The 55628-nt window shown below is 68.6% G+C and carries 53 protein-coding genes (1 of these 53 running past the window's edge); 21 read left to right on the top strand and 32 right to left on the bottom strand.

All coding sequences use genetic code 11. From position 1 onward, the window contains the following. Nucleotides 1-994: alpha/beta fold hydrolase (locus tag D3H34_RS17090; protein ID WP_205736741.1), on the top strand; the 994-nt coding region annotated here is incomplete at its 5' end. Nucleotides 995-997: 3 nt separating this feature from the next. Here D3H34_RS17090 and D3H34_RS17095 read toward each other — a convergent pair. Then, the gene (locus D3H34_RS17095; protein WP_119555073.1) at nt 998-1873 is read right to left on the bottom strand and encodes an NAD(P)-dependent oxidoreductase; all 876 of its coding nucleotides are present in this window, start codon (nt 1871-1873) and stop codon (nt 998-1000) included. A gap of 125 nt (nt 1874-1998) precedes the next feature. Here D3H34_RS17095 and D3H34_RS17100 point away from each other — a divergent pair, with 125 nt between their 5' ends. Both D3H34_RS17100 and D3H34_RS17105 read left to right on the top strand, forming a co-directional pair. Further along, complete coding sequence (locus D3H34_RS17100; protein WP_119555075.1) at nt 1999-2352, top strand: winged helix-turn-helix transcriptional regulator; 354 nt, start codon at nt 1999-2001, stop codon at nt 2350-2352. A gap of 22 nt (nt 2353-2374) precedes the next feature. Next, nucleotides 2375-3562: a serine hydrolase domain-containing protein gene (locus D3H34_RS17105; protein ID WP_167481229.1), complete on the top strand. Its 1188-nt coding sequence runs from the start codon at nt 2375-2377 to the stop codon at nt 3560-3562. 21 nt (nt 3563-3583) lie between these two features. Here D3H34_RS17105 and D3H34_RS17110 read toward each other — a convergent pair whose 3' ends face one another. From D3H34_RS17110 to D3H34_RS17120, 3 genes are read right to left on the bottom strand one after another with little or no spacing between them, the layout of a single operon-like run. Next, entirely contained in the window at nt 3584-3985 is a 402-nt protein-coding gene (locus tag D3H34_RS17110; protein ID WP_070062377.1) for an OsmC family protein, read from the bottom strand. A 35-nt stretch (nt 3986-4020) separates the two neighbouring features. Continuing rightward, complete coding sequence (locus tag D3H34_RS17115; protein WP_119555079.1) at nt 4021-4509, bottom strand: GNAT family N-acetyltransferase; 489 nt, start codon at nt 4507-4509, stop codon at nt 4021-4023. Continuing rightward, nucleotides 4506-4973: an Lrp/AsnC ligand binding domain-containing protein gene (locus D3H34_RS17120; RefSeq protein ID WP_119555081.1), complete on the bottom strand. Its 468-nt coding sequence runs from the start codon at nt 4971-4973 to the stop codon at nt 4506-4508. The genes D3H34_RS17115 and D3H34_RS17120 overlap by 4 nt, the downstream gene beginning before the upstream one ends. Nucleotides 4974-5038: 65 nt before the next feature. On the opposite strand from D3H34_RS17120, the gene D3H34_RS17125 reads away from it, so the two are divergent. Further along, a complete protein-coding gene (locus D3H34_RS17125; protein WP_350308483.1) occupies nt 5039-6403 on the top strand; it encodes a D-amino acid dehydrogenase in 1365 nt (454 codons plus the stop codon). Nucleotides 6404-6421: 18 nt separating this feature from the next. On the opposite strand, the gene D3H34_RS17130 is transcribed toward D3H34_RS17125, so the two are convergent. Then, a complete protein-coding gene (locus D3H34_RS17130) occupies nt 6422-7495 on the bottom strand; it encodes an aromatic ring-hydroxylating dioxygenase subunit alpha (RefSeq protein ID WP_119555086.1) in 1074 nt (357 codons plus the stop codon). Nucleotides 7496-7841: 346 nt separating this feature from the next. Here D3H34_RS17130 and D3H34_RS17135 point away from each other — a divergent pair, with 346 nt between their 5' ends. Genes D3H34_RS17135 through D3H34_RS17145 form a run of 3 tightly spaced genes read left to right on the top strand, consistent with a single transcriptional unit; the run spans nt 7842 to nt 10248 of the window. Further along, on the top strand, nt 7842-8879 hold the full coding sequence (locus tag D3H34_RS17135; RefSeq protein ID WP_119555088.1) for an ABC transporter substrate-binding protein: 1038 nt from the start codon (nt 7842-7844) through the stop codon (nt 8877-8879). Beyond that, nucleotides 8876-9400 (top strand): nucleoside deaminase, encoded by a 525-nt coding sequence (locus tag D3H34_RS17140; protein ID WP_119555091.1) that lies wholly within the window; start codon nt 8876-8878, stop codon nt 9398-9400. The genes D3H34_RS17135 and D3H34_RS17140 overlap by 4 nt, the downstream gene beginning before the upstream one ends. A gap of 17 nt (nt 9401-9417) precedes the next feature. Further along, nucleotides 9418-10248: an urease accessory protein UreD gene (locus tag D3H34_RS17145; protein WP_119555093.1), complete on the top strand. Its 831-nt coding sequence runs from the start codon at nt 9418-9420 to the stop codon at nt 10246-10248. A 14-nt stretch (nt 10249-10262) separates the two neighbouring features. On the opposite strand, the gene D3H34_RS17150 is transcribed toward D3H34_RS17145, so the two are convergent. Together D3H34_RS17150 and D3H34_RS17155 are read right to left on the bottom strand one after the other, a co-directional pair. Then, nucleotides 10263-10682, bottom strand: a complete 420-nt coding sequence (locus D3H34_RS17150) for an SEL1-like repeat protein (RefSeq protein ID WP_119555095.1) — start codon at nt 10680-10682, stop codon at nt 10263-10265. Nucleotides 10683-10796: 114 nt separating this feature from the next. Next, nucleotides 10797-11849, bottom strand: a complete 1053-nt coding sequence (locus tag D3H34_RS17155; RefSeq protein ID WP_119555097.1) for a YeiH family protein — start codon at nt 11847-11849, stop codon at nt 10797-10799. 70 nt (nt 11850-11919) lie between these two features. Here D3H34_RS17155 and D3H34_RS17160 point away from each other — a divergent pair, with 70 nt between their 5' ends. Then, on the top strand, nt 11920-12813 hold the full coding sequence (locus tag D3H34_RS17160; RefSeq protein ID WP_205736742.1) for a LysR substrate-binding domain-containing protein: 894 nt from the start codon (nt 11920-11922) through the stop codon (nt 12811-12813). A gap of 52 nt (nt 12814-12865) precedes the next feature. Here the strand turns inward: D3H34_RS17160 and D3H34_RS17165 are convergent, their stop codons facing one another. Together D3H34_RS17165 and D3H34_RS17170 are read right to left on the bottom strand one after the other, a co-directional pair. Further along, nucleotides 12866-13072: a YbdD/YjiX family protein gene (locus D3H34_RS17165; protein ID WP_062472123.1), complete on the bottom strand. Its 207-nt coding sequence runs from the start codon at nt 13070-13072 to the stop codon at nt 12866-12868. 14 nt (nt 13073-13086) lie between these two features. Further along, a complete protein-coding gene (locus D3H34_RS17170; RefSeq protein ID WP_119555099.1) occupies nt 13087-15159 on the bottom strand; it encodes a carbon starvation CstA family protein in 2073 nt (690 codons plus the stop codon). Nucleotides 15160-15376: 217 nt separating this feature from the next. Between D3H34_RS17170 and D3H34_RS17175 the strand changes: the two genes are divergently transcribed. The 9 genes from D3H34_RS17175 (at nt 15377) to D3H34_RS17215 (ending at nt 25478) form a co-directional block, all read left to right on the top strand. Then, nucleotides 15377-15778, top strand: coding sequence for a type IV pilin protein (locus D3H34_RS17175; protein WP_119555101.1), 402 nt, complete (start codon nt 15377-15379; stop codon nt 15776-15778). Further along, nucleotides 15772-16332, top strand: coding sequence for a type IV pilus modification protein PilV (pilV, locus tag D3H34_RS17180; protein WP_119555103.1), 561 nt, complete (start codon nt 15772-15774; stop codon nt 16330-16332). Before D3H34_RS17175 ends, pilV begins: the two co-directional genes overlap by 7 nt. Then, complete coding sequence (locus D3H34_RS17185; protein ID WP_119555105.1) at nt 16329-17474, top strand: PilW family protein; 1146 nt, start codon at nt 16329-16331, stop codon at nt 17472-17474. The genes pilV and D3H34_RS17185 overlap by 4 nt, the downstream gene beginning before the upstream one ends. After that, nucleotides 17471-18085: a pilus assembly PilX family protein gene (locus tag D3H34_RS17190; protein WP_119555107.1), complete on the top strand. Its 615-nt coding sequence runs from the start codon at nt 17471-17473 to the stop codon at nt 18083-18085. The genes D3H34_RS17185 and D3H34_RS17190 overlap by 4 nt, the downstream gene beginning before the upstream one ends. A 26-nt stretch (nt 18086-18111) precedes the next feature. Then, a complete protein-coding gene (locus D3H34_RS17195; protein WP_119555251.1) occupies nt 18112-21183 on the top strand; it encodes a pilus assembly protein in 3072 nt (1023 codons plus the stop codon). A 17-nt stretch (nt 21184-21200) separates the two neighbouring features. Further along, entirely contained in the window at nt 21201-21725 is a 525-nt protein-coding gene (locus D3H34_RS17200) for a GspH/FimT family pseudopilin (RefSeq protein ID WP_119555253.1), read from the top strand. Between the two features lie 125 nt (nt 21726-21850). Then, entirely contained in the window at nt 21851-22699 is an 849-nt protein-coding gene (locus D3H34_RS17205; protein WP_119555108.1) for a DUF6502 family protein, read from the top strand. Then, entirely contained in the window at nt 22696-24075 is a 1380-nt protein-coding gene (locus D3H34_RS17210; protein WP_119555110.1) for a DUF5666 domain-containing protein, read from the top strand. Before D3H34_RS17205 ends, D3H34_RS17210 begins: the two co-directional genes overlap by 4 nt. Nucleotides 24076-24176: 101 nt before the next feature. Continuing rightward, complete coding sequence (locus D3H34_RS17215) at nt 24177-25478, top strand: FAD-dependent oxidoreductase (protein ID WP_119555112.1); 1302 nt, start codon at nt 24177-24179, stop codon at nt 25476-25478. 38 nt (nt 25479-25516) lie between these two features. Here D3H34_RS17215 and D3H34_RS17220 read toward each other — a convergent pair whose 3' ends face one another. Further along, entirely contained in the window at nt 25517-26083 is a 567-nt protein-coding gene (locus D3H34_RS17220) for a C40 family peptidase (protein ID WP_119555114.1), read from the bottom strand. A gap of 216 nt (nt 26084-26299) precedes the next feature. Here D3H34_RS17220 and D3H34_RS17225 point away from each other — a divergent pair, with 216 nt between their 5' ends. Continuing rightward, a complete protein-coding gene (locus tag D3H34_RS17225; protein WP_119555116.1) occupies nt 26300-27880 on the top strand; it encodes a serine hydrolase domain-containing protein in 1581 nt (526 codons plus the stop codon). A gap of 52 nt (nt 27881-27932) precedes the next feature. Here D3H34_RS17225 and D3H34_RS17230 read toward each other — a convergent pair whose 3' ends face one another. From D3H34_RS17230 to D3H34_RS17285, 12 genes are all read right to left on the bottom strand, one after another. Beyond that, nucleotides 27933-28571, bottom strand: coding sequence for a DUF938 domain-containing protein (locus tag D3H34_RS17230; RefSeq protein WP_119555118.1), 639 nt, complete (start codon nt 28569-28571; stop codon nt 27933-27935). Nucleotides 28572-28716: 145 nt separating this feature from the next. Then, the gene (locus D3H34_RS17235) at nt 28717-29889 is read right to left on the bottom strand and encodes a hypothetical protein (protein ID WP_205736743.1); all 1173 of its coding nucleotides are present in this window, start codon (nt 29887-29889) and stop codon (nt 28717-28719) included. Between the two features lie 495 nt (nt 29890-30384). After that, a complete protein-coding gene (locus tag D3H34_RS17240; RefSeq protein WP_119555122.1) occupies nt 30385-31062 on the bottom strand; it encodes a response regulator transcription factor in 678 nt (225 codons plus the stop codon). 5 nt (nt 31063-31067) lie between these two features. Beyond that, a complete protein-coding gene (locus D3H34_RS17245; RefSeq protein ID WP_119555124.1) occupies nt 31068-32432 on the bottom strand; it encodes a cache domain-containing protein in 1365 nt (454 codons plus the stop codon). Nucleotides 32433-32466: 34 nt separating this feature from the next. Next, nucleotides 32467-33405, bottom strand: coding sequence for a VTT domain-containing protein (locus D3H34_RS17250; RefSeq protein WP_119555126.1), 939 nt, complete (start codon nt 33403-33405; stop codon nt 32467-32469). A 152-nt stretch (nt 33406-33557) separates the two neighbouring features. Continuing rightward, on the bottom strand, nt 33558-34568 hold the full coding sequence (locus D3H34_RS17255) for an aldo/keto reductase (protein WP_119555128.1): 1011 nt from the start codon (nt 34566-34568) through the stop codon (nt 33558-33560). Nucleotides 34569-34658: 90 nt separating this feature from the next. Then, nucleotides 34659-36215, bottom strand: a complete 1557-nt coding sequence (locus tag D3H34_RS17260) for an alkaline phosphatase D family protein (RefSeq protein WP_286185846.1) — start codon at nt 36213-36215, stop codon at nt 34659-34661. A 31-nt stretch (nt 36216-36246) separates the two neighbouring features. Next, complete coding sequence (locus D3H34_RS17265) at nt 36247-37512, bottom strand: MFS transporter (protein WP_119555130.1); 1266 nt, start codon at nt 37510-37512, stop codon at nt 36247-36249. A gap of 115 nt (nt 37513-37627) precedes the next feature. Then, the gene (locus D3H34_RS17270) at nt 37628-38404 is read right to left on the bottom strand and encodes an enoyl-CoA hydratase/isomerase family protein (RefSeq protein ID WP_119555132.1); all 777 of its coding nucleotides are present in this window, start codon (nt 38402-38404) and stop codon (nt 37628-37630) included. Then, on the bottom strand, nt 38401-39369 hold the full coding sequence (locus tag D3H34_RS17275; protein WP_119555134.1) for a Bug family tripartite tricarboxylate transporter substrate binding protein: 969 nt from the start codon (nt 39367-39369) through the stop codon (nt 38401-38403). Before D3H34_RS17275 ends, D3H34_RS17270 begins: the two co-directional genes overlap by 4 nt. A 62-nt stretch (nt 39370-39431) precedes the next feature. Then, entirely contained in the window at nt 39432-40595 is a 1164-nt protein-coding gene (locus D3H34_RS17280; RefSeq protein ID WP_119555136.1) for a CaiB/BaiF CoA transferase family protein, read from the bottom strand. 2 nt (nt 40596-40597) lie between these two features. Next, nucleotides 40598-41380, bottom strand: a complete 783-nt coding sequence (locus D3H34_RS17285; protein ID WP_119555138.1) for an enoyl-CoA hydratase-related protein — start codon at nt 41378-41380, stop codon at nt 40598-40600. Between the two features lie 99 nt (nt 41381-41479). Between D3H34_RS17285 and D3H34_RS17290 the strand changes: the two genes are divergently transcribed. Continuing rightward, nucleotides 41480-42295 (top strand): IclR family transcriptional regulator, encoded by an 816-nt coding sequence (locus D3H34_RS17290; protein WP_147400460.1) that lies wholly within the window; start codon nt 41480-41482, stop codon nt 42293-42295. 4 nt (nt 42296-42299) lie between these two features. On the opposite strand, the gene urtE is transcribed toward D3H34_RS17290, so the two are convergent. From urtE to ppk2, 9 genes are all read right to left on the bottom strand, one after another. After that, entirely contained in the window at nt 42300-42992 is a 693-nt protein-coding gene (gene urtE / locus D3H34_RS17295; RefSeq protein WP_119555142.1) for an urea ABC transporter ATP-binding subunit UrtE, read from the bottom strand. Between the two features lie 16 nt (nt 42993-43008). After that, nucleotides 43009-43887 (bottom strand): urea ABC transporter ATP-binding protein UrtD, encoded by an 879-nt coding sequence (gene urtD, locus D3H34_RS17300; RefSeq protein WP_119555144.1) that lies wholly within the window; start codon nt 43885-43887, stop codon nt 43009-43011. Continuing rightward, the gene (urtC, locus tag D3H34_RS17305) at nt 43884-45101 is read right to left on the bottom strand and encodes an urea ABC transporter permease subunit UrtC (protein WP_119555146.1); all 1218 of its coding nucleotides are present in this window, start codon (nt 45099-45101) and stop codon (nt 43884-43886) included. Before urtC ends, urtD begins: the two co-directional genes overlap by 4 nt. Then, nucleotides 45098-46645 (bottom strand): urea ABC transporter permease subunit UrtB, encoded by a 1548-nt coding sequence (urtB, locus tag D3H34_RS17310; protein WP_119555148.1) that lies wholly within the window; start codon nt 46643-46645, stop codon nt 45098-45100. The genes urtC and urtB overlap by 4 nt, the downstream gene beginning before the upstream one ends. Before the next feature lie 196 nt (nt 46646-46841). Next, nucleotides 46842-48110, bottom strand: coding sequence for an urea ABC transporter substrate-binding protein (urtA, locus tag D3H34_RS17315; RefSeq protein ID WP_056578709.1), 1269 nt, complete (start codon nt 48108-48110; stop codon nt 46842-46844). 117 nt (nt 48111-48227) lie between these two features. Continuing rightward, on the bottom strand, nt 48228-48551 hold the full coding sequence (locus tag D3H34_RS17320) for a nucleotide pyrophosphohydrolase (protein WP_119555150.1): 324 nt from the start codon (nt 48549-48551) through the stop codon (nt 48228-48230). Between the two features lie 50 nt (nt 48552-48601). Then, complete coding sequence (locus D3H34_RS17325) at nt 48602-50035, bottom strand: MFS transporter (RefSeq protein WP_119555152.1); 1434 nt, start codon at nt 50033-50035, stop codon at nt 48602-48604. 72 nt (nt 50036-50107) lie between these two features. Then, entirely contained in the window at nt 50108-51142 is a 1035-nt protein-coding gene (locus D3H34_RS17330) for an extracellular catalytic domain type 1 short-chain-length polyhydroxyalkanoate depolymerase (protein ID WP_119555154.1), read from the bottom strand. A gap of 48 nt (nt 51143-51190) precedes the next feature. Then, nucleotides 51191-52111 carry a polyphosphate kinase 2 gene (gene ppk2 / locus D3H34_RS17335; RefSeq protein ID WP_205736744.1) on the bottom strand — a complete coding sequence of 307 codons (921 nt, stop codon included), beginning with the start codon at nt 52109-52111 and terminating at the stop codon, nt 51191-51193. 157 nt (nt 52112-52268) lie between these two features. Between ppk2 and D3H34_RS17340 the strand changes: the two genes are divergently transcribed. After that, on the top strand, nt 52269-53912 hold the full coding sequence (locus tag D3H34_RS17340) for an inorganic phosphate transporter (protein WP_119555156.1): 1644 nt from the start codon (nt 52269-52271) through the stop codon (nt 53910-53912). A gap of 18 nt (nt 53913-53930) precedes the next feature. After that, nucleotides 53931-54971, top strand: coding sequence for a transporter (locus D3H34_RS17345; protein ID WP_119555158.1), 1041 nt, complete (start codon nt 53931-53933; stop codon nt 54969-54971). Here D3H34_RS17345 and D3H34_RS17350 read toward each other — a convergent pair. Further along, nucleotides 54968-55628, bottom strand: partial view of a LysR family transcriptional regulator gene (locus D3H34_RS17350; RefSeq protein WP_167481231.1) — the 3' portion only. 281 nt of this gene lie beyond the right edge of the window; only the last 661 of its 942 coding nucleotides appear in the window; its start codon lies off the right edge, out of view; it ends in the stop codon at nt 54968-54970. The genes D3H34_RS17345 and D3H34_RS17350 overlap by 4 nt on opposite strands.

A 55628-nucleotide genomic window follows, 5' to 3' on the forward strand; every position in this document is an offset into this window, starting at 1 on the left:
CATCGGCAGCGCCCCACCCGTGACACCCACCGATCGCCGCGTGAAGGTGTCGAACACGCCCGAGGTCTCGCTGCAGGTGCGCGACTGGCAGCGCCCCGGCGGTGCCGACGCCTCGGCCCCTGTGATCGTGCTGCTCGCCGGCCTCGGCGGCAACGCACGCTGCTTCGACAGCCTGGCGCCCGCGCTCGTCGCGGCCGGCGCTGCCTCGCGCGTGGTCGCGGTCAGCCGGCGCGGCTACGGCCTGTCGGACAAGCCGCTGCCGGTGAAGAGCGCCACGCAGTACTACGAAGTCGACACGCTGGTCGACGACCTGGCCGCGCTGTGCGACGCGCTCGGCCTGACGCGCGTGGTGCTCGGCGGCCATTCCATTGCGGGCAACGAGCTGACGCGCTTCGCAGGCCGCTTCCCTGATTACGTGCGCGGCCTCGTCTACCTCGATGCCACCTTCGACTACACAAGGCAAGCCGAAACCGGCGGCGAAGACCCGCCGGACAACCGCCGGCTCGACGAACCCGCGCCCACACCCGACGATGGCCGCTCGATGAAGGCGGCCATTGCCTACCTGCGACGCAAGTCCAAGAACTGGTGGCCCGCGCTCGAAGCCAACCTGCGTGATGCGCTCGACGAACTGGCCGATGGCAGCGTGCGCCCGAACACGCCCGACGCCGTGGAAACCGCGATGGACACCGCGGCCCACCGCTTCTCGCCCGACTACCGGCCGGTGCGTGCGCCCGCGCTGGTGGTGACGGCGCTGCCGCTCGACCAGCGCGACCTGTTCCCCTGGCTCGAACGCCCGCTCGATGCGCAGACCGACAAGGATGCCGCCGACTTCCTGCGCATCTTCCGCCACGTGCGCCGCGCCGACGCCGACCGCCTCGCGACTGCGCTGCAGACGCCGCACCGGCTCACGCTGGACCACTGCAACCACACCGACTTCTTCATGGAACGCGAGGTCGAGGTGGTGCGCGCCATCCAGTCGATGCGGTGGGCTTGATTTCTAGTGCCGCAACAGCTTGATCAGCGCCGCCAGCTCCTCGCCGCCGAGCCCCGCCGCATCGGCGCGCCGGAACAGGCCCGCGGCAAAGGTCGGGAACTCGGTGTTGATGCCGGCTTCTTGCGCGGTCTGCAGGATGCGCTGCGTGGCCTCGACCGAAATGCGCATCGGGCTCTGCGAGATCGTGAAGTCGCCCGACTGGATGACCGCGCCTTCATGCTGAAGAAAGCCCGCGAAGGTCGGCATGATGCCCGCCACGATGCGGCCGTACTCGGCCACGTCGAAGCCCTCGTGCTCGGCGATGCGCGCACCGTGCAGGAAACCGAGCATGGTGCCGTAGATGCTCGAGAGCGTGGCCAAGTCCATCGCCGCGGCCGCGCTGGCCTTTTCGCCCAGGTAGACGATGCCGCCGGCCAGCACCTTCAGGAAGGGCTCGGCCTCGACGAACACAGCTTGCGCCCCCGACACCAGCAGCGGCGTGTCGGGCCGGCCCATCTGGTCCGGCGCGGCCTGGATCGCGCCTTCAAGGTACGCGGCGCCATGGCGGTGCGCCCAGACCTCGGCCTCGCGCGCATCCTTCGGGCTGCCCGTGGTGAGCTGCGCGAGCAGGCGGCCGTCCAGGGCGGCGGCCACGCCGTCCATCGCGAAGATCGCGTCGGCGGCGCGGTAGTCGTACACGCACATCACGGCCACGCGGCTCACACGCAGCGCCTCGGCCGCGCTGCGCGCCAGCACGGCGCCGCGGGCGACCAGCGCGTCGGCCTTGTCGGCCGATCGGTTCCACAGCGTGACCTTGTAACCCTGGTCCAGAAAGAGCCGCGCGATGACGACGCCCATGGCGCCCAGGCCCAGAACCGAAACTTCCTTGTTGTTGCTCATGGCAATCCGATGCAGTGGGTTGATGACGCCTGCATCGTAGAAATTACACTTCCGTATGGTCAAGTACCGACAATAAAGTAAGGTACTTACCAAATAGGAAGTATTGGAATCACAAGGAGCACCGAATGGCAGCGAAGAAGCCCTACAACTGCGGCATCGGCCCCGCGTTCGAAGTCATCGGCGGCAAGTGGAAAGCGGTAATCCTGTGGGAGCTGCACCTGCAACCCTACCGCTTCGGCGAGCTGAAGCGGCTGCTGCCCGAAGTCAGCGAGAAGATGCTGATCCAGCAACTGCGCGAAATGGAAACCGACGGCCTCGTGCACCGCGAGGTGTTCCACGAAGTGCCGCCCCGCGTCGAGTATTCCGAGACGAAGCTGGGCGCCACGCTCAATGCGGCGCTGGCGCCGCTGGCCGACTGGGGCGACCGCTACGCGAAGCGCGTGGAAACCGCACGCAAGCAAGCCGAAGCGGCGAAATGACAACACGGCAGAGAGCGCGACGATGAAACCCTCCAGGATTCCAACGGCCGCGCTGCTCGTGCTGTGCGTGGCTTTGCAGGCGTCGCCCGGCATGGCGCAGACCGCGTGTTCGCCCGCTCCCACCTGGGCCGGCCCGCCGATGCGCAGCGCACCCGAGGCGGTCTGGCAGAAAGACCTCAACCGCCCCATCGACGGACAGCTTTCCGCCGGGCTTCAGGCCGCGCTCGGCGATGCGCTCGACAAGATGCTGCCGCATGTTCCCGCGGCCAGCGTGGCCGTCGCCATTCCCGGCCAAGGCATCTGGTCCGCCACGCGCGGCCTGGCACGCAAGGCGCCGCCGCAGCCAGTCGTGTCCGACCAGCAGTTCCAGGTCGCGAGCACCGTCAAGACGCTCACGGCCGCGGTCGTGCTGCAACTCGCCGAGGAAGGCCGACTGAAGCTCGGCGACACCATCGACACCTGGTTTCCCGACGCGCCGAACGCCAGGCTCACCACCATCGAGCAGCTGCTGCGCCACACCAGCGGCCTCGTGAGCTTCAATGCGCTGCCCTCGCTGGGCACGGCCTACCGCACGCCCGCCGAGATCATTGCGCTCGGCACCTCGCAGAAGCCGCAGTTCTGCCCCGGCACGAACTGGAGCTACAGCAACACCGGCTACGCGATGCTCGGGATGATCGTCGAGAAGGTGGAAGGCGCGCCGTTCGCCAAGGTACTGGCGAAGCGGCTCGTCAAGCCGCTGGCGCTCAGGCACACGGCGATGCGCCAGCCGGGCGTCGAACTGCCCGTCGTCGCGGGCCATGCTTCAGGCCGGCCTGTCGATGCACCCGACCTGTACGCCACGCCCTATGCAGCGGGCGCGCTGGCATCGACGGCAGGCGACCTGGCCGTGTTCTGGCATGCCTTGCTCGCGGGCAAGGTGCTGCCGGGTGCGTCGGTGCACCGCATGTTCACCGGCATGCCTGCGATGACCGGCCCTTACGCAGGCAGCAACGCGTTCTACGGCATGGGCGTGCAGCTGTACGACGTGCCCGACGGACCGGGGCTGATGCTCGGCCACAGCGGTGGCATCGAGGGTTTCACGAGCATCGTGGCCTACGTGCCGGCCGACGACGTGTTCATCGCCGTCGCGTTCAACGAAAAACAGGTGCCGGCCGAAGCCGGCCTGTGGGCGCTGCTGCGCGCGGTGCGCACCTATCGCACGAAGCAGTAGCCGGAGAAAGGAAGGGCCGGATCAGTCGGCCCAGCCGGTCTCGATCTCGGTCTTCACCTCGGTCATGAGCTTGTGGACCGGGCACTTGCCGGCCACGCGCAGCAGCTCGTCCCGCTGGGCCTCGGTCAGGTCGCCGGTCAGGCGCAGGCCCGACTTCAGGCGGTAGATGCCCTTGCGCTCCTCGCTGTCGTCGCGATCGACCACGACCTCGATGTCTTCCACCGGAATGCCCTTGCGGCGCGCATACAGCAGCACCGTGAGCGCCTTGCACGCCGCGAGCGAGGCGTCGTACAGGTCGTGCGGTTCGGCGCCGCCGTCGCTGCCGCCGCCCGCGGGCGAGGCATCGACCGGGATCTCGTGGTTGCGGATCTTGAGGATGTGGCGCGTGCCGGTGGTGCCGTCGCGGCGGATCGAGAGGGTCATGCCGATGTCCTTGAAGGAGGAAGGAAGTTCTGAGCTCAGCCCAAGTCTTTCACATACAGGATGGTCGTGAATCCGCTGTGCCATTCGAGGTCGGGATAGCGGCCGGCCTCGCGGTAGCCGAGCGCGCGGTACAGGCCCTGGCTCTGCGTGTTGAAGGTGTCGGTTTCGAGCCGCGCGAGCGCCACGCCGTCGGCGCGCATGCCGTCTTCGGCGAAGGCCATCAGCGCGCGGGCGATGCCCTTGCGCTGGTGCGCGGCGGGCACGTGCAGGGCCTGCACGAAATCATGTTCCCAGTGCACCATGCCGACCACCTCGCCGTCGATTTCCGCCACGAAGAAGGCCGGGCCGCTCTCGTCGATGTAGCCCACGGGTTCGCCGCTGTCGGCATAGGCCTTCGCGGCCTCGGGCGTGAGCTGCGGCAGCCAGGTGCTCGCGAAGGTGTCGTCGAGGATGGCCTTCACGGCGTCGAAGTCGGCCAGGCGCCAGGGGCGGATGGCGAGGACGTTGGAGGGGGCCGCGCTCATCGGTCCACCGCCAGCATCAGCGTTTCCTTGATCTCTTCCATCACCACGTAGCTGTGCGACTCGGCCGCCACGGGCAGTTTCTTCAGGATGTCGCCCAGCAGGTGCCGGTACTCGCTCATGCCGCTCAGGCGCGCCTTCACGAGGTAGTCGAAGCTGCCCGATACCAAGTGGCATTCGAGCACCTCGGGCATGTGCAGCAGCTCCTGCTTCACCTTGTCGAACACGTCGCCCGACTTGGCGGAGAGCTTGATTTCCACGAACACCAGCAGCGTCTTGCCCAGCGCTTCGGGCGACACGTGCGCGTGGTAGCCGGTGATGACGCCCTCGCGCTCCATGCGCTTCACGCGCTCGGCGCAGGGCGAGGCCGACAGGCCGATGCGCTCGGCCAATTCGGTCATGGCAATGCGGCCTTGACGCTGCAGAAGGTCGAGGATCTTGCGGTCGATTCGGTCGAGTTCGGGCATTTCACTCCGCGCGAGGCTTTGGACAGGGTTCGGCAGCTATTTTCACCGCCAAATGCTTAAAAACGATGGAATCCACTGCAATAAGAACTTTAGATTCACATCATTCCACTCAGAAGCTCGGAAACACCATGAAAGTCATCGTTCTCGGCGGCGGCGTGATCGGCACCACCACGGCGTACTACCTCGCGCGCTCCGGCGCCGAAGTCACCCTGCTCGACCGGCAGGCCGGCGCGGCCGAGGAAACGAGCTTCGGCAATGCCGGCCAGGTGTCGCCCGGCTACTCGACCCCGTGGGCCGCGCCCGGCATTCCGCTGAAGGCAATCAAGTGGATGTTCCAGAAGCACGCGCCGCTGTCGATCCGCCCCGACGGCACGCTGTTCCAGCTGCGCTGGATGGCCGCCATGCTGCGTAACTGCTCGCCCGAGCGCTACGCGGTCAACAAGGAACGCATGATGCGCGTGGCCGAGTACAGCCGCGGCTGCCTGCAACAACTGCGCGCCGACACCGGCCTGCAGTACGAACACCGCACCGGCGGCACGCTGCAGCTGTTCCGCACGCAGGCCCAGCTCGACGCAGTGCAACGCGACATCGCCGTGCTCGAGGAATGCGGCGTGCCTTACGAACTGCTCGACCGCGACGCCCTGGCGCGCGTCGAACCGGGCCTCGCCAACGCACGCGACCGCCTCACGGGCGGCCTGCGCCTGCCCAACGACGAAACCGGCGACTGCCATCTGTTCACGCGCGGCCTGGCCGAGATCGCACGCGGCCTGGGCGTGGACTTCCGCTTCGGCCAGACCGTCGACGGCCTGGAAACCGACGGCGGCCGCATCACCGGCGTGCGCACCAAGGCGGGCAAGATCCTCACGGCCGACCGCTACGTGATGGCCTTCGGCAGCTACTCGCGCGCCGCCATCGCCTCGCTGGGCCTGGACATTCCGGTGTACCCGGTCAAGGGCTACTCGCTCACGGTGCCGCTCATCGACGAATCGCTCGCGCCGCAATCGACCGTGCTCGACGAGACCTACAAGGTCGCGGTCACGCGTTTCGACAACCGCATCCGCGTGGGCGGCATGGCCGAGCTCGGCGGCTTCGACCTGCGCCTGAACCCGGCACGCCGCGCCACGCTCGAGAAGGTGGTGAGCGACCTGTTCCCGGGCGGCGACCTGCCGAACGCCAGCTTCTGGACCGGCCTGCGCCCGATGACGCCCGACAGCACGCCCATCGTCGGCGCCACACGCTACCCCAACCTGTTCCTGAACACCGGCCACGGCACGCTGGGCTGGACCATGGCCTGCGGCTCGGGCAAGCTGATCTCGGACCTCGTGACGGGCCAGCGGCCGGAGATTCGCACGGACGGGTTGGCGATGGATCGCTATACGCAAGGGCCATCGCGCGCTGCGCGCCCGAATCCGACGACTGCACCGGCCTGAACGGCGCCCGGCAATTCCTCAAGCTGCCTTCGCCATCGGAATCGTCATCCCCCGATAGACCTCCGACTCTCCATGCTTAGCAAGCAGCTGCATCAGGTGCTTGCGGATCAGCATCCCAGGCCGGTCTGATTCCATCGAGTACTCCACGCCGCGCCGGCGCGTGTCGACCAGCGCATCGGGGTCGGTCGATTCGAGGATGTCCTTGTCCTCGCGCGTGATCTCCTCGTCGAAGTCGATCAGCATCTGCGCCGCGCAGTCGGCCTCGGTGTCGTTGCGGAACAGCCATTGGCACAGCTGCATGCGGCCGTCGTCGATGGGCGTGAAGCAGTTGATGATGATGTGGCGAATGCCGCTCGGGTACTCGATGTCGAGCCGGCGCGAGAACGGCAGGAAGTAGGCGTTGCGCATGTGGCGCGTGGTGATCGCATCGGTCACGCCGCTGATCGCGTGGAACTTCACGGGGTTGGTCGCCTCGATCACCGTTTCGGCATGGAAGCCTGATTCGTTTTCCACCAGCTCGTACTTGCTCGGCTTCGGGCTCGCGGCCACGCCGAAGGTGGCGCGGTGCACGAAGCTGAAGTGCGAGTTGTCGAACGAGTTTTCGAGCGCGCGCATCGGGCTGGTCTGCCACTCTTCATAGAACTGGAAGATCGTGCGATAGCCTAGGTCGTCGAACTCGGGAATCGCCGGAATGTCGGCGATGGGCTCCTCCAGCGCCACCCAGGCATAGCCGTAGCGCGCGGTGCAGCGGTAGGCGGTGGTCTTGTACTCGGGCGATATCTTGCGATCGGGCTCGTACTGCGGGATACGCACCACCTGGCCGCTGCGGTCGTAGGTCCAGCCGTGGTAGCCGCACTGGATCGCGCCCTGCCCGCAGGCCTTGCCCTCGCCGTCCACGCACCAGCCCTTCGAGAGCTTCGCAGTGCGATGACAGCAGCGGTCGCGCAGCGCGGCCGGCTGGCCGTCGGTGTCGAGGAAGAGAACGATGTCTTCGCCCAGCAGCCGGAAAGGCTTCGGGCCGTAGGCCAGTTCGGTGAGCGGCATGACGGCATGCCAGAACTTGCGGAAGACGGGTTGTTGCGTGACGAGCATGGGCGAACTCCTTCGATGTTGCGTGTGGGGACGAACGTGAAAGAGCAATTTCCTGCTTCGTCGGCGTGTCCGGGAAAGGCACGCGCGAGGCTGAACGCTTCTACTCTGCGCCGATCGGCTTGCAATTAGCGCGCCCGGATTGTGGCGCGCCCCGCCGGCGCTTCCAAGCCCCCTGCTGCGATGCCCGAGCGCCGCACCCTGGCATGCCTCATGCAAGACAGACGCCAAGAGTAGAAGCGTTCAGCAGCGCACGCACCACACCCGTGCGCCCGCCCGGAAATTGCTCTTGAGGCGCCCCCGCCCCGGCGGGAGGCATCGTCAAGACCACCGACTCCGAGGCCCCACCATGCAACGCAGACCCTTCATTGCCGCAGCGACCGCCACCGCAGCCACGCTCGCCACCCCTGCCGTGTTCGCGCAGGCCGGCAAACTCACGCCGCTCAAGTTCACGCTCGACTTCCGCATCAACGGCCAGACCGCGCCCTTCTTCCTTGCGCAGGCCAAGGGCTACTACCGCGACGAAGGGCTGGACGTGACGATCGACACCGGCGCCGGCTCGGTGGCGTCGATCACGCGCATCGCCAGCGGCGTGTACCAGCTGGGCCTGGGTGACATCAGCTCGCTGGTCGAGTTCAATGCACAGAACCCGGGCACGCCGGTGGTGCAGGCGGTGTACCAGTACTACAACCGTGCACCGTTCGTGATCATCGGCCGCAAGGACCGCGGCGTGACTGGCGACTTCAGGAGCCTCACGGGCAAGAAGGTCGCGGCCGCCGCCGTCGAGTCCACGCGCCGCGCCTGGCCGATGGTCGCGCGCAAGCAGGGCATGCGCGGCGATGCCTTCCAGTGGCAGACCACGGACTTCAGCGCGCGCGACAACGTGATGGTGCGCGGCGACGTCGATGCCGCCACCTACTTCCACGACTCGGCCGTCTCGCTCTTCGCGCGCATGAAGGCTGACGAGCTCTCGGTGCTCAAGTATTCGGACGCGGGCGTCAACCTGTACGGCAACGCGGTTCTCGCGAGCAGCAACCTGATCGCGCAGAACCCGAAGGTGGTGGCGGCCTTCTTGCGCGCGACCAACCGCGCCATCGTCGAGACCTTCGCCAACCCCGCGCCCAGCATCGCGGCCATGCGCCAGCGCGAGCCGATCCTGGACGAGAAGGTCGAACTCGAACGCTGGGGCCTCACGGCGCAGTACGTGGGCGCGGCCGACACGCGCGGCCACGGCCTGGGCGACATCCGCAAGCTCACGCTCGAACAGCAGGTCGACGAAGTGGCCGACACCTTCGGTCTCAAGACGCGCCCCTCGGCCGACGCCCTCTTCAACAGCTCGATGCTGCCCGCGCGCAGCGAGCGCACCCTTCCCGCACCCAAGGCATGAACCTTCCCGACAGCCCCCTCTCTGCCTTCCCAGAGGAAACCGCGCTCGACGAGCGCGACGGTCGCTACCTGCGCAAGGCCATCGTGTGGTCCCACGCCGCGCGCCGACGCGGCAACCGGCCCTTCGGTTCGGTCATCGTCTCGGCCGCCGGCGAGGTGCTGGCCGAGGCCGCGAACAGCAATGCCGAAACCGGCGACTGCACCGCGCATGCTGAAGTGAACGCGCTGCGCGCGCTGGCCGGCCGCGGCCTCACGCGCGAGGAACTGGCCGGCGCCACGCTCTACGCCTCGGGCGAACCTTGTGTGATGTGCGCGGGCGCGATCTTCTGGTCGAACATCGGCCGCGTGGTCTTCGGCATCGATGCGCAGCGCCTGCGCGTGTTCCGCGGTGAGCGGCAGGACCAGCGCGATGCCGAGCTGTCGTGCCGCGACGTGTTCCGCGCCTCGCCGCATGCCATCGAATGCATCGGGCCCGCGCTGATTGATGAAGCCGCCGCCGCGCACGACGGTGCCTGGAAATAGCGCCTTAGACTCGCCGGATGCCCTGGCACGCCCGTCTCCATCTCGCCTACCAAAAAGAAGCCGACCGCAGCGTCGCCCGCTTTCGCCACGACGGCCCGCTGCGCATCCTGCAGAGCCTCTACCCCGAAGGCGATGCGGTGTGCCACAACGTGCTGGTGCACCCGCCGGGCGGCCTCGTGGGCGGAGACACGCTCGACATCGACGTCGAAGCGGCCGACGGCAGCCACGGCCTCATCACCACGCCCGGCGCTTCGCGCTTCTACCGCTCCGAAGGCGAGACCGCGCTGCAGCGCACGCGCATCCGGCTTGCATCCAGGGCACGGCTCGAATGGCTGCCGCTCGAAGCCATCTGCTACAGCGGATGCCAGGCCGAGAACCGATTGACCATCGAAGTCTCACCAGGCGCCGAGATGATCGGCTGGGACGTGTGCGCGCTCGGCCTGCCGAACGCCAACCAGCCCTTCGAACGCGGCACCTACCTGCAGCACATCGAAACGCCTGGCGTGTGGCTGGAGCGCGGACGCATCGACGCAAGCGACCACCGCCTGCTGCAAAGCCCGCTCGGGCTGGGCGGGCACCGCTGCCTCGCCTCGCTGTTCGTCGTGGCCGGCTCGCCGATGACCAAGGCGCGGCGCGAAGCGCTGCTTGCGCAGGCGCGCGGGTTGCTCGAAGCGCACGACCTGCACGAGAGCGCGGGCGCGACCAGCCCGCATGATGAAGTGGTGGTGCTGCGCGTGCTGGCCCCGGTGGTCGAGCCCGCGATGCAGTTGCTGCGGCAGGTCTGGCAGGCCTGGCGCAGCGAGCTGTGGCAACTGCCGGTAACCACGCCGCGCATCTGGGCGACCTGAGATCGCCCGTCTTCTCACTCGCAGTCGATGCGGCCCGCCGGTGCATTGCGCAGCCGGTTCAGGAACACAAGCTGCACCTTCGCCGTCTCGCTGCCCTGCACGGCCGCGCGGCGCATCCAGTCGCGCGCCTCGCAGCGGTCGGCCTTCACGGCGGAACCGTACAGCGTCTGCCCGGTGAGCAGCACCATGCCCAGCATCTCCTGCGCCTCGGGATGACCTTCGACGGCGGCCTGGCGCAGCTGCACGAGCATCGTGCGGTAGTCGCGGCCGGCCTGCGCTTCGAGGGCGAGTTGGTAGCGCTGCTCGGCCTGCAGATCGACGTTCGCGTCGAAAGGCTTGGCGGCGGCGATCGCGGCGACAACGCACAGCGCGCCTGACAGGAAAATGCGCCAGCGCAGCGACCAACTGGCGATCTGGTTGAGTTCGGATGACATCGGTTTTTCTCCACGGGTTGCGTGGCACCGATGGTCCCGCGAAGACGCGCGCAGGAGAAACTGGAATTCACGCAGGATGCCTCAGGCGCTGCCTGAGCCCCATGCGCCAGCGGCTCAGAACAACGCCAGCACGGCCGCATTCACCGCATAGCCGCCGACCGTCAGGAACACGAACAGCAGCGCCCCCAGCTTGAGCGGCTGCGCGCCCGCCTTGCGCAGGCTCGCGGCGCTGGTGCGCAGGCCCATCGCGGCCATGGCGGTGGCGAGCAGCAGCGTGTCGAGCTGCACCAGCGAAGCGACCCACGCGCGCGGCAACACGTCGAGCGAATGCACAGCGCTCACCGCGATGAACAGCACCGCGAACCACGGCACGCGCACCTGGCGCCAGCAGGCGCGCAGGCTCGCCGCACCCGGCGTCGAGGCCGCCACGCGGAACGACAGGCTCATGAGGAACGGCGCGAGCATCATCACTCGCAGCATCTTCTCGACCACGGCCGCGTTCGCCGCGTCGGGCCCCACCGCCTCGCCGACCGCGACCACCTGCGCCACCTCGTGAATGGTGGCGCCCGCGAAGAGGCCGAAGGCATGTTCCGACAGCCCGAGGTACGGATAGACCAGCGGGTACAGCACCATCGACAACGTGCCGAACACGACCACCGTGGCGACGGCGATCGACACCTTGTGCTCTTCGCCGCGCACCACCGGCTGCGTGGCCATCACGGCGGCGGCGCCGCAGATCGCGCTGCCGGCGCCGATCAGCGCGGCCGTCTCGCGGTCGAGCCCCAGCCAGCGCGTGCCGATGCGCACGGCCAGGCCGAAGGTCAGCGCCACCATCGCCATCGCGATCAGCACGCCGGGCCAGCCCACGGCGCCGATGTCGCTCAGCGAGATGCGAAAGCCGTAGAGCACGATGCCCGCGCGCAGCAGCACGCTGCGCGCAAAGTCCACCCCCGCGCCGGTCCGGCCCGACACCGCCGGGAACACCGTGTTGCCCGCCACCATGCCCAGCGCGATGGCCAGCGTCAGTGCGCTCAGGCCCAGCTTCACCATCGGCGGCCATTCGGCCAGCAGCGCGGCGGCGCCGGCAATCAGCACCGAGAACAGCACGCCGGGGCCGCAGCGGCGAACGAAGGAGAAACCGGGCAAGGAAGCGGCAAGGGATGACATGACGCCAAGCTTAGGAATCGACACACCATGAGTCAAAGACATAAACTTCACTGATGCATGAAGTTAGGTTATGACTTTGAACCTGCACCTGGTGCGCCTGTTCGTCGCCGTGGCCGAGGCGGGCAGCTTCTCGCGCGCGGCCGAGGGCCTGTGGATCAGCCAGCCCGCCGTGTCCAAGGGCATCCGCGAGCTGGAGCATCAGCTCGACCTGACGCTCATCGAGCGCGGCGCGGGCAAGGGCTTTCGCCTCACCGAGGCCGGCGCGTCGCTGCTCACGCATGCGCGCGGCATCTTCGCGATGGAACGTGCGGCGCTCGACGACGTGCGCGCGCGCGTCGGTGTGCAGCGCGGCAGCCTCACGCTGGGCGCCAGCACCACGGTCGCGAGCTACTGGCTGCCGCCGCAGATCGCAGCCTTCTGCGCGGCCTATCCCGCGGTGGTGCCGCGCGTCACGGTCGGCAACACGCAGTGGGTGTGCGAGCAGCTGCTCGAATGCCGCATCGACCTTGCGCTGGTCGAGGGCCGTGTGAACGCAGACATCGAAGAGCGCATCGACGTGCGCGAATGGACCACCGACCCGCTCGCCATCGTGGCGCCGCCCGACGCCGCCCTGCCCCGGCGCGGCGTGACGGCCGCGCTGCTGGGCCGGCAGAACTGGATCCTGCGCGAGCCCGGCTCCGGCACGCGCCAGGCCACCGAGGCGCTGTGCGCGGCGCACGGCATCGACGCGCCGCCGTGGATGGAAATGGCGAGCAACGAGGCCATTGCGCGCACCGTGGCCAGCGGTGTCGGCATCTCGATGCTGCCGCGCGTGGTGGTGGCCGACATGCTCGCGCTGGGCACGCTGCGCGAGCTGAAGCTGCCGGGCGCGGTGCTGTCGCGGCCGCTGTACCGGCTCGCCCTGAAGAGCCGGCCGCTCTCACCGGCGGCGCTGCGGATGGCGCAGATCCTCGACGCCTCCTGAAATGAAAAAGGGGCGCATCGCATGCGCCCCTTTTTTCGTGGTCAGCCGCCCGTCAGCAGCAGCGGCCCTTGCCCGCGCCGTAGCGAGCCTCGAGCCGCTCGCGGAAGAACTCCTCGTAGCTCATCGGCGCGCGGTCCGGGTGGGTGGCCGCCATGTGCGTCAGGTAGACGTCGTAGTCGGGCAGCCCGACCATGAGCCGCAGCGACTGCTTGATCGAGCGGGCGATGTAGCGCCCGGCTTCGGGCATGGCGAGACCCATGGCGTGCGTTCAGCTCAATGCGCAGCGGACGAGGCCGCGCCCATCGGCTCGAACGGCGTTTCCTGCGTGGTCGGCCGGTTGGCCGCGCGCGCCGCGAGGCAGGCCTTCACGCTGTAGACCAGCACGCTCAGCACCACGAAGATGAAGAGCGCGCACAGCGCCGCGTCGAGCCGGTCGTTGAAGACGATGCGCGACATGGCCTCGGGCGTCTTGGCCGGCGCGATCAGCACGCCGTTGGCCAGGCCGTCGGCGTACTTCGCGGCATGCGAGAGGAAGCCGATCTTCGGATCGCTCGAGAAGATCTTCTGCCAGCCCGCCGTCAGCGTGCAGGCCAGCAGCCACGCGGCCGGCGCCGCCGCCACCCAGGCGTAGCGCTCGCGCTTCATGCGGAACAGCACGACCACGCCCAGCATCAGCGCCACGGCGGCGAGCATCTGGTTGGAGATGCCGAACAGCGGCCACAGCGTGTTGATGCCGCCCAGCGGATCGACCACGCCCTGGTACAGGAAGTAGCCCCAGGCCGCCACGCACAGCGCGGTGGCGATCAGGTTGGCCGGCAGCGAGTCGGTGCGCTTGAGCGCGGGCACGAAGCTGCCCAGCAGATCCTGCAGCATGAAGCGGCCGGCGCGCGTGCCGGCGTCCACCGCCGTCAGGATGAACAGCGCCTCGAACAGGATCGCGAAGTGGTACCAGAAGGCCATCATGGCCTGCCCGCCGATCACCTGGTGAAGGATGTGGGCCATGCCCACGGCCAGCGTCGGCGCGCCGCCGGTGCGCCCGAGGATGGTGGTCTCGCCCACGTCCTTGGCGGTCTGCAGCAGCATCTCGGGCGTGACCACGAAGCCCCAGCCCGAAATGGTGGCGGCGGCCTGTTGCACCGTGGTGCCGACCAGCGCGCCCGGGCTGTTCATCGCGAAGTAGATGCCCGGCTCGATGCACGAGGCGGCCACCAGCGCCATCACGGCGACGAAGGATTCGGCCAGCATGCCGCCGTAGCCGATGAAGCGTGCATGGCGCTCGTTGTCGAGCATCTTGGGCGTGGTGCCCGAAGAGATCAGCGCGTGAAAGCCCGACACCGCGCCGCAGGCGATCGTGATGAACAGGAACGGGAACAGGTTGCCCGACCACACCGGGCCGTTGCCCGCCGCGAACTGCGTGACCGCAGGCATCTGCAGCGTCGGCATGACGAACACGATGCCCAGCGCCAGCGCGATGATGGTGCCGATCTTCAGGAAGGTCGACAGGTAGTCGCGCGGCGCCAGCAGCAGCCACACCGGCAGGCTCGCGGCCACGAAGCCGTAGCCCACCAGCATCCACGTGAGCGCCTTGCCGTCGAAGGTGAAGGCCGGGCCCCACACCGGGTGCTGGCTGACCCACTGGCCGCCGAAGATGGCCGCCATGAGCAGCACGAAGCCGATCACCGACACCTCGCCGATGCGGCCCGGGCGGATGTAGCGCAGGTACACGCCCATGAACAGCGCCACCGGAATCGTCGCGGCCACCGTGAAGCTGCCCCACGGCGATTCGGCCAGTGCCTTCACCACGATGAGTGCCAGCACCGCCAGGATGATGATCATGATCATGAAGGTGCCGAACAGCGCGATCATGCCGGGCACCACGCCCATCTCCTGCTTGACCAGGTCGCCCAGCGAGCGGCCGTCGCGTCGCGTGGAGATGAACAGGACGATGAAGTCCTGCACCGCCCCCGCGAACACCACGCCCGCCAGCACCCACAGCAGGCCGGGCAGGTAGCCCATCTGCGCGGCGAGCACCGGGCCCACCAGCGGGCCGGCGCCGGCGATGGCCGCGAAGTGGTGGCCGAACAGCACGTTCTTGTCGGTCGGCACGTAGTCCAGGCCGTCGTTGTGGCGGTGCGCGGGCGTCTTGCGGTTGGCGTCCAGCCCCAGCACCTTGTCGGCGATGAACAGGCTGTAGTAGCGGTAGGCGATCAGGTAGGTGCAGATCGCGGCGGTCACGACCCAGAGCGCGTTGATGCTCTCTCCCCGGCTCAGGGCGACCGTGCCCAGCGCAAAAGCGCCGACCACGGCCACGGCCAGCCACACCAGATGGCGGCGAATGTTGGGCATGCGGATGTCTCCTCGGAATGAACCGGGCGAGTGTTCCGCGCCAGCGGCGTCGCCGCATCCGTCGGACTGCGCGGGCCAGGCGGGTGGAATTGCCTAATGGATAACCCTGATCGCCTTCCGCAGGCGCTCGTCGGCGGCGCCGCAAACCGTTGCGTTTACGTTAGATGTGATAAATTCACATTCACTAACAATGTGAAACATCCCTGACGAGCCCACGATGACCCAGCATTCGCAGGCCCGCGCACGCGGCGGCTTCACATTGATCGAGGTCATGATCACGGTGGCCATCGTGGCCATCCTGGCGTCGATCGCCCTGCCCAGCTACCGGCAGTACATCGTGCGTTCCAAGCGCTCGGCGGCCCAGGCGCAGATGATGGACATCGCCAACCGGCAGCAGCAGTTCCTCATCGCCAACCGCGGCTACGCCGACAAGACGGCGCTGACCGCCAGCGGCTACGCCCTGCCCGCCGAGGTCGCCAGCAACTACGGCTACGACGTCACGGTCGCGACCTCCCCGCCCGCCTTCACGATCACCTTCTCCCCGATCAACAGCCAGCAAGGCGACGTCGAACTCGGACTCACCAGCGAAGGCGTGAAGACGCCGGCCGGCAAATGGTGAGCCCCGCCCTGCGGCGCCAGCGCGGCGCCACGCTGATCGAGGTGCTGGTCACCCTGCTCATCCTGGCCTTCGGCCTGTTCGGCCTGGTGGGACTGCAGGCCCGGCTGCAGGCCTCCGAGATGGAGTCGTACCAGCGCTCGCAGGCGCTGATGCTGCTCAACGACATGGCCAGCCGCATCGCCATCAACCGCCGCATGGCGGCCAGCTACGCCAGCAGCACGGCGCTCGGCGCGGGTGCGGATTGCCCCACCGCCACCGGCACACGCCAGCAGATCGACGCCAAGGAATGGTGCAACGCGCTGCAGGGCGCCGCCGAGTTCTCCGGCAACGACAAGCTCGGCACCGTGATCGGCGGGCGCGGCTGCGTGGAAGACATGGGCAACAACGAGTACCTCGTGACGGTGGCCTGGCAGGGCCTCGGGCCGATCTCGGCGCCACCGGCCGGCGTCGCCTGCGGCAAGAACGCCTACGACGGCCCCACCGGCTCGAAGTGCAGCAACGACCTGTGCCGCCGCACCGTGACCACGCTCGTGCGCATCGGATCGCTCTCATGAGCGCGAGGAGCCCACACCCCACCGCACGCCGCGCCCAGCACGGGCTGACGCTGATCGAGCTGATGGTGGCCATCACCATCATGCTCATCGTGCTGGCCGCGCTGCTCGCGCTGTTCCTCAACGTGAGCGGCTCCCAGCGCGAGATGGAGCGCGTCAACCGCCAGATCGAAACCGGGCGCCTGAGCATCTTCGTGCTCGAGAACGAGATCTCGCACGCGGGCTTCTGGGAAAACTACATGCCCGAGTTCGACGACCTCACGGTCAGCGCCGCCCCCACGCACGTGCCCACCGGCGCCCTGCCCGACCCGTGCCTGGCCTATTCGGTCGCGAACTGGACCGAGGACTACAAGCGCCAGCTGCTCGACCTGCCCGTGCAGGTCTACGACAGCGTGCCCACCACCTGCGCCGACCTGCTCACGCACAAGAAGGCGAACACCGACGTCCTCGTGGTGCGCCACGCCGAGACCTGCCTGCCCGGCACGCCCCATTGCGACGCCGACGTGGCCGACGCGATGTATTTCCAGTCGTCGCTGTGCGGCACGCAAAAGCCCTCGTCGTTCGACCTCTCGACCGCGGCCTTCGACCAGATGTTCCTCAAGGACTGCACCACCCCCGCGCCCAAGCGCAAGCTGGTGGCCGACATCTACTACGTGCGCGACTACGCCGAGGCCGTCGGCGACGGCGTGCCCACGCTGGCCCGCTCGCGCTTCGACCTGGTGGACGGCACACTGGCGCAGCAGCCGCCCACGCCGCTGATCGAAGGCGTCGAGGGCTTCCGGGTCGAGCTCGGCCTGGACACGCTGAGCAAGACCGGCGCCGCCGTCAACTACGCCCAGCCCATCGCCTGGGCCGACCCGGCGAACAAGTCCACGCCCTCCAACCGCGGCGATGGCAGCCCCGACGGCGCCTTCGTGCACTGCAGCACCGCCTCGGCCTGCACCGCCGACCAGCTGATCAACGTGGTGGCCGTGAAGCTGCACGTGCTCGCGCGCGCCACCACCATCTCGCCGGGCCACACCGACACGCGCACCTACCAGATGGGCGCCGCGACGCTCGGGCCGTTCAACGACCACTACAAGCGCCACGCGTTCGCCACGACCGTGCGCCTGACCAACGTCACCGGCCGCAGGGAGACGCCATGAAGCCACGCGCCCCATCCGCCGGCCCGGCCGCCCAGCGCGGCGCGGCCCTGATCGTCGGGATGATCATGCTGCTGCTGATCACGCTCGTGGTCACCGCCGCCTTCAACCTCAGCAGCGCCAACCTCAAGGCCGTGGGCAACCTGCAGACACGCAACGAAGCCGTGGCCGCCGCCAACCGCGCGATCGAGGAAGTTGCCGCCAGCCTGCTGGTACCCGGCAGCGACGGCAGCCCTTCGCTCGCCGCGCCGCAGGGCACGGTGAGCATGGTCGACATCAACAACGACGGCGTGACCGACTACATCGTCACCGTCGCCCCGCCCGTGTGCGTGCGCGCCACCAAGGCCCTCGACAGCGGCGGCGGCGGCAGCACGGGCCCGGGCGGCATCACGGGCGGTGCATCCAGCAGCGGCTCGGGGCTCGCGGCGTTGCCCGACCAGTACAACGCCGTGTGGGACATCAGCACCACCGTGACCGACGCCGCCGCCGGCACCACCGGCGCCTCGACCTCCGTGCGCCAGGGCGTGCGGGCGCTGCTCAACAAGGCGCAGTTCGATGCGCTGTGCGCGCCGCCACCCGCCACGCCAGCCGCGCCCGCGCCGGCCTCCTCTTGAACCACGACGAAGAACGGGTCCCCGCCATGACAAGGAAACTATTCGCCACGCTGTGGGCCGCCGCGATGCTCGCCTTGCCGATGCAGGCCGCGCAGGCCGAGGACATCGACCTTTTCGTGGGCTACAACCCCAGCGCCGCCCAGGCCCCGAACGTGCTGTTCGTGCTGGACAACACGGCCAACTGGAACCAGCCCTTCACGGCCGAGATGACGGCGCTTGCCAACGCGTTCTCCAGCCTGCAGGCCGACAAGTTCAAGGTCGGCCTGATGATGTTCACCGAGACCGGCCAGGGCAACTCGAACAGCGACGGCGGCTACGTGCGCGCCGCGGTGCGCACGCTCGACAACGGCACCAAGGTGAAGTACAGCGAATTGATCGGCAGCCTGGACAAGGTCGGCGACAAGTCCAACGGCGGCAAGGCCGGCAAGACCATGGCGGAGGTCTACCGCTACCTGGCCAGTGCCGCGCCCATCGCCGGCAACGGCAAGGTCAAGACGGACTACAGCGGCAACGTGAGCGGCACCGCGGCATCCAAGGCCATCTACGCCCTGCCGCGCAACGCGCTCGGCAGCTTCAGCGCCAGCACCTACGTCGGCCCGAGCACCGAGAACTGCATCGGCACCTTCGTCATCTACATCAGCAACGGCGCCGCGCAGGACAACAACAACGACAACCAGCTGTCCAACGACGCCCTGCGCGCCGCCGGCGGCAGCACCGCCCAGATCACGCTCAGCCCCAGCGGCTCGCAGGACAACACGGCCGACGAGTGGGCGCGCTTCCTGCAGACCCGCATGGGCGTGAAGGTCTACACCATCGAGGCCGCCAAGGCCGCGCAGGGCCAGGGACCGGGCTGGACCGCACTGCTGCAGAGCATGGCCACGCAGAGCAAGGGCGAGTACTACGACCTCACGACCAAGCCCCAGCTCGGCACCGCGCTCGGCGAGGCGCTGGACGACATCTTCAGCAAGATCCAGTCGGTCAATAGCGTGTTCTCCTCGGTGAGCCTGCCGGTGAGCGTGAACACCCAGGGTACCTACCTGAACCAGGTGTTCGTCGGCATGTTCCGTCCCGACGAGAACGCCTTTCCGCGCTGGAACGGCAACCTCAAGCAATACAAGCTGGGACTGGACAGCAGCAGCCAGCTGATCCTGCAGGACGCGGACGACAAGAACGCGGTCAACAACCAGACCGGCTTCATCGCGCCCTGCGCGCGCAGCTTCTGGACCCCGCCCGCCAGCGACACCGACGCCTACTGGAGCTTCCGGCCTTCCGGCGACTGTCTCAGGAAGGAAGCCGCGGACAGCCCCGACGGCAACGTGGTGGAAAAGGGCGCGCAGGGCTACACGCTGCGCGGCATGGTGCCGGCCAATCGCAACATGAAGACCTGCGCGGCAGGCAACTGCACCGCGCTCACCACCTTCGACGACGGCAACACGGCCATCACCATGGCCGCGCTGGGCGTCACCGCAACCGCCGACCGCACCAAACTCATCAACTGGGCCCGCGGCCTGGACAACAAGGGCGACGAAAGGCCCGACGCCCAGGGCAACCCGGTGCCGTCGAGCGCCATGCGCCCCTCGGTGCACGGCGACGTGGTGCACTCGCGACCCGTGGCCATCAACTACGGCACCGACGCCTCGCCCCAGGTGGTGGTGTTCTATGGCGGCAACGACGGCGTGCTGCGCGCCATCAACGGCAACCGCAACACCGCCATCGGCGGGGCCGCCGCGGGTTCCGAGCTGTGGTCGTTCATGCCGCCCGAGTTCTACGGCAGCCTCAAGCGGCTGTACGACAACACCACGCGCATCAACTTCCCCGGCCTGCCGGTCAGCCTGGGCGCGGTGGCACCCAAGCCCTACGGCATGGACGGCGCGGTCGCGGCCTACCGCCAGGGCAGCAATGCCTGGCTCTACGCCAGCATGCGCCGCGGCGGCCGGCTGGTCTACGCCTTCGACGTCTCCTCGCCCGCCGCGCCCACGCTCAAGTGGCGCAAGGGCTGCCCCAACCAGGGCGACGACACCGGCTGCGACACCGGCTTCGAAGGCATCGGCCAGACCTGGTCGGCGCCGAAGGTGCTGCGCGCCAACGGCTACGGCAGCGGCAACAGCCCGGTGCTGATCTTCGGCGGCGGCTACGACCGGTGCGAAGACGTCGACACCAACAGCGCCGCCCAGGCCTGCGGCGCCGGCATGAAGGGCAACCGGATCTACGTGCTCGACGCCGACACCGGTGCACAGCTCCAGGTGTTCACCACCGCGCGCCCCGTGGTCGGCGAAGTCACGGTCGTCACCGATGCCCTGGGCATCGCCACCATCGCCTACGCCGCCGACCTGGGCGGCAACGTCTACCGCATCGCCATCGGCAGCGCGGCGCCGTCCGCCTGGACGCTGACCCCGATCGCCTCGCTCGGCTGCGCCACGGTGACCACCTGCACGCCCAACCGCAAGTTCATGTTCGGCCCCGACGTGTTGACGGACAACGGCGCCTACGTCGTGCTGCTTGGCTCGGGCGACCGCGAGAAGCCGCTGCGCTACTACAACGTCGCGCTCGGTGTGGCCAACCGCTTCTACATGCTGGTGGACAAGCCCACCGACGCCACCTGGCTGACCAGCGAGGCCGACCGCTGCGGCACCGGCAACGGGCTGCTGTGCCACGCCTCGCTGCAGGCCATCACCGGCGCCGGCACACCCACCTCTTCCGACCTTGCCACCAAGAAGGGCTGGTACCTCGCGCTCGCCGCCGGCGAGCAGGTCGTGACCGGCTCGGTGACCGCCTACGGCATCACCACCTTCAACACCCACACGCCCACCGAGCCCAACACGCAGTCGTGCCGCGCCGACCTGGGCACCGCGCGGGTCTACAACGTGTCGTACGTCAACGCCGCCGCCCAGGGCACCGAGGGGCGCTTCCAGAACGTGGTGGGCGGCGGCCTCGCGCCCACCCCGGTCGTGGGCCGTGTCCAGCTCGACAACAACGGCGGCATGCGCGACGTAGTGATCGGCGCCAACCCCGACTCCTTCCTCAGCCCCAAGGGCACCGCACCCAAGGCCGCGTTCAAGCAGCCCAAGGGCCGGGTCTACTGGTTCATCCAGAAGTAGGCGCCGTGCCCTTCCGCATGCGCAACCTCCGCCCCGCCCGAGCCCGAGCCCGGGCGCGCGGCTTCACGCTGATCGAGCTGATGGTCACGATCGCCGTGCTGGTGGTGCTGATCGCCATCGCCGTGCCCTCGTTCGACAGCATCCGGCTGTCCACCCGCCTGAGCAGCTACGCCACCGCGCTGGTCGCGGGCAGCCAGCTGGCGCGCAGCGAGGCCATCAAGCGCAACGCCCCCATCACCCTGTGCGCCTCGTCCGACGGCACCAGCTGCAGCACCAACGGCCAATGGGAAGCCGGCTGGATCGTGCTCAGCGGCACGCAGGTGCTGCGCGTCGAATCCGCGGCGGCCAGCGGCTACCGGCTGCGCGAGGCCGGCGGCGCGAGCGCCGTCGTGTTCCAGGCCACCGGCCTGGGCGCCGGCCAGAGCCGCATCACCATCTGCCGCGCCACGCCCAGCGCCGACCAGTCGCGCGCCGTGAACATCAGCGCCACGGGGCGCACCACCGTCACCCGGTCGAGCAGCGGCACCTGCGCCGCGACCTGACCGGCAAGCCCGCCGGCCGAGGGGGTCCGCCGGACGAACGACAATAGCGCCCCGTGGCAAGGCCGGGCGCCGGTCCCGCCTTTCTTGCCTCAACGACCTTCACCAGGAACAACGCTCCCGCATTCATGGAACACCGGCTGGACTGGGCCCTTGCCGCCTGCGCTCGCATCCTCCGGCCCGTGGTCCGGCTGGCGCTCGCCATGGGCGTCAAGCACCCGCACCTCGAAGCCCTGCTGCGCGACCTGCTCATCGAGGAAGCCCAGCGCACATGGCGCGGCCAGGGCGTGCCCAAGCCCAACCTCAGCCAGATTTCGGTCACCACCGGGCTGAACCGCAAGGTCGTCACCGCCAAGGTCCGCGCCACCGTCGACCCGCTGCCCCACACCGAGCTGTCGGCGGCGGCCAAGACTTTTACGTTGTGGTTACAGATGACCACCGACGACGACACCCTGCGCCGCCTGCCCGTCGTCACCGAGGGTGACGGGCCGTCGTTCGAGCGCGTGGCCCGCCTGGCCAGCCGGGGCAACGTGCACCACCGCACCATCCTCGACGAACTGGTGCGCCTGCAGATGGTGGCCGAAAGCGACGGCACCGCCGAACTCACGGCCGACGGCTTCGTGCCGGTCGAAGACCTGCAATCGATGCTCGCCTTCCTGGGCGACAACGGCCGCGACCACCTGCTGGCCGCCGTCTCCAACACCCTGGGCGACACGCCCCGCATGCTCGAGCGCGCCGTGTACGCGCGCGGGCTCACGCTGGCCGACTGCACGGCCATCGAACGCCTCGTGCGCGAACGCTGGGCCGGCCTGCACCACGAACTGACCCGCGAGATGACCCAGGCCGTCGACCGCGTGCCCGCCGAGGCCAAGGCCACGACGAATGCGCGCATCCGCGTCGGCATCTACACGTACTACGAAGACGAAGAAGGCGCGTCCGCCCCCGGCGCAGCACAGAAAAAAGAGTCCCCCCGATGAACACGATCTCCCACTCCCTGCGACTCGCGCGCGGCCTGCTGATGGCCGGCGCCATGGCCCTGCTTCTCTCATGCGGAGGAGGCGGCGGTGGTGGCGGTAGCGGCACGCCGGGCTTCGGCGCCCTCGGCACCGCGGCCACCGGCACCGGCACCGGCGGTGGGGGCGGCGACGGCGGCGCAGGCCCGGGCGACGCCTCGGGCTCCGGCGGCAGCACGGGCAACGGCAGCACGGGCAACGGCAGCACCGGCGGCGACGGCACCAGCACGGCCGGCAACGGCTCGGGCGTGGGCCCCGGCGGCACCGGCGCGACCGCGGACGCCGCCGGCATCGGCGCGGCCGACGGCCTGGGCAGCGTGATCCTCAACGGCCTGCGCTACAACACCGACAGCGCCACCTTCAGCCTCGAGGACACCACCGAGCTGCAGATCGGCATGAGCGCGCGCATCGCCGGCAAGGTCGACGCCGACTTCACCAGCGGCATCGCCGCCACGGTCGTCTCGGCCGCCGAACTGCGCGGCGCCGTGTCGGTCATCGACCTGAAGGACGGCAGCTTCACCGTCATGGGCACCCGCGTGACCACCGACAACGCCACCGTCTGGGGTGACGCCAAGGGCGCCACCGACCTCGTCGACGGCGCCGTGGTGCAGGTGTGGGGCCTGCCCGCCGCACCGGGCATCCTGCGTGCCACGCGCATCCAGGTGACCCCCGCCACCACCGCCCCGCTGGTGACCGGCACCGTGCAGAACCTCGACCGCGGCGGCCAGCAGTTCACGCTCGGCCAGCTCACCATCGACTTCGGCACCGCCGCCTTCGGCACCGGCATCGATGCCGCGAGCCTGGCCAACGGCGCCATCGTCCGGGTGCGGGGCACGGCGGCGCCGACCGCCGGCCGCTTCACCGCGACCCAGGTGCAGGGCTGGTACGCCATTCCCACGGCCGACGGCATTGCGCTGCAACTGGCAGGCGTGGTCACCGACTTCGCCGCGCTGGGCGATTTCCGCGTGCTCGGCAACAAGATCGATGCGAGCAACGCACAGATCACCGGCGGGCCCAGCGGCTCCATCGGCAACGGCGTCAAGGTCGAGGTCGACGGCTTCCTGTCGAACCAGGTGCTCGTGGTGAAGAAGCTGCGCATCCGCCACGTGCCCGGCACCGGCGGACCGGTGTCGTTCACCGTCATCGGCCCCGTCAGCGGCTACCAGTCGGCGGCCGACTTCCAAGTCCGCGGCCAGCGCGTGGATGCCAGCGGCTCCGGTACCATCTTCGAAAACGGCACCGCCGCAGACCTGGGCAACGGCAAGCGCGTGACCGTCGTCGGCGACCGCGTGGTCGACGGCGTGCTCATTGCGCAACGCGTGAGCTTCACGCAGCCCTGACGTCCAGGCCCCGGCGGCCCGGCCGCGCAGTGCGTGCATCCCCTGCACGCACCGCGCTCCTACGGGCCACGCCCCACGGCGCGACCGGATCGATCGGAGCCATGGACACACACACCACCTCTGCCCCCGTTCCCACGTCGCCCCGCTGCTGCATCGCCGGCGGCGGCCCGGCCGGCATGGTGCTCGGCCTGCTGCTCGCGCGCGCTGGCGTGCCCGTGGTCGTGCTCGAGAAACACCTCGACTTCCTGCGCGACTTCCGGGGCGACACCGTGCACCCCTCGACCCTCGAGGTGCTGCACGAACTCGGCCTGCTCGACGCCTTCCTGCAGCGCCCGCACAACCGCATCGAGGAACTGCGCGGCACCTACGAGGGCCGCAGCGTGACCATTGCCGATTTCACCCGCCTGCCCACGCACTGCCGGTTCCTCGTGCTCATGCCGCAGTGGGAGTTCCTGGACTTCATGCACGACGAAGCCAGGCGCTATCCCGGCTTCGAGCTCTGGATGGACGCCGAAGCCACCGGCCTGCTGCAGGACAAGGGCCGCGTCAACGGCGTGAAGGTGCGGCGCGGCGCGCGCGCCGGCCACCCTGTCGACACCGAGCTGCACGCCTCCCTCATCGTGGCCGCCGACGGCCGCCACTCCACCTTGCGCGACGCGGCCGCGCTGCCGCACATGAGCTACGGCGCCCCCATCGACGTGCTGTGGATGCGCATTCCCAAGCTGCCCGGCGACCCCGAGGCCACCGGGGGGCACATCGGTCGGGGCCGCTTCCTGGTGACCCTCAACCGCGGCGACTACTGGCAGTGCGCCTTCGTCATCCGCAAGGGCGGCCACGCCGATCTGCGCGCGCACGGCATCGCCGCCTTCCATACCGAGATCGCGCGGGTCGCGCCCTTCCTGTCCAGCCGGCTGCTCTCGGCCCTGCCCGACTGGGACGCCGTGAAGCTGCTCGAAGTGACCGTCGACCGGCTCGAAGCCTGGGCCTGCCCCGGCCTGCTGTGCATCGGCGACGCCGCGCACGCCATGTCGCCCGTGGGCGGCGTGGGCATCAACCTCGCCGTGCAGGACGCCGTGGCCGCCGCCAACCTGCTGGCCGCGTCGCTGGCCGGCACCGCCACAGATAAAGAAATCGACAACCTGCTGCCCCAGCTGCAGCGCCGCCGCGAATGGCCCGTGCGCGTGACACAGGCCGCGCAGCGCTTCGTGCAAGACCGCGTGCTGCTGCCCGTGCTCAGCGGCAAGGCGGCCCTGAACGCGGCGGCATCGTCACCGACCGCGCCCCGCCCCATGCCCTGGCCCCTGCGCCTGCTGGCGCGCTGGCCGCGGCTGCGCACCCTGCCCGCGCGCGCCGTGGGCATCGGCGTGCGGCCCGAGCACGTGCAGTCGCCGCGGGCGGAGTAGCCGGCGAGCAACCGGTCAGATCGACCCGATCAACTGCATCAGCCGGGCCGGCGCACCTGCGTCGGCTGGCGCGACCAGTACACGCCGTCGAGCCGGTCCATCCGCACCTCGCCACCCGTGGACGGCGCGTGCACGAAGCGCCCGTCGCCCACATAGATGCCCGCATGCGTGGGCGCCGATGCGCCGAACAGCACAAGGTCGCCCGAGCGAATCTCCGACATCGCCACCGGCCGGCCGAAGCCCGCCATGCGCGACACCGTGCGCGGCGGCACCTGCCCCACGCTGTGGCGGTACACGTAGCCGATGAGCCCGCTGCAATCGAAACCGCCTTCGGGCGAATTGCCGCCATAGCGGTACGGCGTGCCCACCAGCCCCAGCGCATGGATCGTGATGCTGTTCGACTGCTCCGACGTCAGCGGCGGCATGTTGCTGCTGGGCACCGAACCACCCGGCGTGCGCGTCGATGGCGGGCTCGCGCAGCCGATGGCCAGGAGGCAGGCGGTGACGGCGGGGATCAGTCGGAGCAGCAGCCGCTGATGCTGCCGTGGCGGCGGTGACAACGATGCACGGGAACGAGAAGGCGTCGGCAAGGATGTGTCGAGCATGGGCGCGGGCCGGTCTTGTGGACGTGGGCCGACTCTAGCGCGAGTGGGCCGCGCGAGGATGAAGAGACGCGAGTGAAAACCTTCTCGCTACACCGCATGCATCGCACACGAAAACAGCTAGGCGCTTGCAGCTCGTGCACCCACAATCCCGCCCGTGTTGCAATTTGTGGCACGCCGCGCCCCTCCCGTATCGCAACGACCCACGAAGGACCTTCGATGAAGTGCTCGATCCGCCGCGCCCTCCTGACGACCGCCACGGCCGTGGGCCTCGCCGCATTGCTGGCTGCCTGCGGCGGTGGGGGAGGAGGCGGTGGCGGCGGTGGAGGCATCGGCATCGGCCTTGGCGGCTCACCCACGCCGACCGCACCGACCACCACGGCACAGCTGCCGGAGCGCGCCGCGCTCATCGCCCGCGCACGCGCCCTCGAACTCGACACGCCCTACGTGCCGCCGCCCGGCGATGTGCTGGAGCACCACACCTCCGGTTATGCCAAGACCATGTGCTCCGCCGTGTTCATCAGCGGCATCGACCCCGACGTTGCGGCCGAGAGCCTCGGCTACTTCGTCGCCCCGTACGACCAGCGCAAGAACGTCGGCAAGCCCGTGGTCGACCGTGTCAAGAAGGAAGTGCGCATCACCATGACGAACGGCACGACCCTCGTGGCGCGCCACTTCGGTTCGCAAGGCTGCATCACGCTGCCGGCCGGCAAGGACGACGTGCTCTTCACCCCCGTGGTCGTCAAGAGCACCCTGCCCGACCCCGCCACCCAGGCCTGGCCCATGGGCGACCAGCTGCCGACCGACGCGCCGCCCGCGCAGGTCGACATGGCCAAGATCAACCAGGCGGTCGATGCCGCATTCGGCACGGCGGAGGCCTACACCTCGGCCTTCGTCGTCACGCACAAGGGCCGCATCGTCGCCGAGCGCTACATGAACGGCATCGGCCCGACCACGCCGCTCGAATCGTGGTCGATGGGCAAGAGCGTCGTCGCCACGATGATGGGCGTGCTCATCAAGCAAGGCGCCTACACCCTGGACCAACCCGCGCCCATTCCCGAATGGCAAGGGCGCGACGACGGCCGCCAGAAGATCAAGATCTCCGACATCCTGCAGATGTCGAGCGGGCTGCGCATCAAGGCGCCGGACGACCCGGAGTACACGCCCGGCGGCACCTACCCCGACCACATCTACTACTACACCGGCCGCATCAACGCCTTCAACTACGCCGCCACGCGCCCACAGCAATGGCCACCCGGCGCCGTGGGCCGCTACCGCAACACCGACCCCGTGCTGGCCAACTACCTGGTGCGCCTCGCGGTCGAGAAGCGCGGCGAGGAGTACCTGTCGTTCCCGCAGCGCGCGCTGTTCGACAAGATCGGCATCCGCTCCATGGTCATCGAGACCGACCCCTACGGCAACTTCCTGACCCAGGGCTACGACTTCATGTCCGCGCGCGACTGGGCGCGCCTGGGCAACCTCTACCTGCAGGACGGCGTGTGGAACGGCGAACGGCTGCTGCCCGAAGGCTTCGTCAACTTCGTGAGCAGCGTGGCACCGGCCTGGGCCGCCGACAAGCGGCCCATCTACGGCGGCTTCTTCTGGATCAACGGCATGGGCGCGCTCGCGGCGCCCGCATCGGCCTACTACATGCTCGGCGCCGCAGGACAGTTCGTGGTGGTGATTCCGTCGCACGACCTCATCGTGGTGCGCATCGGCCATTCGAAGGGCGAGCGCTTCGCGGCCTCGACCCTGAACAAGGCACTGCCCCTGCTGACGAGCGCGGTGCCGTCGCACTGACCGGTTGCCCGTGCGGCCCTCGGCACGGCGTGCGCGTCCGTCGGTGGCCTCGTCAGGCCCCGAAAACCAGCAGCAGGTTGTTCGCAGGCATCACGTGCCGCGCGCGCAACGCGAGGCCGACACGGCGCGCCTCGGCCACCACATCCTCGATGCGCCGGATGCCCCACGCGGGATTGCGCGCGCGCAGGTCTTCGTCGAACGCCAGATTGCTCGGTGCTGTGGGGCCGTGCTGCGCTTCGTCTTCGAAGTAAGGCCCGTAGGTGATCAGCACGCCGCTGCCGGACCGCAGATGCCGCGCGGCACCGGCCATCAGCGCGGCGCATGCGGGCCATGGCGCGATGTGCAGCATGTTGGCGCAGTAGATGGCGTCGAACTTTTGGTTTTCTTCTTGAGCGAAGGCGGGGCCTTGCGAAGGCCACTGCGGCGCCATCACGTCGAGCAGCAGCGGCAGGCGCAGGTTGGGCAGCGCGGCCTGTTCAACCCGGCTGGCGATCGCGGGAAGCATGCGGGCGTCTGCGTCGGTGGGTTGCCAGATCCATGAAGGCATGGCGGCGGCGAACCAGGCGGCGTGTTGGCCTGTGCCGGAGGCGATTTCCAATGCCGAGCCTTGCTCGCCGAGGATGCGGGTCAGGGCTTCGAGGATGGGTTGTTTGTTGCGGTCGGCGGCGGGGCTGGAGGGAAGAGCGGACATCAAGTGCGATTTCGGGCTGGTACGGTTTGCAGGGTATCAAACCCACTCTTGCACGATTTGACTAGCACAGCAGCGCACTAGCGTCCTCGCTGGGTCTGCCAGATACAAGCGCCTGCTCCGCACCCTAGGCCGAAAAACACCATCCCTACTTGTAGAAATCCGGATAGAACACGCTCACCGGGTTGCCGACGCTCTCTGGATCTTCGATAGCCTTGCGCGCTTGGTTTGCAATCTCAGCGCGGTAAGTCTGAAGTTTCGGAACAAGGCTGTAGATATCACTCGTATCGAAGACCAGCGTGCGCGATTGATTGACGTCGAAGGGCAGCCGGTCAGCTTTCCGTATGAGCTGGACGACCGGAAGCCGAAGAGCGTGACGCAAAGCGACCTCGTAGAAAACGTTTGGGTTCAGATAGGAAAGGTCGGCAATCGCAAGTTTTGATTTCTTTAAATACTCCAAAACTTGCGTCGTGATCATTCCGGCCTCGCCAATCTGATCGGCCCGCACGACGGTCAGTCCCAATTCCGCAAGAGCTGGCTGCACAAGCGAGGACATGAAAAGGTCAGCATGCTTGCGTTCCACGCTGTCTTCCGCTCCGATCGGGGTGATGTAGAAACATACCTTTTCCCAGTCAGACGCGCTAGCGGAGTCATCCGCAACCTTCTTGACAATAGATGGCGCTGGCTGTGTCGCGGGTAGCCGCATTGTTGCGCCGGAACCGTCTGCGTGAGGAAGCTCTTCCAACAACTGCTCTATCGTAATGAGCGTTTCGGCCCCACCGATCGTTCTGAGGAGACCAAGGTCCTTGACGTTGACGATGAAAGTGTCAACGCATTCATCCAAATCGGGAACATTGATTCCCGAATCCCGCAAGACATCCTTGATGATCTCGCGCTCGGGAAGTCGCTTTCCTTTGTAGTGGTCGTATAGCAGCTTGAATGGAGCGACTCCATCAATCGACAAATCAAACGCTGCCTTGCGGCGTTCTCCTTCGGCTTTTGCTGGATTTACGGCGATGGCCCCGACAGCTGTCAGTTCGAAAAAATCAGCGGCGTATGAGCCTGTAGTGATCCCATATTTTCCAGAGTTGGTGATCATCATCTTCGTCGCACCACTAGTCGCTGACTTGCCCATTTTTTCTAGCAGAGTCAAGCGTCGCACTCGTTCGCCAGCAGCGTGCTGCATGATGGCATTTCCCAAGTCGAGTGCATCCTGAAATGACGAGGCGGGATAAGGGCGCGCGGTGCGCGTGCGAGTAGCCTCCATAGCTGGTTTCGATTGCTTCTTAGCCGCTACGGATTTTTTCTTTGCTGTTGCCACCGAAATCTCCTATTTACTGTCTTCAGCATCGAACCAGAGACTGCAAGTTAATGCGCCACGTCTGCGATTCAAGAATGCCCCACTAGTCACGCAAGCGTGCGTTTGAATGCCCAGCATAGCAGGCAATACGTAAATTCAGACTCGGCCGAGCCCCCGTCGAGCGACCTTAGCCTAGCTCAGTCAATGCCGAACTCCCTATGAGCGTTTTCCATCAGCTTTAGATGGCACGAAAAAAATTGGCTGATGTTGCTTAAACGTACGAATACATCGCAAGACTTACCCCGTAGCAGTCAGATCGAATAACTTATGCATTCGCAGCAAGTATTCGAGCACAGTGCTTCGAGTGGATATCGCTCAGCCTCAAACCGTGCATCAATATCAGTACCGAGACTAGCCCCTCACCGTCCCCAGTCTCCTGAAACAGCACCGCTGCCTCCCGAGCGAAATTCGAAGCGACCTTCCCGATGCCCTGCCCTCGCCTCAACGGCTAGCGCATCACCCCTGCCCGCCAAACTCCCGCGCATGCTCCACCGCGTACTTGATGAGTTCCGCCTGCCCTTCGATGCCCAGGCGCCGCTTGATGCTCTGGCGGTGCGCCTCCACGGTGCGCACGCTCAGGCCGAGGTCGCGCGCGATCTGCTTGCTTGATTCGCCGCGGCCGAGGGCGCTCAGGATTTCGCTCTCGCGTGGCGTGAGCAGCGGGCGCGGGGTCTGGTTGCGAAAGAGTTTTTTCGACACGGCCGGGCTCAGGAAGGTGCCGCCCGCCGACACGGCTTCGATGGCGGCCACGATCTCCGCGGCGGGCGCGTCTTTCAGCACGTAGCCGCGCGCGCCGACCTGCAGGGCCTTCTGCACGTACTCGGGGTTGTCGTACATGCTGAGCATGACGACGTGTGGCGCGCCTTGGTGCTGTGGTTGTTGTTGCAGCAGCAGCGCCGCCAGCTCGATGCCGTTCATGTCCTTCATGCCGACATCCATGAGCACCAGGTGCGGCTGCGCGGGGCCGACGAGCGCCAGCGCCTCGGCCGCGCTGCCGGCCTCGCCCACGATCTCCAGGCCGGGCATGGAGCCCAGGCGCGCGCGCAGGCCGTCGCGCACCAGCGGGTGGTCGTCGACGAGGAACAGGCGCACGACCGCAGGAGCGGCAGCAGCGTTGGCGGGGTCTTCTTTCATGGCCGCTATTCTGGCTTTGCGCGCCGCGCGGGCACTTCGGCCACGATGGAGGTGTGGCCCCGGCCCGAGCGCATGCGCAGTTGGCCTTCGATGGCCTCCATGCGCTCGCGCATGTTGCGCAGGCCGATGCCGCGGTGGGGGTCGAGCTGCATGGCCTCGACGTTGAAGCCCACGCCGTCGTCGCTGACTTCCAGGCGCACGGTCTCTTCGTCGAAGCCCAATGCGATGTGCACCTGCTGCGCGCGGGCGTGCTTGTGCACATTGGTCAGCGCTTCCTGCGCGACACGGAAGAACGCGGTCTTGGCCTCTTGCGACAGCTCGAAGGGCTCGCCCTCGACCATGATCGACGCGTCGATGCCGCCTTCTTCGCCGAACTCGGCACCCAGGCGCTCCAGCGCGGCGGGCAGGCCCAGGGTGTCGAGCAGCGCGGGGCGCAGCCGGTGCGAGATGCGGCGCACCTCGATGAGCGAATCGTTCAGCCGCTGCAGCGCCTTGCCGAGCGCAGGCGGTGCGGGTTGCTGCACGCGGTCGAGCGACTCGACGGCCGATTCGATCAGCAGCTTGGCCGACACCAGCGTCTGGCTGGTGCCGTCGTGCAGCTCGCGCGCGAGGTGGCCGCGCTCTTCTTCCTGCGACTGCACCACGCGGCGCGCGAGCAGGCGCAGCTTGGCTTCTGCCGTGCGGTGCTCGCTGAGGTTGAGCAGCACCCCGGCCGCGCTGACCACGCCCAGGCACAGCGCGGCGATGCCGGCGATCCACAGTAGCGTGGCGGTGACGTTGGCGTTCATCTGCCGATCGAGGGTGTCCATGGTCGACTGGATGTCGTCGAGGTACAGGCCGGTGCCGACCATCCAGTTCCAGCGCGGCAGCGCGGTGACATAGCCGAGCTTGGGCGCCATCTGCGCGCTCGAGGGCTTGCGCCATTCGTACTCGACATACGCGCCGCCCTTGTCGCGCGCACCCTTGATCAGCTCCTGGATGGTGAAGCGGCCATGCGAATCGCGCAGGCTCCAGAGGTTCTGGCCGACCAGCTCGGGCTGGCGCGAATGCATGAGCGAGTTGCCGTCCATGTCGTAGACGAAGAAGTAGCCGTCGTCGCCATAGTTGAGCGTGGCCAGGCGACGCAGCGCCTCGGCGCGCGTGGCCTCGTCGTCCTGGCCCGATTCGTACAGCGGCAGCAGGTTGCTCACGGCCAGGTCGACGTAGCTACGCAGCTCGCTGCGGCGCTGGGCCATGTAGCTGCGCTCGATGAGGGCCCGCTCGCGCTGGGCCAGATCGTGCTCCTGGTGGCGCACGGCCAGGGCCACCAGCACCAGCGCGATGAGCAGGGGCGCAACGGCCAGCGCGACGATCTTGGTGCGGAGGTTCATCGGCCGGGCGAGCGCCTCATGGGTCCCCGTGCGCTCAGTGCACGCTCGTCGGCCGCCCCGACGCCACCCACGCGTCGAGCCCGCCCGTGAGCGGCAGCGCCCGCCGCGCACCGCGTGCCAGCAGCACGCGCGCGGCCTGCGCGGCGGAGACTTCGTTGGGGCAGTTGCAGTACAGCACCACGTCGCGGTCGGGATCGAGGCTCAGGTCGAGGTTGCGCTGCTGCAGGGCCTTGAGGGTGTACGACAGCGCGCCCGGAATGCGGCGCGGGTCGACCTGCACGCCGGCTTCGCCGCGCACGTCGATCACCAGCGGGGGCACGTCGCCACTCATCAGGTCGAAGAGTTCGTCGACGCTGATGCGCGGCATGCCGGTGAGCTTGGCAAAGGCGCGGCGGCGCCAGTAGCGAACGGCGAGCATCACGAGCAGCACCACGCCGAGCGCGGCGGTGGCGATGCCGCCGGCCTGCGCCAGCACGGCGAGCACCTGCTGGATCTGGTCGCGAAAGAGCCAGCCGAGGCCGAGGAAGAGGCCCGTCCACACGAGCGCGGCCATGATGTCGAAGCCGACAAAGCGCCGCACCGACATGCCCAGCGCACCGGCCATGGGCGGCGCCACCACGGAAACGCCGGGCACGAACTTGGCGGCCACGAGCGACATGCCGCCCCAGTCGGAAATGAGCGATTCGCCGCGCCGCACGCACGAGTCCTGCGACAGCGAGATGCGGCACAGCAGCCGCATGAAGCGGTAGCCGAAGCGGCGCCCGGCGTAGTACCACGCACCGTCGCCCAGCAGGTTGGCGACCACGGCGGCCAGCACCACGCCGACCACCGACACGTCGCCCGCTGCGAGCAGAGCGCCAGTGACGACCAGCACGGCGGCGGCTGGCACGGGCAGGCCCAGGCGCGCGGCGAAGCTGGCGGCGAACACCACCAGGATCGCGTTCTGCACCAACAGCGACATCAGCTGCGCCATGCGGGCCGCCGTTCGGTCGTTGCCGGATGCCGCAGAGCGGCGCACCGGGAGGTGGGGTGGAAAGTCGTCATGCCGGGCGCGATTCTCCCGCATGGCCCAAGCACGTACTGCGCACAGGCCATCCGGGGCGCTGGCACCGCCCCACCGTGGACTCAGCGGGGGGCGTCGCCCTTGCGGTACTCGGCCGTGAGCGCGTCGAGCTTCTGTTTGAGCGCCGGGTCGAGGGTGTAGCTGGCGGCGGCGACGGTGGCGTCGAGCTGTTCGGGGCGGCTGGCGCCCAGCAGCGGCGCGGTGATGAGCGGGTTGGCCATGACCCAGGCCACCGCCAGCGTGGCCAGCGGCACGCCGGCCTCGTCGGCCAGCGCGTGCAGCTGCGTCACGGTCTGGAAGCTGCGCTCGTTCCAGTAGCGGTCCTGGTACATGCCGCCGGCGGTGCCGAGGGTGAAGCGAGTGTTTTCCTCGGGCTTGGCGCCGGGCTTGTACTTGCCGGTGAGCAGGCCGCCGGCCAGCGGGTTGTAGGGAATCACGCCCAGGCCTTCTTCGCTCGCGAGCGGCAGCAGCTCGCGCTCGATCTCGCGGAACAGCAGGCTGTAGCGCGGCTGCACCGACACGAAGCGCGTGAACCGGTGCAGGTCCGACTTGCCCAGCGCGCGGGCCAGCCGGTAGGCCAGGAAGTTCGACACGCCGATGTAGCGCGCGCGGCCCGACTTCACGATGACGTCGAGCGCCTCGAGGCTTTCCTCGAGCGGGGTCTCGCGGTCGTCCATGTGCAGCTGGTACAGGTCGACGTGGTCGGTCTTCAGGCGCTTGAGCGAAAGGTCGATGGCGTCTAGCAGGTGCTTGCGCGAGGCGCCCTGGTCCCACGGGTTCGGGCCGACCTTGTTGACGGCCTTGGTGGCAACCACGAAGCGGCGGCGCCCGGCGGGGCCCTGCTTCTCGAGCCAGTTGCCGATGATCTCTTCAGTGCGGCCGGTGGTCTCGATGGTGCCGCCCAGCGGGTACACGTCGGCGGTGTCGAGAAAGTTGATGCCGGCGTCAGCGGCCTTGTCCAGGATCTGATGCGACACGGCCTCGTCAGTCTGCAGGCCGAAGGTCATGGTGCCCAGGGCGAGGCGGGACACGGTGAGGCCGGTGCGGCCGAGGCGGGTGGTGGGGATGCTCATGCAGGCTCGCTCCGAGAAGGTGAGACAGGAGGGAAAAAGGGGCGGCGGCCATCATAGGCACGCCCACGCATTCCTGCAGGCGGCGGAGATTCAGGTGGATTCGAGGTGCACGCCGGGCGCGCCGCGCTCGACGGAAAAGCGGGCCATGGCCGCGACGGCGGAGTCGGCGTTCTTCTCGTCGTCGACCGCGCGGAACTCGACAGCGCAGCCGCGCGCGTCGAGCGTCATGAGGCCGTAGCCGCGCTTGTCGGCGCGGCCATAGCGCAGGTGTTCATTCTTCGCGCGCATGTGGGCCACGCTGGCGGCGCTCGGGCCTTCGGAGGTGATGGCGCCGCCGACGAACTCGGTCGCCACGACGGGGCCTTGCGACTCGCGGCGCAGGTCGGCGGCCCAGAAGGCGTGCACATCGCCACCGAGGACCAGCGCGTCGCCGCCGCGCGACTGGTTCGCCGCCAGGGCGTCGAGCAGGCGCGCGCGCGAAGCGGCGTAGCCGTCCCAGCCGTCCATCCAGTAGCCGTGCCCTTCGCCGCGCTGGCGGTCGGCCTCGGCCATGAGCGTGGGCTGGGCAATGACGGTCCAGCGCGCCAGCGGCGCCGCGAGTTCGTTCGCGAGCCAGGCCTCCTGCTGCATGCCGAGCAGGCTGCGCTCGGGTGCGAGGCGGTCGGCGCAGTCGGCCAGCGGCTTCGTGCTGCGCCCCGTGAGGCAGGCGTGGTGCGAACGGTACTGGCGCCCGTCGAGCAGCATCACATCGAGCATGCGGCCGAAGCGGTGGCGGCCGTAGATGGTGGCGCCGGCGCCGCGCGGACGCATGCGGGCGGGCACGGGCATGTGCTCGTACCAGGCCTGGTAGGCAGCCGCGCGAATCGCGAGGAACTGCGCAGGGTCAGGCGTGCGCGGCGAAACGTCGTCGGTGTAGTCGTTGGCGACCTCGTGGTCGTCCCAGGTCACGAGCCAGGGAAAGGCGGCGTGCGCGGCCTGCAGGTGCGGGTCGGTCTTGTAGAGCGCGTAGCGGTTGCGGAACCCCGCCAGGTCGGTGGGAATGCCACCTTCGTGCCTGCGCACATTGCGCGAGCCGCGCGAGCTTTCGTAGATGTAGTCGCCCAGGTGCACGACGAAGTCGAGCGGCTGCGCGGCCATGTCGCGGTAGGCGGCGTAGTAGCCCTCCTCGTACTGCTGGCAGGAAGCGAAGGCGAAGCGCAGCGGCTGCACGGCGGCGTCATCGTCGGCCGGCGCGGTGCGCGTGCGGCCGACGGGGCTGCGCACGCCGCCTGCGGTGAAGCGGTACCAGTACGGGCGGCCGGGTCGCAGCCCCTGCACTTCGACATGCACCGAGTGCGCCAGTTCGGCCTCGGCACGGGCCGTGCCGCGCGCGGCGATGCGGCGAAAGCGCTCGTCCTCGGCCACCTCCCATTGCACCGCCACGGGCGCATCGCCCATGCCGCCGCCCTGCAATGGCTCGGGCGCAAGCCGCGTCCACAGCACCACGCCGTCAGGCCGCGGCGAACCCGAAGCCACGCCCAGCGTGAACGGATCGCGCGCAGCCGAGGGCTGTGCACGCAGATGCAGGAAGGGATGGCCGAGCGCGGCGGCGGCGAGGCCGGTGTGCAGCAGGCGTCGGCGGGTAAAGAGCGGGGGTGTCATCGGCATGCAGCGCGCATGATGCCCCCGCCAGCGAATCTCAGCCTGCCGAACCTTCGCAGGCCACAGCCACCGGCCGCCGCGCATCGGCACGCGCGCTCGCGAGGGCCCAGGCGAAGATGCCCACGCCCGCCAGTGCCAGCAGTGCGCCGACCCAGCCGGTCGAGGTCCAGCCCAGGCCGGCCGCGATGGCGACGCCGCCGAGCCAGGCGCCGAGCGCGTTGGCCATGTTGAAGGCCGAGTGGTTGAGCGCGGCGGCGAGCGTCTGCGCGTCGCCGGCCACGTCCATCAGGCGGATCTGCAGGGCCGGGCCGATGGCGACGGTGGTGCCGATCAGGAACACGGTGAAGGCCGCCGTCACCACGTGGTGGGCCGCGAAGGTGAACACCGCGAGCACCAGCGCCGCATAGGCCAGGACGCCGCCGATGGTGCGCATCAGCGACTTGTCGGCCAGCCGCGAGCCGACGAGGTTGCCCACCACCATGCCCAGGCCGAACAGCGCGAGCACGAAGGGCACGCCGCCGACCGGCATGCCGGCCACCTCGATCAGCGTGGGCTTGATGTAGCTGAACACCGAGAACATGCCGCCGAAGCCGATGGCCGCGATGCCGAGCGTGAACCACACCTGCTTGCGCTTGAGCGCGCCGAGTTCGCGCCAAGGGCTGGCGCCGGCGGCGGGCGCCATGTCGGGAATGTCGCAGCGCAGCAGCGCAATGGCCACCAGCGCGATGACGCCCACGAACACGAAGGCCGCGCGCCAGCCGAAGTACTGCCCCAGCCAGGCCGCGATGGGCACGCCCACCAGCGTGGCGCCGGTGAGCCCCAGCATCACGAGGCCCACCGCCCTCGCCCGCCGCCCCGGCGGCGCGAGCGTGGCGGCCACGAGCGCGGCGACGCCGAAGTAGGTGCCGTGCGGCAGGCCGGTGGCAAAGCGCAGCAGGTTGAGCGACAGATAGCCGGGCGCCATCGCGCTGGCGAAGTTGCCGGCCGCGAACACGGCCATGAGCGCAATCAGCAGCGCGCGGCGGCGCCAGCCGGCGGCCAGCACCGCGAGCACCGGCGCGCCGATCACCACGCCCAGCGCGTAGGCGCTGATGACGTGGCCGGCCTGGGGAATGCTCACGCCGATGTCCTTCGCCACTTCGGGCAGCAGGCCCATGATGACGAACTCGCCGGTGCCGATGGCGAAGCCGCCGACGCCGAGCGCGAGCACGGCGCGCAGGAAGTTGGCCGGCTTGCCGGAAGGCAGGGAAAAGGAAGAAATGTCGGGTGCCGCGCTGTCCAGCGCGGGTGGGGAGGCGTTCAAGGCCAGGCTCCTGGGGGGGCCCGGCGGGCGCGGGCAAGGCCCGATTCTAGGGTAAACCCTTAAATTGTGAAGATACGCGGATGCGCCACATCGGTACCGTCGTGCAGCCGAGGCCTCAACGCCGCTGGAACTGCGGCGCCCGGCGCTCGGCCATGGCGCGCACGCCCTCCTTGAAATCGTCGGTCGCGAACTGCACGCGCTGCACGTCGCGCTCGTGCCGGTTGGCCTCGGTCACCGCATCGGCCAGGCCGCGCCGCAGGGTGGCGCGGGTGGCTTCCACGGCGAGCGGGGCCGACAGCGCGATCTCGACCGCGAGGGCCAATGCGCTGGCGCGCACTTCGTCGGCCGGCACCAGCAGGTCGACGAGGCCGATGCGCAGCGCCTCTTCGCCGCCGATGCGTCGCCCCGTGAAGAACAGCAGCCCGGCCTGCTGCGCTCCCACGAGGCGCGGCAGCGTCGCGCTCAGGCCGAAGCCCGGGTGAAAGCCGAGGCGGTTGAAGTTGGCGCTGAAGCGCGCCTCGGCGCAGCTCACGCGGAAGTCGGCAGCCACCGCGAGGCCGAGGCCCGCGCCCACCGCCGCGCCATGCACGGCGGCCACGATCGGCTTGGCGCAGCGAAAGAGACGCATCGCCTGCGCGTACAGCGGGCCGGGGTCGCGCGAGGTGCCATCGCCTTCGGCATCGTCGCCGCCGTTGAAGTCCGCGCCCGCACTGAAGGCGCGCCCTTCGGCGGCGAGCACGACGGCGCGGCAGTCGGGGTCGGCGTCGAGCCGATCGAGCGCATCGGCCAGCTCGCGCAGCAGCGCCTCGTTCACGTAGTTGAAAGGGCCGCGGCGGATTTCGAGCAGCGCCACATGCGCGTGGCCCGACTCGATGGATGCGATGTGGCTCATTGGACCTCCAGCTTGGCGATGTCGACGTAGCCCTTCCACTTCTCGCGCTCCTGGCGCTCGAAGGTGGCGAGTTCGGCGAGGCTGACCCTGGCCGGCGCGAAGGCAAAGCCCTCGAGCCGCGAACGGATCGGGTCGGTGGTCACGGCCTCGTTGATCCAGGTGTTGAGTTTCTGCTGCATGTCCACCGGCGTCGCGGCCGGCACCGCAATGCCGAGGAAGCCGCCGCGGATGGTGAACTTCGGGTACGTCTCGGCAATCAGCGGCAGCGCCGGGTAGCGCTTGAGCCGCGCGTCGCTGTGCACGGCCAGCGCGCGCAGCTGGCCCGACGACACGAAGGCGTCGCCCGCCACGGTGTCGGTGAACACCACCTGGATCTGCCCGGCGATGAGCTCGGACATCGCCTGGCTCACCTGCTTGTACGGAATGGCCGCAAGCTCGATGCCGGCCTCGTGCGCGAACAGCGCGCCTGTCACCTTGGAGGTCGCATTGAAGTGCCCGTAGTTGATGCTGCCCGGCGCCTTCTTCGCGGCGGCCACGAACTCCTGCAGCGTCTTGTACGGCGCGTCGGGCCGCACCAGCATGTAGGTGGAGCCGGGGCCGAAGGAGCCGACCAGCCGGAAGTCCTTGCCCGGGTCGTAGGGCAGCTTGCGAAACAGGCTGGGGTTCGCCAGGTGCGTGGACGTGGTGGCCAGCAGCAGCACGGAGCCGTCGGCCGGTGCATTGCGCACGGCTTCCACGCCGATGATGCCGTTGCCGCCGGGGCGGTTGTCGACCACCACCGCGCGGCCGGTCTTGCGCGTGAGGAACTCGGCCAGCATGCGCGCCGAGATGTCGCCCGAGCCGCCGGGGCCGAAGGGCACGATGATCTGGATCGGCTTGTCCTTGTCCTGTGCGTGCACGGTGCCTGCGGCACCGGCAGCGAACGGAAGGCCCGCCAGCCAGGCGAGGCAGTGTCTTCTTTGCATGGGATGTGTCTCCTGTCCTTGAATGTTCTGGATCTCGTTGCCGCGAAATGCCGCTGCGGCACTCAGCCGAGCGCGCCCGCGCCCAGGGCTTCGTTGTGCTCACCCACGTGGGGCGCGCGGGCCCGCACCTGCGGCCGCGCGCCGTCGAAGGACAGCGGCAGCCCGACGATGCGCAGCTCCTCGTCGGGCACGGTCTGGAAGATGCCGATGGCCTCGGTCTGCGGTTGCGCCAGCACCTGTGCGAAGTCCTGGATCGGCGCGCACGGAATGCCCAGCGGTTCCAGCGCGTCGAGCCATTGCTGCGTCGAGCGGGTGCGGAACACCGCTTCCAGCGCGGGGATGAGCACGGCCTTGTGCTGCACGCGCAATGCGTTGCTTGCAAAGCGCTCGTCGCGCGTCCACGCCTCGAAGCCCGCGGCGCGCGCGAGCTTGGCGAACAGCCGGTCGTTGGCGGCGGCCACGACGATCTCGCCGTCCTCGGTGGGCAGCGCCTGGAACACCACCACGTTGGGGTTGCCGCTGCGGTGGCGCTCGGGCTGCCGGCCGGTGGCGTGGAAGCCGGCCATCATCACCTGCAGCCAGCCCAATGCGGTCTCGAAGAGCGAGGTGTCGACCACGCAGCCCTGCCCCGTCGTCGCACGGCGCAGCAGCGCGGCGATGCAGCCCAGCGCCGCCCACAGGCCCGTACCCAGGTCGAGCACCTGCATGCCGACGCGCGCCGACGGGCCGTTCTCCGCGCCGTTGATACTGAAGATGCCCGCGAAGGCCTGCACCATCGGCTCGTAGCCCGGCGCCAGGCGCATCGGGCCCTTGTGCCCGAAGGCCCAGAGCGAGCAGTACACCAGCCGGGGGTTGAGCGCGCACAGCACGTCGGGGCCGAGCTCCAGCTCTTCGAGCGAACCGGGGCGCATGTTCTGAATGAACACATCGGCCTCGGCGGCATGCTCGCGCAGCCATTGCACGTGCGCGGGGTTCTTCAGGTCGAGCGCGATGCTCTTCTTGCCGTGGTTCATGGCCTGGAAGGTGGTCGCGGTGCCGCGCCAGAACGGCGGCCCCCAGCCGCGCGCGTCGTCGCCCGCGCCGGGCCGCTCGATCTTCACCACCTCGGCGCCGAGCGAGGACAGGATTTCTCCCGCGTAGGGCCCGGCGATGTTCTGCCCGACCTCGATGACCTTGATGCCGGCCAGCGGCTGCGCGGCCTGGATGTTTCGGAAGGGATTCGTCATGTTCAGCGTCCTGTGAATCGGGGGGCACGTTTGTCCAGGAAGTGCTGCACGCCCTCCCGGAAGTCTTCGGTGTCGCGGCAGGCCGCCATCTCACGGTCGGCACCGCGCGTCGCCTGGCCCAGGGTCTGGTAGCGGGCCGTGCGCAGCTGCTGCTTGATGACGCGGGTGGCACGCGGCGAGGCCGTGTTCGCGATGTCGGCGGCGCGCGCGAGCACCGCATCCAGAAAACCTTCGGCCGGCAGCAGGCAGGCCAGCCCCATCCCGTCCGCCTCTTCGGCCATCACGGTGCGGCCGGTCAGCAGGAGGTCGGCGGTGTGCATCGGGCCGATGAGGCGCGGCAGCAGCCAGGCCGTGCCGTGCTCCGCAACGAGGCCGCGACGCGCATAGGGAAAGCTGAGCTTGGCACCGGCCGCCACGTAGCGCAAATCGGCGTGCAGCGTGAGGCACAGGCCGACACCCGACGCCGCACCATTGATCGCTGCGATCAGCGGCTTGTCGAAGCCGCCGAGATAGCCGTAGCGCTGTGCGAGGTCGTCGTCCGAAGGTGCCTGCGGCACGGGCGGCCGGCCTGCGGCCAGCACCGCCATGTCCATGCCGGCGCAGAAGCCGCGCCCGGCGCCGGTCAGCACGGCGCAGCGCACGTCGTCGTCGGCCTGCGCGCGGCGGATGGCTTCGCGCAGTTCGGCCTCCAGCGTGGGCGTCCATGCATTGAGCCGGTCGGGGCGGTCGAAGGTGATCGAGGCCACGCGGCCTGTCACCGCGTACCTGAGTTCCGTGAATTCCAAGCGTGTCTCCGGTTCGTTGTCGCGCCCTGTACGGCGCATGGAGTCAGTATTCCGGTGCACCCTGTCGGTGACAATGCTGCAATTTCGGTCACCGAAATCATGGTCACGCCCCGCTCCTCCTCCACCCGGGCCCAGACGCAGACGACGGGCACCTTCGTGCGCAGCACGCCCGGCAGCCATTCGCTCGAGCGCGGGCTGGCGTTACTGCGTGCCTTCCGGCATGGGGTGGATGTGCTGACGAACGCCGAGCTGGCCGATCGCACGCAGCTGCCGCGGCCGACGGTGAGCCGCCTCACGCACTCCTTGGTGGATGCGGGCTTTCTCGCCTACGACCTGGAGCAGCGCGGCTACCGGCTGACGGCCGCATGCCTGACCCTCGCGCTGTCGTTTCGCAGCTCCGAACAGACGCTGGCGCAGGCCCTGCCGCTGATGCGTGCCCTCGCCGAAGGCCGGCGCGTGAACGTGGGCCTGGCCGTGGCCGACCAGCTGGAGATGGTGTACCTGGACTCGGTGCGCTTCAGCCGGCTGGGCATCTTCCGGCGCATCCTGCCGGGCTCGCGCCTGCCGATCGCGAGCACCTCACTCGGCTGCGCCTTCCTGGCCGGCATGCAGCCCGCCGAGCGCAAGGCCTTGCTGGGCCGGCTGCGCAAGGCGCATGGCAGCAGCGACTGGCCCGCGCTGCAGCGGCAGGTGGATGCCGCGCTGCGTGCCGTGGAGACGCAGGGCTTCTGTCACGCGAACTGGGCGGCGGGCATGACGGCAGTGGCGCTGCCGCTGCGCGCGCCGTCGGGCAGTCTCTACGCAATGAACGTGAGCTTTCCGACATCGGGCGAGGTGTCGGCGGACGCGCTGCAGGCGCACGCCGATCTGCTGCTGCGCCTGGCGGCCGATCTGCGCAAGACCTGGGCGCGGTAGCGAATCAGATCGCCACCAGCTGCCGCACGCCCTGCGCTTCCATGTCCTTGCCCAGGCCGCGCGCAATCACTTCGCCGCGCTCCATCACCAGGTAGTCGTCGGCCAGTTCCTGCGCGAAGTCGTAGTACTGCTCGCACAGCACGATGGCCATGTCGCCGCGGTCGGCGAGCATGCGGATGACGCGGCCGATGTCCTTGATGATGCTGGGCTGGATGCCCTCGGTGGGCTCGTCGAGGATCAGGAGCTTGGGCTTCGGCGCGAGGGCACGGGCGATGGCGAGCTGCTGCTGTTGCCCGCCCGAGAGGTCCCCGCCCCGGCGGTTGATCATCTGCTTGAGCACGGGGAACAGTTCGAACAGTTCCGAGGGAATCGGCGTGCCACCGCTCTTGTAGGCCAGGCCCATGCGCAAGTTCTCTTCGACCGTGAGCCGCGCGAAGATCTCGCGGCCCTGCGGCACGAAGCCGATGCCGGCGCGGGCGCGCTCGTAGGGTGTGGCCTTGTGGATCGGCTTGCCTTCGAGTTCGATGCTGCCGCTCTTGATGGGCACGAGGCCCATGAGCGACTTCAACAGCGTGGTCTTGCCGACGCCGTTGCGGCCCAGCAGCACGGTGACCTTGCCCAGGTGCGCCTCGAAGCTCACGTCCCGCAGGATGTGGGAGCCGCCGTAGTACTGGTGGATGTTCTTGACTGTCAGCATGGCGTCGGTTCCTCCGTCAGCGGCCCAGGTAGACCTCGATCACGCGCTCGTCGGCCTGCACCTCGTCGAGCGTGCCCTGCGCCAGCACCGAGCCGTCGCACAGCACGGTCACGATCTCGGAGATGGTGCGGATGAAGCTCATGTCGTGCTCCACAACCATCAGCGAGTGCTTGCCCTTGAGCGTGAGAAACAGCTCGGCCGTGCGTGCGGTTTCCTCGTCGGTCATGCCGGCCACGGGCTCGTCGAGCAGCAGCAGTTTCGGGTCCTGCATGAGCAGCATGCCGATCTCCAGCCACTGCTTCTGGCCGTGGCTGAGGTTGCCGGCCAGGCGCGAGACGCTGTCGGCCAGGTGGATGGTCTCCAGCACCTCGGCCAGGCGGTCGCTCTGCGCGGAGTCGAGCTTGAACAGCATCGACGCGCGCACGCCCTTGTCGGTCTTGAGCGCCAGCTCGAGGTTCTCGAACACGGTCAGGTGCTCGAACACCGTGGGCTTCTGGAACTTGCGGCCGATGCCCAGCTGCGCGATGTCGGCCTCGCGATGGCGCAGCAGGTCGATGGTGCTGCCGAAGAACACGGTGCCTTCGTCGGGGCGGGTCTTGCCGGTGATGATGTCCATCATCGTCGTCTTGCCCGCGCCGTTGGGGCCGATGATGCAGCGCAGCTCACCCGGCGCGATGTCCAGCGACAGCTTGTTGATGGCCTTGAAGCCGTCGAAGCTCACGCTCACGTCTTCGAGGTAGAGGATGCGGCCGTGCGTGATGTCGACCTCGCCCGGCGTGGCGATGCGGCTGAAGCCTGCCGTGCGGCCGCCCGATTCGGTCTGGCCCGTGGCCGTGTGCAGGCCAGCCGCGCGTGCGGCGCGCTCGGCGCCGGCTTCCATCAGGTCGGGCGTCATGCGCGGGCTCCCTTCGCATCCACGGGCAGCGAGACCAGGGCTTCGGGCTCGGCGCCCTTCTCCGCTGCGACGGCGCGGCTTGCAAGCTGCGCCGGCTCAGGCAATGCCTGCGTCTTCTCGCGCGACAGCCACTTGCGCACCAACCCCACGATGCCGTTCGGCAGGAACAGCGTGACAGCAATGAACAAGGCCCCCAGGAAGTACAGCCAGTACTCGGGGTAGGCCACGGTGAGCCAGCTCTTGGCGCCGTTGACGATGAAGGCGCCGATGATCGGCCCGATCAGCGTGGCACGCCCGCCCACCGCGGCCCACACCGCGATCTCGATGGAGTTGGCCGCGCTCATCTCGCCCGGGTTGATGATGCCGACCTGCGGCACGTACAGCGCACCGGCCACGCCGCACATGACGGCCGAGATGACCCAGATCGTGAGCTTGTACGGCAGCGGGTTGTAGCCCGAGAACATCACGCGCGTTTCGGCATCGCGGATGGCCTGCAGCACGCGGCCGAACTTGCTGCCGATGAGCCACTTGGCGAACAGGAAGAAGCCCAGCAACGTGAGGCCGGTGAGCGCGAAGAGCGTCATGCGCATCTCCTGCGTGGCGATGGGAATGTTCAGGATGCGCTTGAAGTCGGTGAAGCCGTTGTTGCCGCCGAAGCCCGTCTCGTTGCGGAAGAACAGCAGCATCGCCGCGAAGGTCATGGCCTGCGTGATGATCGAGAAGTACACGCCCTTGATGCGCGAGCGGAAGGCGAAGAAGCCGAACACGAAGGCGATGAGACCCGGCACCGCGACGATGAGCAGCAGCGTCATGCCGAAGCTGCCACTGAAAGTCCAGTGCCAGGGCAGCTCCTTCCAGTCGAGGAACACCATGAAGTCGGGCAGGTCGCTCTTGTAGTTGCCGTCGCGCCCGATCTGGCGCATGAGGTACATGCCCATCATGTAGCCGCCCAGCGCGAAGAAGAGGCCATGGCCCAGCGACAGGATGCCGGTGTAGCCCCAGATCAGGTCCATGGCCAGCGCGCAGATGGCGTAGCACATGATCTTTCCGACCAGCGCCACGGCGTAGTCGCTCATGTGCAGCGGACTGTCGGCCGGCACCCACATGTTGAGCACCGGCGCCAGCGCACACACCACGATGAGCGCGACGAAGAAGGCCGTCCAGCCCTTGCCGCTCAGCAGCGGCCCCTTGGTTGGCAACGTGACCTTGCTCATGCTTCCGCGCTCCGGCCTTTCATTGCGAAGATGCCTTGGGGGCGCTTCTGAATGAAGATGATGATGAAGACAAGCACCGCGATCTTCGCGAGCACCGCGCCCGCCCAGCCTTCGATGAACTTGTTGAGAATGCCCAGCCCCAGCGCCGCGTACACGGTGCCCGCGAGCTGGCCGACGCCACCCATCACGACCACCATGAAGCTGTCGACGATGTAGCTCTGGCCCAGGTCGGGGCCGACGTTGCCGATCTGGCTCAGCGCGCAGCCGGCAAGACCGGCGATGCCGGAGCCCAGCGCGAAGGCGTAGGTGTCGATGCGCGCGGTGTTCACGCCCATGCACGAGGCGATCGGGCGGTTCTGCGTGACGCCGCGCACGAACAGGCCGAGGCGCGTCTTGCCGATGAGCCAGCCCATCGCCAGCAACACCAGCGCCGCGAAGACGATGATGCAGATGCGGTTCCACGGCAGCGTGACGTTGCTCAGCATGGTGAAGCCGCCACTCATCCAGCCGGGGTTTTCCACGCCGACGTTCTGCGCGCCGAAGATGGAGCGCACGAGTTGCTGCAGCATCAGGCTGATGCCCCAGGTGGCCAGCAGCGTCTCGAGCGGGCGGCCGTAGAGGAAGCGGATCACGCCGCGTTCGAGCACCGCACCCACGAGCGCCGAGGCGAGGAAGGACACGGGAATCGCAGCGACCAGGTACCAGCCGAACGCCGCCTCGGGCATGTACTTCTGGAAGACGCCCTGCATCACGTAGGTGGCGTAGGCGCCGATCATCATCAGCTCGCCATGCGCCATGTTGATGACGCCCATGAGCCCGTAGGTGATGGCCAGGCCCAGCGCGGCGAGCAGCAGCACCGAGCCCAGGCTGATGCCGCTGAACACGGCGTTGATGCGGTCGCCCCAGACCAGCGCGCCGTCGATGTTCGCGATGGAGGCGGTGATGGCCGCCTTCACGTCGGCCTCGGTCTCGTCGGCCAGGCGCTGGTTGAGCAGCAGCTTGGTGTCGGGGCTGCGGTTGTTGCCAAGTTCCTTGGCGGCGGCGAGGCGCTTGGCCTTGTCCGCACTGGTGAGCATGCTGGCGGCGCGCACGAGCTCCAGCTGTGCCTTGATCTTCGGGTTGGTCTCGGCGGCCAGCGCCTTCTCGACCATCGGCAGGCGCGATTCGTCGGGCTCCTTGAACAGCGCCTGCGCCGCCTCGGCGCGCACCGCGTCGTCGGTGCTCGTGAGCTTGAGCGCGGCCTGCGCGGCATCGAGCGCGCCGCGCATGAGGTTGTTGTTGACGACGTCTTCGGCGGTGTCGGGCACCTTCAGCTCGGTGCCGGTGACGGGGTCGTAGCCTTTGTCGTCCTTCATCACGAAGACCTTGTCTTCGGTGTACTTGACCGCGTCGTCCGACATGGCCTGAATGAAGGCGGCGGTCTTGTCGTCGGCGGTGAGGACGGCCTTGTTGAGCGCGGCGATGCGGGCTTCGGAATCGCCGGAGGCAATGGCCTTCGCTTCGTCGGCGGTCAGCGCGTGGGCGGCCGATGCTGCGAGGAGCATGGCGGCGAAGGCGCAGTGAAGGGTTCGTCGAAGCATCATGAGATTCGTGTTGCTCCCTCTCCCCTTGGGGAGAGGGTTGGGGTGAGGGCTTGCAGCCTTCAAACAGACACGGCGGCCAGGTCGACCGCCGTTGCCCCCTCACCCCTGCCCTCTCCCCGAGGGGAGAGGGAGCAAGAGGGAGGGAGTTTGTCGAGAGTTACATCGACTTGCCGGCGGGGTAGTCAGGCTTCTTGTCGTTGCCTTCGATGTAAGGGCTCCACGGCTTGGCCTTCACCGGACCCGGCGTCTTCCACACCACGCTGAACTGCCCGTCGGCCTTGATCTCGCCGATGAACACGCTCTTGTGCAGGTGATGGTTCTTCTCGTCCATCTTCGACACGATGCCCGAGGGGGCCGTGAAGGTCTGGCCGGCCATGGCGGCGATCACCTTGTCGGTGTCGGTCGACTTGGCCTTCTCGACCGCCTGCTTCCACATGTGGATGCCGATCCAGGTGGCTTCCATCGGATCGTTGGTGAGCGGCTTGTCCTTGTGGCCTGCGATGTTCTTGGCCTTGGCGTAGTCGCTCCACTGCTTGATGAACGCCGTGTTGGTCGGGTTCTTGATCGACATGAAGTAGTTCCATGCGGCCAGGTGGCCCACCAGCGGCTTGGTGTCGACGCCGCGCAGCTCTTCCTCGCCGACCGAGAAGGCGACGACCGGCACATCCTTGGCCTTCAGGCCGGCGTTGCCAAGCTCCTTGTAGAAGGGCACGTTGGAGTCGCCGTTGATGGTCGACACCACCGCCGTCTTGCCGCCCGACGAGAACTTCTTGATGTCGGCGACGATGGTCTGGTAGTCGCTGTGGCCGAAGGGGGTGTACTTCTCGTCGATGTCCTTGTCGGCCACGCCCTTGCTCTTGAGGTAGGCGCGCAGGATCTTGTTGGTGGTGCGCGGGTACACGTAGTCGGTGCCCAGCAGCACCCAGCGCTTGGCGCCGCCGCCTTCCTTGCTCATCAGGTAGTCGACGGCCGGAATGGCCTGCTGGTTGGGCGCCGCGCCCGTGTAGAACACGTTCTTCGACAGCTCTTCACCCTCGTACTGCACGGGGTAGAACAGCAGGCCGTTCATTTCCTCGACCACCGGCAGCACCGACTTGCGCGACACCGAGGTCCAGCAGCCGAAGATCACCGAGACCTTGTCCTGGCCGAGCAGCTGCTTGGTCTTCTCGGCGAACAGCGGCCAGTTCGAGGCCGGGTCGACCACCACGGGCTCGAGCTGCTTGCCCAGCACGCCGCCCTTCTTGTTGATGTCGTCGATCGCCATCAGCACCGTGTCTTTGAGCACGGTCTCCGAGATGGCCATCGTGCCCGACAGCGAGTGCAGCACGCCGACCTTGATGGTGTCGGCTGCGAATGCCGGCGCAGCGGAGATGCTGGCCAGCGCGACGGCGGCGGTGAGCGCCTTGAGTGTGAAACGACGTTGCATGTGGACTCCTGCTCCGGTTGGGTTGAACCTTGTCGCCGGCACAGGGCTGGCGATGGAGAGGAGTCTGCGGAACGCACCACAAAGGGGAAATACGCCGGGTGGCGTACACGGAGGTACTCAGGCGGGTGGCGGGGCCGGGTACTTCACGGCGTTGGCGATCATCTTGCGCTTCGCGGCTTCGACCGGGTCGATGCCGAGCTTGTCAGCCAGCTGCAGCAGGTAGAGCAGGACGTCCGCGATCTCGGTGCCGATCTCGGCGCGCTTGTCTTCAGGCAGCGCCCGGCTTTGCGCTTCGGTGAGCCATTGAAAGTGCTCGAGCAGCTCGGCCGCCTCGACCGACAGCGCAGTGGCGAGGTTCTTGGGGGAGTGAAAGGGCTCCCAGTCGCGGGCTTGCGCGAAGTCGCGCAAGGCCTGGGTCAGTGCTTGAAGTTCGGTGGCCATGTCATGTCGATCCGGCAGAGGTCTGCCGGGAGTTTGGCATGGCCGCCGGTCTATGCGATGCGGCTGCCCCTCCGGTGCAGCGCCGCCACGAGCAGCGCCGACACCAGCAGGTAGACCAGTGCCATGCCGAACGCGGCGGTGTAGTCGTCCGCATGCCCCAGCCGGCCATAGAACACGATCCCGATCAACGCCACCCCCAGCGCGTTGCCCGCCTGCTGCACCATCGACAGCACGCCCGACGCCACGCCCGCGTGCTGCGGCGGCAGGCCGGCCAGCACGGTGGACACCAGCGGCGCCATCACCATGCCGAGCCCCGCGCCCTGCATCAACAGCAGCGGCAGCATCCACGCCACGACGTGCGCGTGACCCGGCCAACCGGTCACGTTGACGAATTGCAGCGCATGACCCGCCGCGAGCACGAGGGCACCGAGCGCGATCGGTGGCTTGCCGCCGAAGCGGCGGGCGATGCGCGCGCCGGCCATCGAGGTCGCGAAGAAGCCGACGGCCAACGCGGTGAAGACGATGCCCGAGTGGAGCGGGTTCAGCGCCAGCCCCTGCTGCAGGTAGAGCGCGAGCACGAAGTAGAACGAGGCGTTGCCCGCATAGAAGGCCAGCGTGGTGAGCAGCCCGGTCACGAAGCGGCGGTTCGCGAGCAGCACCGGCGCCACCAGCGGTGCGCCGCCACGTGCCGCGAGGCGGCGCTGCTGCAACGCGAAGAGGCTCCACAGCGGTACCGCGGCGGCCAGGCACAACCAGCTCCACAGCGGCCAGCCCTGCTGGCGCCCTTCGACCAGCGGCAGCACCACGGCCACCGAGCCGGCGGCGACCAGCGCCACGCCGGTCAGGTCGAGCCGGCAGCCACCGCCCCCTTGCGTCAGCGACGGCACCACGCGCGGCGCGAGCACCAGCGCCAGCAGGCCGATGGGCACATTGATGAGAAAGCAGCTGCGCCAGCCGAGCCCCGCGAGATCGGCCTGGATCAGCACGCCGCCCACGAGTTGCCCCAGCGTGGCAGCGAGGCCCAGCGTGAGCCCGTAGGCCGCGAAGGCGCGCACCCGGTCTTCACCGGCGTAGGCGAGGCCGATCATCGCGAGCACCTGGGGCTGCAGCAGCGCGCCGGCCAGGCCCTGCAGCACGCGCGCGGCCACGAGCAGTTCGGCGTTCGGCGCCAGGCCGCAGGCGATCGAGGCCAGCGTGAACAGCAGCAGGCCGAGCATGAACATGCGACGCCGTCCGAACAGGTCGCCCAGGCGCCCGCCCGTGACCAGGCCCGCGGCGGTGGCCAGGCCGTAGCCCGCCACCACCATCTGCAGCGTGCCCGCGCTGGCCTGCAGGTCGTGCTGCATGGACGGCAGTGCGACGTTGACGATGAAGAAATCCAGCACCACCAGGAAGGTGCCGCTGAGCATGACCCACAAGCCCAGCGGGCCGGGCGAAGCGGAGGCGATCGATGGGCCGGAGACGGCGGGGTTCGACGATGTCATGTACCCGACTGTCGACATCGGGCGGTACAGCGGCAATGACCTGCGAGGTCATGCGCGTGAGGCAGCAGGCGCTCAGCGCTTCTCGAACTGCGCGGCCGCGAAGGCCCAGGCCATGCGCGTGGCGTCGGGCCCGAGCGGGTCGCTGAACAGCTTCCCCGCTGCCCCGCCGCTCCACGAGTGGCCGAGCCCCGCGATCTCGCACAGCGTGACCAGCGTACGGCCCTGGCGCTTGAAGTCGGTCACGCGCATGGCGCGGCGCTTGCCGCGTTGCAGGTCGCGCGGCGTGCCGGCGCGTGCGCCCACGGCGGTGGCCCAGACGGCGGCACTGCTTTCCGCGTTGCTCGGCGCGACCACGGTGTCGGCGTCGCCGTGCAGCACCAGCATCGGCGGCAGCGTTGCGAAAACCGCCGCTGCGCCCATCGCCTTGCCGACGGCGGTGACCGGCATCGGCGGCACATGCTCGCCGCGCATCGCACCGAGTGCGGTGGCGGGCGATTTCGCGGCGCCGGGCGCCACGCCCGAGTGCATGACCACGGCACGAAAGCGGTTCGGGTAGCGCGTGGCCAGCAGCGCCGCCATGCTCGCGCCCGCCGAGAGGCCGGCCACGGCCACGCGGTCGCGGTCGGCGGGGTACAGCATGCAGGCCTGGTCGACGGCGGCCATCAGCGTGGCGGCTTCGGCGTCGGCCTTGCCGGAGCGGCGCTCGTACCAGTTCCAGCAGCCCTGCGGATGGGCGATGCGGTCCTGCTCGGGGTAGAGCACGAGAAAGCGCTGGCGCACGGCGAGCGCGTTCATGCGCGTGCTGGCCGCGAAGTCGCGCCCGGTCTGGCCGCAGCCGTGCAGCATGACCATGAGCGGCAGCTTCTCGCCGGGCGCCAGCTGAAGGTCGGCAGGACGGAACAGGTGAAAGCCGCGCGCACCGCCGGGGCCGAGCGCCATGCCACTGAGCCAGTCGCCCTTGCCGGGCGGCGGCTTGAGCCGCTCGGCGGTCGCGCGCCGCACCCGGCCGGCCACGCGCTGGCTGTTGCTCAGCGTGAGCTTGGTGAGGGCCTTCAGGTTGCGCTCGTAGGCGCGGGCGAAGAAGGAAGCGGTGGAGCGTCGGGCCATGGCGCAGTGTGCAGGCAAAGCGCCGGGCGGCCAAACAGCCGCGAAGCCTCAGTAGATTTCCGGAACGATCATGTTCGCCGGGACCGGCTGGCGCAGGTAGTCATCGTGCCGAACGCGCGAAGGCAGCTCGACCGGTGCGTGTGCCACTTCCTGATACGGCAGCTGGCCCAGCAGGTGGCTGATGCAGTTCAGGCGTGCCTTCTTCTTGTCGACCGCCTGCACCACCCACCACGGGGCCTCGGGGATGTGGGTGCGCTCCAGCATGATTTCCTTCGCCTTGGTGTATTCCTCCCAGCGGCGGCGGCTTTCGAGGTCCATGGGGCTGAGCTTCCACTGCTTGAGCGGATCGTGGATGCGCCCGAGGAAGCGCATGTGCTGCTCGTCGTCGGTGATGGAGAACCAGTACTTGATGACCTTGATGCCCGAGCGCACGAGCATCTTCTCGAACTCGGGCACGGTGCGGAAGAACTCCTCGTACTCCTCGTCGCTGCAAAAGCCCATCACGCGCTCGACGCCGGCGCGGTTGTACCAGCTGCGGTCGAACAGCACCATTTCGCCGGCAGCCGGCAGGTGCGCCACGTAGCGCTGGAAGTACCACTGCGTGCGTTCGCGGTCGTTGGGCGCGGGCAGCGCGGCCACTCGGGCCACGCGCGGGTTCAGGCGCTGGGTGATGCGCTTGATGACACCGCCCTTGCCCGCCGCGTCGCGGCCCTCGAAAAGAATGACCACCTTCTGCTTGCTGTGCTGCACCCAGTCCTGCAGCTTGACCAGCTCGCCCTGCAGGCGGAACAGCTCCTTGAAATAGGCCTGGCGCGCCGCCTTGTCGGTGACGGCGGGGGCCGACGGGTCGAGGCCGTCGAGGTTGCGGTCCTCGATCTCCAGTTCGAGCTCTTCGTCGTAGCTGTCGATGAGGTCGCGGGCGATGCGTTGCATCAGGTCTTCGTGGTCGGGCAGTGCGCTCGTCAGCATGATGGGAAGGGAAAGAGTGGCGGGGGTAGTCAAAAGCATGCTGCACCCGCTGCATGTCAGCGGCGTGACGGTTTTGAGGCGAACTCCCGTAGGCCGACACGCCGTTGTCACATGGCGCGAACACCATCCGGGGCACTACAACACCCCAGAACCGTCCATGAACACGCTCGCCGCCTCGCCCCCGGACAGCCCGGAGATGCCGGCCGCGCCCCGCGCGGCGCACCGGCCCCAGCTCGACGCCAAGCCCAGCGCGATCACCCTGATCACCTTCGTGGGCCTGCTGGCCGCGGGCCTGCTGTTCACAGCATGGAGCCTGGTGGGCGACGTCGCGGCTTCCGGCGCGCCGGTGACGACCTGGGTGCCCTACATCCTGCTGGGCGTGGCGCTGCTGATCGCGCTGGGCTTCGAGTTCGTCAACGGCTTCCATGACACGGCCAATGCCGTGGCCACGGTGATCTACACGCACTCGCTGCCGCCGAATTTCGCGGTCGTGTGGTCGGGCTTCTTCAACTTCCTGGGCGTGCTGGTGTCCAGTGGCGCGGTGGCCTTCGGCATCATCGCGCTGCTGCCGGTGGAGCTCATCCTCCAGGTGGGCTCGGGCGCGGGCTTCGCGATGGTGTTCGCGCTGCTGATCGCCGCGATCATCTGGAACCTGGGCACGTGGTGGCTCGGCCTGCCGGCGTCGTCGTCGCACACGCTGATCGGCTCGATCATCGGCGTGGGCGTGGCCAATGCGCTGATGCACGGGCGCGACGGCACGAGCGGCGTCGACTGGGCGCAGGCCACCAAGGTGGGCTATTCGCTGCTGCTGTCGCCGCTGGTGGGCTTCGGCTGCGCCGCCCTGCTGCTGCTGGCGCTGCGTGCCTTCGTGAAGAACCGCGCGCTGTATGAAGAGCCCAAGGGCAGCACGCCGCCGCCGTGGTGGATCCGCGGCCTGCTCATCCTCACCTGCACCGGCGTGTCGTTCGCGCACGGCTCGAACGACGGCCAGAAGGGCATGGGCCTGATTATGCTGATCCTGGTGGGCACGGTGCCGATGGCCTATGCGCTGAACCGCGCGATGCCCGCGAACGAGACGGTGAAGTTCGTCGCCGTGGCCGAGATGACGCAGAACGCGCTGAACCGCAAGGCGCCCACCGCCCTGCCCGCGCTGGAACCCGCCGCGGCGCGCGACACGCTCTCCACCTACGTGCGCACCCGCGAGTTCAACGACCGCGTCGTGCCGGCCCTGGCCGTCACGGCCGGCAGCATCGGCCAGCAGGTGCGCCAGCACGGCTCGCTGGCCGCCGTGCCCGCCGAGGCCGTGGCCAACGTGCGCAACGACATGTACCTGGCCTCGGAAGCCATTCGCCACCTCGACAAGAGCGGGGCCGCGAAGTTCGACGACGAGACCAAGCTGCGCGTCGACACCTTCCGCCAGGAGCTGGACAGCGCCACGCGCTTCATTCCGCTGTGGGTCAAGATCGCCGTGGCCATCGCGCTCGGCCTGGGCACCATGATCGGCTGGAAGCGCATCGTGGTCACCGTGGGCGAGAAGATCGGCAAGACGCACCTGAGCTACGCGCAGGGCGCCTCCGCCGAACTGGTGGCGATGTGCACCATCGGCGCGGCCGACATGTACGGCCTGCCGGTATCGACCACGCACGTGCTGTCGTCCGGCGTGGCCGGCACCATGACGGCCAGCGGTTCGGGCCTGCAGATGTCCACGCTGCGCAACCTCGCGCTGGCCTGGGTGCTGACGCTGCCGGTGGCGATGCTGCTGTCGGGTTCGCTCTACTGGCTGTTCACCCGTCTTTTCTGACCTGACTGATCACGCACCTTGTCGTCGGCATTGCATGACCTGGCCGCCCATTCGTATGGCGGCGACGAAGCCGGGCTGATCTGCGGCTACCTGTTCGATGCCTCGGCGCCGGAGCCCGCGCGGGCGATCGATTCGGCGCAGGCCGCCGCCTGGCTTGCAGCCCACGCGGGCACGGAGGGCGACAGCGGCGCCTACGTGTGGCTGCATTTCAACCTGAGCCACGCGCACGCCGAGCGCTGGCTGGTGCGGCACGCGAACCTCTCGGACACCTTCTACGAGACGCTGCACGAAGGCCTGCCCTCCACGCGCATCGAGCGGGCCGACGATTCGCTGATCGCGGTCATCAACGACGTGCACTTCGAGTTCAGTTTCGAGCCCTCGGACATCTCCACGCTGTGGATCAGCGTCGGGCCGCGCCTCGTGGTCACGGCGCGCGCCAAGCCGCTGCGTTCGGTCGACGCGCTGCGCACGGCGGTGAAGGCCGGCGAGGCGCCGCGCTCCAGCACCGAGCTGCTCGAGCACCTGCTGCGCGCGCAGGCCGACGTGCTGGTGAAGATCGTGCGCGGCGTGACCTCGCGCATCGACCGCATCGAAGACGAACTGCTGGCCGGCCGACTGGACCACAAGCGTGCACGCCTGGGCGTGCTGCGCCGGCTGCTGGTGCGGCTGCAGCGGCTGCTGGCACCCGAGCCGGCCGCGCTGTTCCGCCTGCTGCAAGGACCGCCCGCCTGGATGGACGAGCCCGACGTGCAGGAGCTGCGCGGCTCGACCGAGGAGTTCTCGGTGGTGCTGCGTGACATGCAGGCGCTGCAGGAGCGCATCAAGCTGCTGCAGGAAGAGATCGCCGCCAACGTGAACGAGGACAACAACCGCAGCCTGTTCGTGCTGACGGTGGTCACGGTGCTGGCGCTGCCGATCAACATCCTGGCCGGCCTGTTCGGCATGAACGTGGGCGGCATTCCGCTGGCCGAGCACAAGCACGGCTTCTGGATCGTGGTGGCGATCGTGGCGACCTTCACCGCGGTGGCCGCCTGGACGGCCTTCCGCAAGAAGCGCTAATAAGCCTCCACCTCGCCGGTCGAGGCCTCCTGCATGCACTGCAGGAACACCCGCGTGGGCGTGTTCATCGCTTCCTTGCGCAGGCGGAAGGCGCACATGGGGCCGCGCAGCAGTTCGCCCGGCATCGCGATGCGGCGCACAAGGCCGCGTCGCTCGTAGTCTTCGGCGTAGTGGTTGGCCGTGGCCCACAGCAGGCCCGAACTGCGCACGAGGTGCAGCGCGAGCGAGGCCGAATCGGCCTGGATGTCGGTGGGGTGCGGGCCGCCCGGGCGGCGGTGCACCGACAGCATGCGGTCCAGCTTGGGCCGCAGCGGCGTGCGGTGCGGCGGCAGCACCCAGCGCTCGTTGGCGGCCTCGGCCCAGGTCGGCGAGCGCTTGAGTGCCAGCTTGTGGCGGGGCGCGGCCACGATGCTGCTGAACTCCTCGTACAGCGGCGTGACCTCGACGCGATTGAGGTCGACCGTCCATTCAGCGTGCGCGAGCATGAGGTCGATGCGACCGTCCTGCAGCGCGCCGTGCAGGTCCTCGATCTCGTGGGTCTGCACCATCAGCCGCACGTGCGGCAGCATCTGCGAGGCGCGCAGCATCGCGGTGGCGAGCCGCTGCGCCGAGAACACCGGCAGGATGCCCAGGCGCAGCTCGCCGCTCACGCCGCCG

Source organism: Acidovorax cavernicola (assembly GCF_003581445.1).

Excerpts from the sequence above, each read along its gene's own strand:
- urtA (WP_056578709.1), bottom strand. The coding sequence starts at position 48,110 with ATGCAACGTCGTTTCACACTCAAGGCGCTCACCGCCGCCGTCGCGCTG.
- D3H34_RS17320 (WP_119555150.1), bottom strand. The coding sequence starts at position 48,551 with ATGGCCACCGAACTTCAAGCACTGACCCAGGCCTTGCGCGACTTCGCG.
- D3H34_RS17275 (WP_119555134.1), bottom strand. The coding sequence starts at position 39,369 with ATGCAAAGAAGACACTGCCTCGCCTGGCTGGCGGGCCTTCCGTTCGCT.
- D3H34_RS17260 (WP_286185846.1), bottom strand. The coding sequence starts at position 36,215 with ATGCCGATGACACCCCCGCTCTTTACCCGCCGACGCCTGCTGCACACC.
- D3H34_RS17140 (WP_119555091.1), top strand. The coding sequence starts at position 8,876 with ATGAACCTTCCCGACAGCCCCCTCTCTGCCTTCCCAGAGGAAACCGCG.
- D3H34_RS17195 (WP_119555251.1), top strand. The coding sequence starts at position 18,112 with ATGACAAGGAAACTATTCGCCACGCTGTGGGCCGCCGCGATGCTCGCC.
- D3H34_RS17130 (WP_119555086.1), bottom strand. The coding sequence starts at position 7,495 with ATGCTCGTCACGCAACAACCCGTCTTCCGCAAGTTCTGGCATGCCGTC.
- D3H34_RS17220 (WP_119555114.1), bottom strand. The coding sequence starts at position 26,083 with ATGCTCGACACATCCTTGCCGACGCCTTCTCGTTCCCGTGCATCGTTG.
- D3H34_RS17325 (WP_119555152.1), bottom strand. The coding sequence starts at position 50,035 with ATGACATCGTCGAACCCCGCCGTCTCCGGCCCATCGATCGCCTCCGCT.
- D3H34_RS17175 (WP_119555101.1), top strand. The coding sequence starts at position 15,377 with ATGACCCAGCATTCGCAGGCCCGCGCACGCGGCGGCTTCACATTGATC.
- D3H34_RS17270 (WP_119555132.1), bottom strand. The coding sequence starts at position 38,404 with ATGAGCCACATCGCATCCATCGAGTCGGGCCACGCGCATGTGGCGCTG.
- D3H34_RS17250 (WP_119555126.1), bottom strand. The coding sequence starts at position 33,405 with ATGGCGCAGCTGATGTCGCTGTTGGTGCAGAACGCGATCCTGGTGGTG.
- D3H34_RS17120 (WP_119555081.1), bottom strand. The coding sequence starts at position 4,973 with ATGCCCGAACTCGACCGAATCGACCGCAAGATCCTCGACCTTCTGCAG.
- ppk2 (WP_205736744.1), bottom strand. The coding sequence starts at position 52,111 with ATGCTGACGAGCGCACTGCCCGACCACGAAGACCTGATGCAACGCATC.
- D3H34_RS17125 (WP_350308483.1), top strand. The coding sequence starts at position 5,039 with ATGGAATCCACTGCAATAAGAACTTTAGATTCACATCATTCCACTCAG.
- D3H34_RS17280 (WP_119555136.1), bottom strand. The coding sequence starts at position 40,595 with ATGACGAATCCCTTCCGAAACATCCAGGCCGCGCAGCCGCTGGCCGGC.
- D3H34_RS17240 (WP_119555122.1), bottom strand. The coding sequence starts at position 31,062 with ATGAAAGAAGACCCCGCCAACGCTGCTGCCGCTCCTGCGGTCGTGCGC.
- D3H34_RS17160 (WP_205736742.1), top strand. The coding sequence starts at position 11,920 with ATGACTTTGAACCTGCACCTGGTGCGCCTGTTCGTCGCCGTGGCCGAG.
- D3H34_RS17170 (WP_119555099.1), bottom strand. The coding sequence starts at position 15,159 with ATGCCCAACATTCGCCGCCATCTGGTGTGGCTGGCCGTGGCCGTGGTC.
- D3H34_RS17225 (WP_119555116.1), top strand. The coding sequence starts at position 26,300 with ATGAAGTGCTCGATCCGCCGCGCCCTCCTGACGACCGCCACGGCCGTG.
- D3H34_RS17255 (WP_119555128.1), bottom strand. The coding sequence starts at position 34,568 with ATGAGCATCCCCACCACCCGCCTCGGCCGCACCGGCCTCACCGTGTCC.
- D3H34_RS17245 (WP_119555124.1), bottom strand. The coding sequence starts at position 32,432 with ATGAACCTCCGCACCAAGATCGTCGCGCTGGCCGTTGCGCCCCTGCTC.
- D3H34_RS17135 (WP_119555088.1), top strand. The coding sequence starts at position 7,842 with ATGCAACGCAGACCCTTCATTGCCGCAGCGACCGCCACCGCAGCCACG.
- D3H34_RS17200 (WP_119555253.1), top strand. The coding sequence starts at position 21,201 with ATGCGCAACCTCCGCCCCGCCCGAGCCCGAGCCCGGGCGCGCGGCTTC.
- D3H34_RS17210 (WP_119555110.1), top strand. The coding sequence starts at position 22,696 with ATGAACACGATCTCCCACTCCCTGCGACTCGCGCGCGGCCTGCTGATG.
- D3H34_RS17095 (WP_119555073.1), bottom strand. The coding sequence starts at position 1,873 with ATGAGCAACAACAAGGAAGTTTCGGTTCTGGGCCTGGGCGCCATGGGC.
- D3H34_RS17205 (WP_119555108.1), top strand. The coding sequence starts at position 21,851 with ATGGAACACCGGCTGGACTGGGCCCTTGCCGCCTGCGCTCGCATCCTC.
- D3H34_RS17330 (WP_119555154.1), bottom strand. The coding sequence starts at position 51,142 with ATGGCCCGACGCTCCACCGCTTCCTTCTTCGCCCGCGCCTACGAGCGC.
- D3H34_RS17190 (WP_119555107.1), top strand. The coding sequence starts at position 17,471 with ATGAAGCCACGCGCCCCATCCGCCGGCCCGGCCGCCCAGCGCGGCGCG.
- D3H34_RS17230 (WP_119555118.1), bottom strand. The coding sequence starts at position 28,571 with ATGTCCGCTCTTCCCTCCAGCCCCGCCGCCGACCGCAACAAACAACCC.
- D3H34_RS17165 (WP_062472123.1), bottom strand. The coding sequence starts at position 13,072 with ATGGGTCTCGCCATGCCCGAAGCCGGGCGCTACATCGCCCGCTCGATC.
- D3H34_RS17290 (WP_147400460.1), top strand. The coding sequence starts at position 41,480 with ATGGTCACGCCCCGCTCCTCCTCCACCCGGGCCCAGACGCAGACGACG.
- urtC (WP_119555146.1), bottom strand. The coding sequence starts at position 45,101 with ATGAGCAAGGTCACGTTGCCAACCAAGGGGCCGCTGCTGAGCGGCAAG.
- D3H34_RS17105 (WP_167481229.1), top strand. The coding sequence starts at position 2,375 with ATGAAACCCTCCAGGATTCCAACGGCCGCGCTGCTCGTGCTGTGCGTG.
- urtB (WP_119555148.1), bottom strand. The coding sequence starts at position 46,645 with ATGCTCCTCGCAGCATCGGCCGCCCACGCGCTGACCGCCGACGAAGCG.
- D3H34_RS17150 (WP_119555095.1), bottom strand. The coding sequence starts at position 10,682 with ATGTCATCCGAACTCAACCAGATCGCCAGTTGGTCGCTGCGCTGGCGC.
- D3H34_RS17215 (WP_119555112.1), top strand. The coding sequence starts at position 24,177 with ATGGACACACACACCACCTCTGCCCCCGTTCCCACGTCGCCCCGCTGC.
- D3H34_RS17115 (WP_119555079.1), bottom strand. The coding sequence starts at position 4,509 with ATGAGCGCGGCCCCCTCCAACGTCCTCGCCATCCGCCCCTGGCGCCTG.
- D3H34_RS17145 (WP_119555093.1), top strand. The coding sequence starts at position 9,418 with ATGCCCTGGCACGCCCGTCTCCATCTCGCCTACCAAAAAGAAGCCGAC.
- D3H34_RS17100 (WP_119555075.1), top strand. The coding sequence starts at position 1,999 with ATGGCAGCGAAGAAGCCCTACAACTGCGGCATCGGCCCCGCGTTCGAA.
- pilV (WP_119555103.1), top strand. The coding sequence starts at position 15,772 with ATGGTGAGCCCCGCCCTGCGGCGCCAGCGCGGCGCCACGCTGATCGAG.
- D3H34_RS17185 (WP_119555105.1), top strand. The coding sequence starts at position 16,329 with ATGAGCGCGAGGAGCCCACACCCCACCGCACGCCGCGCCCAGCACGGG.
- D3H34_RS17110 (WP_070062377.1), bottom strand. The coding sequence starts at position 3,985 with ATGACCCTCTCGATCCGCCGCGACGGCACCACCGGCACGCGCCACATC.
- D3H34_RS17155 (WP_119555097.1), bottom strand. The coding sequence starts at position 11,849 with ATGTCATCCCTTGCCGCTTCCTTGCCCGGTTTCTCCTTCGTTCGCCGC.
- urtD (WP_119555144.1), bottom strand. The coding sequence starts at position 43,887 with ATGACGCCCGACCTGATGGAAGCCGGCGCCGAGCGCGCCGCACGCGCG.
- urtE (WP_119555142.1), bottom strand. The coding sequence starts at position 42,992 with ATGCTGACAGTCAAGAACATCCACCAGTACTACGGCGGCTCCCACATC.
- D3H34_RS17340 (WP_119555156.1), top strand. The coding sequence starts at position 52,269 with ATGAACACGCTCGCCGCCTCGCCCCCGGACAGCCCGGAGATGCCGGCC.